The organism is Devosia pacifica (genome assembly GCF_014652635.1).
In the GTDB taxonomy this organism is placed as follows: domain Bacteria; phylum Pseudomonadota; class Alphaproteobacteria; order Rhizobiales; family Devosiaceae; genus Devosia; species Devosia pacifica.
Window position 1 is genome coordinate 622,644 of record NZ_BMZE01000002.1, and the last position, 54,908, is coordinate 677,551.

A 54,908-nucleotide genomic window follows, 5' to 3' on the forward strand; every position below is an offset into this window, starting at 1 on the left:
GCTGCAAGAAGCACTGCCAGTCCGAGACCAGCCACGCCGCCCATTCCGCGAGTCCACAACGCCATATATTACTCCCGGCCCACGGCCAAAAAAGAGTTAACAAAAACCGAACGGCTTATAGCCAACCCGGTCTATCCAATCAACGCCCGACCCGCCGGACCATATAGCGGCAGCAATATGGCGGTTTTGGGAGGACTTTAGAGAAACGCCGCAATACCAGCTCGGTTCATTCCATCTGCTCGCGCATCTCCCGCAGCAAATCCTCGGCGAGGAGCCGGGCATCGGTCGCCTCTTCTTCCGGCACCTCGATCGGCACACCCTTTTGGCCAAATACTGCTGGCACGCCTGGCAGGCCGCCATCACCGCTTTCAAAGGGATGGAAGCCGTGGGCGCGTAATGCCGTTATCAGTACGCGCGCCATCGACATGTCATCGGCTCTCAGAATGGTCTCATAGGCCATCGTGATCCTTTGTTCGCTTCACCATCATCGATTCACCGAGGGTATCGGCTCGGGTGGACTTGTGCCAGATAAAGCGACTCCGGCATTGCGCCGGCGTAGTCGAGTTCGCGATTGGCCCGGCTCATCAACTCTGGATGAACAAGATCGAGCCGCGCGAGATCCCTGACGGCGCGAGACGGGTCGGCGGCATGATGTGCGTCGCTGAGATAGAGCAGGACATTCTGGCGGTACCAGAAGGGGATTGCGTGATCGCCCCAGATTTCCGGCCGGATCAGATCATAAGGCCGGTACCCATGCGCCGCGAACAGCTCCGCCCAGTAGCTTTGCCAACGCTCATTGATATGGTTGACCCCGCCTTGCCCGGGCACGGCGGCGCTGAACAGTATCGCTGGTGCGATACCTGTCAGGTCTGAGACGAACCCCTTGGCTCGTGAAGCCGGCAGGTGCTCTGCTACCTCGAGACTGATCGCAAGGTCTGCAGTCAGGGCATGATCGATAGGACGCGCCAGGTCGGCCGCGTGAAAGCGTATTGCCGGATCATCAAGCATTTCGGTGGCGACCCAATCGCCCTCGACACCTATGATCTGGTCCGCTCCCAGTTCGCGCGCTGCGGCGAGCCACGTGCCCGTGCCACAGCCAACATCTGCGACGCTTCGCGGTGACACAAGCGGCCATACCAGAGCCAGAATGCGCCTTGCTGACGCCAGCGTCTCGGCGCGCCGGTCGGCGTAAAAGCCTCGGCTGTATGGCGTGCTCACAGTCCGGCCTATGCGGCGCGGCGTTCCACCATCATCTTCTTGATTTCGGCGATGGCCTTGGCCGGGTTAAGGCCCTTCGGGCAGACCTTGGCGCAATTCATGATGGTGTGGCAGCGATAGAGCTTGAAGGGATCTTCGAGGTCGCCAAGGCGCTCATCCTGCGTCTCGTCGCGGCTGTCGATGAGCCAACGATAGGCCTGCAGCAGCGCTGCGGGGCCAAGATATTTCTCGCCGTTCCACCAATAGGATGGGCACGATGTCGAGCAGCAAGCGCACAGAATGCACTCGTAAAGACCATCGAGCTTGGCGCGATCCTCGATCGACTGCTTCCATTCGGTGTCAGGCGTCGGCGAGGTGGTTTTGAGCCAAGGCTCGATCGCCCGGTGCTGTGCGTAAAAATTGGTAAGATCCGGAACGAGGTCTTTCACCACCGGCATGTGCGGCAACGGGTAAACCTTGATTGTGCCCGTCGACTCGTCCATCCCGTGTGTGCAGGCCAGCGTGTTGAGCCCGTTGATATTCATCGAGCACGAACCGCAAATGCCCTCGCGGCACGAACGGCGCAGAGTCAACGTCGGGTCGACCTTGTTCTTGATCCACAATAACGCATCGAGGATCATCGGGCCGCAGTCCCCAGTATCCACGAAATATGTGTCGATGCGCGGGTTGTCGCCAGAATCAGGATCGTAGCGATAGATCTGGAATTCACGCAGCTTGCTGGTGTCTTTCGGCTTCGGCCATGTCTTGCCAGCTGTCGGCCGGGAGTTCTTGGGGAGTCTCAGTTCGACCATGGGTCGCTTCCTCTCGGTATGCGCGCAGAGGCGCCAAAGCCATTCAGTAGTTCGGTTTGCAGATCCGGTTGGATTGCGCGACGTAGCTGTTGTAGGTGGTGTAATCCGCTTGCGCCGGCGCGGCCCCACGCATCGAAGAGATCACAACACCCATGAACCGCTGATCGGTCAGCTGCATCGCAGCGTCGGCCTTGCACCGGCACAGTTCAGCGTTGCCGCTGATCTCGACGCAAACCGCGTAAAACTGGTCCTGCTGTTGCGTAGTCGGCGGTAGCGCATGGGCCGATCCGGCAAATACCGCTAACCCCAGCGCCGCCATGACGATGTGACGTGCCGCCGCCATTCCGCCCTCAATACACCCGCGCCTTGGGCGCGATCTTTGCGAGATCGATGCCATCGCTGAGCGGATCGACGTGGACGGGCCGGTAATCGAGTGTCACTGCGCCCGAGTCATCAATGTAGCTCAATGTGTGCTTGCGCCAGTTGGTGTCGTCGCGGTCCGGATAATCCTCGCGGGCATGCGCGCCGCGGCTTTCCGTGCGCGCTTCGGCGGACACGACAGTGGCGATCGAGTTGGCCATCAGGTTCTCGAGTTCGAATGTCTCGACGAGGTCCGAATTCCAGATCATCGAGCGGTCGTGAACCTTGAGATCCTTGAGGCTCTTGTAGAGTTCCGACACGCGCTCGACGCCCGACTGCAGCGTTTCGCCGGTACGGAACACGGCCGCATCTTCCTGCATGATCCGCTGCATGCTGTCGCGCACGTCAGCTGTCGGCGCGCCACCATTGGCGTTGCGCAGGCGATCGAAGCGCGCGAGGATCTTGTCGTCCTGGTCGGCATTGATGCTTGGCACGGCGGCATCGCGATCCATCACTTCGCCAGCACGAATAGAAGCCGCGCGACCGAAGACGACGAGGTCGATCAGCGAGTTCGAGCCGAGGCGATTGGCGCCGTGCACCGAGGCGCATCCTGCCTCGCCCACAGCCATCAGGCCGGGCACTACCGCATCGGCCCCGCCACGGCGCGGGTCGAGCACTTCGCCGAAATAGTTCGTCGGGATGCCGCCCATATTGTAGTGCACCGTCGGCAGCACCGGGATCGGCTCCCGCGTAAGATCGACGCCCGCGAAAATCCTGGCGCTCTCGGTAATGCCGGGCAGCCGTTCGTGCAGCACCTTCGGGTCGAGATGGTCGAGGTGCAAAAAGATATGGTCCTTGTTCGGGCCGACGCCGCGGCCTTCACGAATTTCCATTGTCATGCAGCGCGAGACCACGTCGCGGCTAGCCAGATCCTTGGCGTTGGGCGCATAGCGCTCCATAAAGCGCTCGCCCTCGGAATTGGTGAGGTAGCCGCCCTCCCCACGCGCACCTTCAGTGATCAGTACGCCGGCTCCATAGATGCCGGTGGGGTGGAACTGAACGAATTCCATATCCTGTAGCGGCAGGCCGGCGCGTGCCACCATGCCGTTGCCGTCACCGGTGCACGAGTGCGCCGAAGTGGCGGAGAAATAGGAGCGCCCGTATCCACCGGTCGCCAGCACCACGAGCTTGGCGCGGAAGCGGTGCAATGTGCCATCGTCGAGCTTCCACGCGATGATGCCCTGACACACGCCATCCTCTGACATGATCAGATCGAGCGCGAAATACTCGATGAAGAATTGCGCGTTGTTCTTGACCGACTGACCGTAGAGCGTGTGCAGGATGGCATGGCCGGTCCGATCCGCTGCAGCGCAGGTGCGCTGGACCGGCGGCCCCTCGCCATAGTTCTGCATGTGGCCGCCAAACGGGCGCTGGTAGATCTGCCCCGCCTCGGTGCGGGAGAACGGTACGCCGTAATGCTCGAGTTCGTAGACCGCCTGCGGCGCCTCACGCGCCAGATACTCCATGGCATCGTTGTCGCCGAGCCAGTCAGAGCCCTTGACGGTATCGTACATGTGCCACTGCCAGGAGTCGGGGCCCATGTTTCCAAGCGAGGCGGCAATGCCACCCTGCGCTGCAACCGTATGGGAGCGCGTGGGGAACAGCTTGGTGACACAGGCGGTGTTGAACCCCTGTTCGGCCATGCCGAGGGTGGCACGCAGGCCGGCACCGCCGGCGCCAACCACCACCACGTCGAATTCATGGTCGATCAGTTCGTATGCAGAAGCCACAGGTATTAACCCCAAAAGACCAGTTTGAGCACCGAGAGTACGCCGACCACCCCTACGGCGATGGCGAAGAAGGAGTTGAGCGACAGGCTCAGCCGGTTGGTGCGCTGTTCATGTACGTAATCCTCGATAATCTCACGCATGCCTATGCGCATGTGTACGCACACGATGGCGAAGAGGATCGCAAAGACGATGCCGATCACCGGATTGCCGAGAAGGCTTACGACGCCCTCGCGGCCTTCGCCGGCGATGCTGATCACGATGTAGATCAGAAATGCGGTGAACAGGATGTTGATGGCGCCCGTCAGCCGCTGGGTGAAGAAATGCCGCGTCGAGGATTTGGCATTGCCGTATTTTGTCTTCGGATCCGCGATGGTCGAAGGGGTAATCACGGGTTCACGCATCAGCCTATCCACACGAAAACGATCCATACGAGAAGCGTCAGCGCTGCCGATGCCGCCCAGTTGCCCCAGGCTATCGCTTCGCGCTTGCCGGGCTCGAAGCCATTGCCGCTATCCCAGATGAAGTGCCGGATCCCACCAAACAGGTGCTGGAACAGCGCCCAGGTGTAGCCGAACAGCACGAGCATGCCGAACCAGCTGCCATAGAGTGCATTGACGCCATCGAAGACGCTGCCGCCGATCGCCGCGGCTGCCAGCCACAGGGCAAGAAGCGCACTGCTGACATAGAGTGCGCCACCGGTCACACGGTGAACGATCGATGTGGTCATGGTGATGGTGAAGCGATAGACGCTGAGATGCGGCGACGTCGGGCGGGGACGGGTGGTCATGAGGCCTCGCTGCCACGCGGCGGGAGCCGCGCCAGTTTGGAATAGTTCAAGACTTCTAGCCTCGTCGCCGGCGTCAGTCAAAGGGCATGACGCGCCCAGTTACAAAACACCGCAGCCGGGGCTGAACGCACATAAGGATGAATGATGAACGAAAAGGTTAGCATCCACGCGGTCGAAACGCTCGCCGAAGGCTGGGGAACGCTGCGCAGCTACGACATCACCCACCCAAAGACGAACGGTGGCTCTCAAAGGGTCAAGCGGGAAGTCTATGATCACGGCAATGCGGCGGCGGTACTGTTGGTCGATCCACGTTCGGCGTGCGTCGTGCTCGTCCGCCAATTCCGCCTGCCCCCACACCTGAACGGCGATAACCCTTCGTTTGTTGAGGCTTGTGCCGGCCTGCTCGACGGTGATCTGCCCGAGGACTGCGCGCGTCGTGAAGCAGAGGAAGAAACGGGATACGCCCCGACGCACCTCGAGCACTTGTTCGATATCTATTTCAGCCCAGGCTCTCTCAGTGAGAAGTGCAGTTGCTTTATCGGGTGCATCACGCAGGGTGAGAAGCATTCGGCCGGTGGTGGCGTCGCCGATGAGAGCGAAGACATCGAAATCCTCGAGATGACGCTAGAGGATGCCACAAACATGGTGGCGGCTGGAGAGATACTCGACGGCAAGACCATTCTGATGTTGCAATGGCTGGCGCTCAATCCTGGTTGGATGGAACGGCAACAAGCGTCACTCGACACCTAGGAGAGCGAAATGCAACATCATCTCGGGCGATTGGTCGATCACATCCATCTGCGGGTCGCCGACCTTGAAGTATCGCGGCGCTTCTACGCGGCGATATTGTCTGCGATCGGGCGCGAGATTACGTTCGAAAGCGAGCACGCGTTCGTTTCGGACGAACTCTATATCGATCAAGCGAGCGACTATGTCAGCCGCGTCCATCTGGCTTTTCAGGCAGCGGACAGGGAGACGGTGTCGCGATTTCACGCTGCCGGCATCGCCAATGGCGGCACCGACAACGGTGCCCCCGGTGAGCGGGACTACCATCCCGGCTATTATGGCGCATTCGTCCTCGATCCCGACGGCAACAACATAGAGGCCGTTTATCATGGCCCCTCAAAGCGCAGCGCAGAGGATGTCGTCGTAACGCCAGTTTAGGCCCTCACGGGCTCAGTATTCCGTCAGCTTCTTGTCGGGGTCATATGGTTGGTCACGTACCGTCTTGGTCACCGCCTGGCCGCAGCGCATCTTCTTGGTGACCGCGTCATAGCCGTAGGTGGGTGATCCATGCAGTTGCCAGCCATCCACGAGGGCCTTCGTAACCTTATGGCAGAATGCGGAATCGTCTTCCCCGCTCAGAAACCTGTATATGAGCATTAAGCCTCCCCCAAAGATGGCTTGTTTCAGTTGCCTCGCCCCGTCCTTACCGCTAATCGAGCCAGTATGCACAGCTTTCCAGACGAACTTTTGCAGGGCTACGCCAATTTCCTTTCGGGCCGTTTCTCGCGCGAGCACGCGCGGTACCGGGAACTTGCGCAAGCCGGCCAGCAGCCGACCACGATGATCATTGCGTGTTGCGACAGCCGCTCCGCACCGGAGACAGTCTTCGACATGGGGCCCGGAGAGGTTTTCGTGCTGCGCAATGTCGCTAATCTCGTACCCTTATACGAACCCGATGGTGGTCAGCACGGGACTTCGGCAGCCATCGAGTTCGCTGTCAATTCCCTTGAAGTCGAGAATATTCTCGTCATGGGGCATGGCCGCTGCGGCGGCATAAAGGCGGCGCTCGATCCCTCGATGCAGCCGCTCGATGCCGGGGATTTCATCGGCAAGTGGATGAGCATGCTCGGGCCGGTGCCCGGGCAGGTCGGCCAGAACAGCCTGATGACAGCCTCCGAACGGCAGACGGCTTTGGAGCGTATTTCCATCCGCAATTCCATCACCAATCTGCGCAGCTTCCCTTACGTTCGCCAGCGCGAACAAGAGGGACGACTGGGTCTTCACGGCGCCTGGTTTGACATTTCGACAGGCGAATTGTGGGTGATGGATCCCGAATCCGGTGATTTTTCTCGGCCTGATATTGCCGCGCAGTAAGCCGCTGTGACCCGCGTGTGCCGGCGGTTTCGGCTTAATGGCGGGTCGCCGCTTATTGGCTGATCGACGAAAGAATCGAGCTTTCGCGTGAACCCAGCGGAGCCGGGCACGTTAGTCTGTCGGCTGCGGCATGAGATGTCGAGCCAGCGCTTCCGAAGTTCGCGGCCAGATAATAGGCCGATGCTCGGAAGTTCAGTCAGAGCAAAGAGAATAGGACAATCATCATGAAAGTCTTTACTGTAGCCGTTGCCGCGATGGGCCTTACCGTAACCGGTGCGATGGCCCAGGCCGCGCCGAGCTTCGCCGACCTCGATGCTGATGCGAGCGGCGAGCTGTCATATGACGAAATGATCGTTGGCTGGCCAGAATACACCCAGGAAGATTTTGACGCGGCTGACGCCGATGTCAGCGGCGGTATCTCCGAGACAGAATTGACCGCGATCACCGGTGCCCAGGAAAGCGGCACTGGCGCTGGCCTTGATGCCGAGACAGATGCTGTCATCGGTGTCGATACCGGCGATGAGGAACAAGAAGGCGAAACTGCCGGCTATGACGAGGATCCAGATCCGAGCATTGCACCAGAATCGCTTTCTGAAGACGATGACGATTAATCGTTAGGTCTTTATGATCGCAGTATCTCAGGCGCCCGGCAAAGCGGGCGCCTGATTTCGTTTGAGGCGCACAACGATGAGTGCCAGCCCGGCAAGCACGAAGACACCGCCCAGAATATCTGCAACGGCAAAGCTCTCGCCGAGAATCAGCACCCCACCAAGGATTCCAGTTACGGGAACGAGCAGGGTGAAGGGCGCGACGCTTGTAGTTGGATGACGCTGCAGCAAACCGCTCCAGATCGCGAAACCCATCAGTGTGGCGGGGTATGCCAGAAACGCTATCAAGCCCGCTGACTGCCAGTTCGGATTTGTCAGCGCCTGCCACACCGCAGACGGCCCGTCGATCACCAGCGAAAGGCAGAAAAGCATGGGGGCTGCGATCAGGTTGCCCCAGACTGTGAACGCGATCATGTTTATGGCACCGGCCCGCTTCGAGACAATATTGGCGCCGCCCCAGGCCATCGCTGCGAGGATCAGGATGAGAAATGGAATGATGCTGGTTTGCTGCCAGTGCGCGTTGCCGATGATGACGATACCGGCCAGTGCCACCGTGATTCCGAGTAGCTGAATGCGACGCGGGCGCTCATTAAACACCAAGAATGCGAGCAGGATGGTGAATATCGATTGCACCTGAAGCACCAGCGACGACAGGCTGGCCGGCATGCCGAGATAGATGGACAAATTCAGCAGCGCATATAGCGCGAACCCCATCAACAGTCCGTAGCTGAAAACCAGCCGCCATGGCGCTACCGTACGTGGCACGAACAGGACGGCAGGGAAGGCTGCAAAAAAGAAGCGCAAAGCCGCCACGAGAATCGGCGGCATCTCGTTGACGCTCAACTTGATGACGGTGAAATTGAGGCCCCAGATGGTGACGACCACCAGGGCCAACAGGATATCGCGGACTGGCATGGTCGGCCCCGAAGATGGATCCAGCGTCTGCGGGACCGCAAGGTTCGGTCCGGCGCGAACGCCGAACCGAGTACTGTGAGTTATTTAGAGGACGACGTCCTCGTAACCAGGGGCAGTGCCCCACGCGAACAGTTTGTAGCTGGCGCGCAGGCCCGCCTTGAAAAACGGATCCTGGCGAACGATCGCATCGGCCTCGTCTATGGTATCCGTATCGAAAACCCAGACGCCGCCGGATGGCGCGCTATCGGGCGTTTCGCGCACGGCACCGGCCAGACGCATCTTGCCTTTGTTTTCGCGCAAGAATGCCCGGTGCGCTTCGGTCAGTTCATCGCGAATGGCACTGCCATCCGCGATGTCCTCGAATATCGCGATGAACCGCATCAGGCAGCCCGCTTGTCCATCAGCCCACGCTCGATCAGCGTCTCGGCGATCTGGATGGTGTTGAGAGCGGCGCCCTTGCGCAGATTGTCCGAGACAACCCACATCACAAGCCCGTTCTCCACCGTCACATCCTCGCGAATGCGTGACACGTAAGTTTCGTAGTCACCGACGCAATCGACAGGCGTGGCGTAGCCGCCAGCCTCGCGCTTGTCGAGAACTGCAATGCCCGGCGCTTCACGCAGTGCATCACGTGCCTCATCAGGCGTGATGGGGTTCTCGAATTCCATGTTGACGGCTTCGGCATGGCCGACGAACACCGGAACGCGGACCGCAGTGCAGGTCACCTTGATCTTGGGATCGAGGATCTTCTTGGTCTCTGCGAGAACCTTCCATTCTTCCTTGGTGTAGCCGTCTTCCATGAACACATCGATGTGCGGGATGACGTTGAAGGCGATCTGCTTGGGGAACTTCTCCGGGCTCGGCTTGTCGTTGACGAAAATGCCCTTGGTCTGGTTCCACAGCTCGTCCATCGCGTCCTTGCCGCTGCCGGAAACCGACTGGTAGGTTGAAACGACAATGCGCTTCAGCTTTGCGACATCGTGCAGCGGCTTGAGCGCCACGACCAGTTGCGCGGTCGAGCAATTGGGGTTGGCGATGATGTTCGAGCGCTTCGGATCCGCCATGAAGGCATCGAGCACATGCGCATTGACCTCCGGAACAACCAGTGGCACGTCCGAATGGTAGCGGAAATAGCTCGAGTTATCGATCACGAGGCAACCTTGGGCGGCGATCTTCGGCGCCCATTCCTTGGCTGTCGAGCCGCCGGCCGACATGATGGCGAAGTCGGTGCCGGTGAAGTCGTAGTCGGCTAGGTTCTTTACCTTGAGCGTCTTGTCGCCAAAGCTGATCTCCCGCCCGGTCGAACGGGAGGATGCCAGCGCCACGACCTCGTCGGCCGGAAAATTGCGCTCTGAAAGAATATTGAGGACTTCACGGCCCACATTGCCCGTGGCGCCGATGACGGCTACGCGATAACCCATTTATGGAACTCCGTTCCTTGCTTCGTCCGCCCCCCGCGCGGCAGGTGCCGCGGCTGTTGCATCTGGCTCGTCCCCGGCGGGAGACGACCCGGGGCAAGCCTCAGGCGGTGGTGGTGGTTTTGGCGAAGACGATGGCGGCGGCCGGAGCAGATGCTCGGGCGGCTTGCAGATTCGCGTTGTTGGCGACGCGTGCCATTCGTTCTTCCGGATGAAATTCAGCCAGCACCTTACATAGCGGGCCGGATGCCAAAGTCAACGATTTGCACGTACGCGGCGGGCGCGCTATGTCGGCGCCTCGATTTCAGTTTCTCCATGTCGCGCGGTATCAAAAATGGCAAACGAGCATTTTGGGGTTGTCGTTCTGGGCGCGGGCGCGGCAGGAATGATGACGGCGATCGAGGCAGGACGGCGCGGACGCAGCGTCCTGTTGCTCGACCATGCCCGCAATCCCGGTGAAAAGATCCGCATTTCCGGCGGGGGACGCTGCAATTTCACAAATGTGCACGCCACCCATACCACGGCGCGCGAGCGCTTTCTGGGGCAAAACCCGCGCTTCGCTCTTTCGGCCTTGTCGCGCTACACCCCCGAGAACTTTACGGCGATGGTGCGCCGGCACGGTATTGCCTACCACGAAAAGACACTTGGCCAGCTGTTCTGCGACAACTCGGCGGTCGAGATCATCACCATGCTGGTGAGCGAGTTGCGACGCGCCGGTGTCACGATGCGGCTTGGCTGCGAGATTCGCGGCGTTGAACGCCCTGCAGAGCGTTTCGAAATCGACACCTCCGACGGCAGAATCACCGCCGACAGCGTGGTGGTGGCAACCGGCGGCAAGTCGATCCCGAAAATGGGCGCGACGAATTTCGGCTATCAGCTTGCCCAGAAATTCGGACTGCGCGTGACTGAGACGCGCCCGGCGCTCGTTCCGCTGACCTTCGAACCTGGTGCCCTCGAACGATTGAAACCGTTGGCCGGTGTATCGACGCCCGCCACGGTCAGTCATGCCAAGACCCGTTTCGATGAAGCCTTGCTGTTCACGCATCGGGGCCTCTCCGGGCCTGCGATCCTGCAGATATCTTCATACTGGCGCGAAGGCGATGCGATCGTCGTCGACCTGTTGCCGGATCAGGATGCGATGGAGATGCTGCAGCATGCGCGCGCCACAACACCGAAGCTGGCAGTGCAGACAGTGCTGGGAGCAGCCTTGCCGCGACGGCTGGCGCAAATGCTTGGTGAAAGCCTCGCGCTACCGGGGATGATCGGCGACTTTTCCGACAAGAAGCTGCAGATTGTTGCCGATCAGGTCAGCAACTGGCGGTTGAAACCCGTAGGCTCGGAAGGCTATCGCACTGCAGAAGTCACGCTCGGGGGCGTCGATACGCGTGATCTCGATGCCAAGACGCTGGAGGCGCGCGACGTGCCGGGCCTTTACTTCATCGGCGAAGTGGTGGACGTCACCGGGTGGCTCGGCGGCTACAACTTCCAGTGGGCCTGGGCCTCGGGCTTCGCTGCGGGGCAGGTCGTATAGACTTCAAAACTTCCAGCCGAGCCGTACGCCAAGCCCGGTACGCGGATCGATTCCGGCATCCTCATCGCACAAGGGTGTCGTGCGGGCATGGTCTAGAGTGCCCATGACGCCGATAGACTCTGTCACCTGCACGCCGAGGCTGCCGCTTGCGCGGGCGCGAAGCCTGCAGCCGGGATCCGATGCCGAGGAGACCGCGTCGCCGAGATCATCGCCTGCGACAGCAGCGCCTATCCCCGCTTCGGCAAAGAAAGGCGTGAAACCGAGCGGCACCGTCCAGCTGGCGCCGGCATAGGCCATGCTGGCCTTGGAGTCGGTGTTGATGGTTGCGCCGACATGCGGACGAACGCTGCCGAGCGGGCTCAAGGCATCGAGAACCGGAAGACCAAGCAGCACTTCGACGTTGATGTCTTCAACATGCGATGGATCGATGGTTTCCGCATCGTCGGCATTTGCGAAAACACCGCCGCGCAGTTCGATCATTCCGAGGGCCTGGGCGGACGCGGCGTGCGGTGCGCCCAAAGCAAATACGGCCACGCTGACAGCCATCCAAACTTTCATCGTCGCATCCTCTTTTGATCGCTTTCTATTCAAAGCTTAATCAAGGCGACTGAATCAGGAGTAAAGCCGGCGCCACGCGTAAAAAAAAGGGCCGGCAGACGCCGGCCCAGTCTCACAGGGAAAAGGGAGGAGGAGGATTATTATTGTGGAACAAGCACGCCGTTGACGACGTGAATAACGCCATTCGACTGATTGACGTCCGCGATGGTGACGCGGGCGACGCCGCCATTCTCGTCACGCACATAGACGTAGCCGTTCTGGACGTAGATGCCGAGCGCATCACCACTGACTGTCGTCACAGAAAACGAGCCGCCATTGGCTTCGGCGCGCTCCATGATGTCCGCCGCGCTCAGCGTGCCGGGGACGACGTGCGCAGTCAGTACCTTAACCAGCTGAGCCTTGTTTTCCGGCATCAGCAGGGTGTCGACCGTGCCCGAGGGCAGATCGCCGAAGGCACTGTTGGTCGGCGCGAATACTGTGAACGGGCCGGGACTTTGCAGCGTGCCCGCAAGATCCGCAGCCTGGACCGCAGCGACAAGAGTGGTGTGGATGGGCGAGTTCATCGCGTTCTCAACGATGTTCATCTGCGCAGACATGGCTGCGCCGCCAACCCGCGGATTTTCCTGTGCGACTGCCGGGCCGGCGATGGCCAAGGCGGCGGTGATTGCAAGTGTACCGAGTATGGATTTCATTTGACGTTCCCTCATTGTAGTTGGCCATAGCTACGGAAGCCGTTGAAAACCGGTTTCGCGAAGACGATCACAGCTGCGTGATCGGAGCCGTAGTTTGAATTCATCGTAAAATTACGATATTTGCGTTCGTAATAGATGAGTAGGACATTGCATGACCGCGCCATTTGAGCTTTCGATCCTCGACCTCGCGCCAATCGCTGAGGGCACGGATACGCCCACCGCGCTTGCTGAAACCGCCCGGCTGGCGCAGACAGGGGAGGCTTATGGCTACACGCGCCTGTGGTTTGCCGAGCATCACGGCATGCCCTCGATCGGCTCGGCCTCGCCCGAGGTGCTGATTGCCAACGCCGCGGCCGCAACCAGGAAAATCCGTGTCGGCTCGGGCGGGGTGATGCTGCTCAATCATGCGCCGCTACGGATCGTCGAGGCCTTCCGCACGCTTGAAGCGCTCAATCCGGGACGGATCGATCTTGGTCTTGGCCGTGCGCCGGGCGGCGATGGCTATGCCATGCGCGCTTTGAGAACGGGTGGCGGCGAAGAGTTTTCGAACTATCTGGCTGAAATGTTGGCTTTCGAAGAAGACGGCTTCCCGAGCGGGCATCCGCTCAGCCGGGTGCGGGTGGCGCCAGGCGGCGTGTCGCTGCCACCGTTATGGCTGCTTGGCTCGTCAGGGGCGAGCGCCGAGGCCGCCGGTCAGATGGGGATGGGCTATGCATTCGCCGCCCATTTCAGCCAGGCCCCGGGTCGCCCCGCTTTCGAGGCCTATAAGCGCGCCTTCACTCCCAGTGCCTCGTTCAGTGCACCGCGAGGGATCGTATGCGTATCGGTAATATGCGCCGAGACCGACGAGGAGGCTGAATATCTTGCTGGCTCGCAGGCTCTGAGCTGGGCGCTGTTCCATTCCGGCGAGCTTCGCAAGCTGGTAACGCCCGAAGAAGCGGCCGCGCATGAGTATACCGACCGTCAGAAGGCGATCATCGCCCAGCAGCGCCCGCTCTGGATCGTCGGGTCCCCCCAGACCGTGAAGGCTGCGATCGAAGAAAAGCAGGCCGAAACCGGCGCCGATGAGGTGATGATCACAACGCAAATGCACTCTTATGAAAAGCGGCGCGAGAGCTTCCGCCTGATCTCCGAGGCGTTCGGGCTTGTCGCAAAGGCGGCGTGAGCCGCGGCAGCGCCGCGGCCCTCGGCATCAGGCCTTGAGCTTGGCCAGGATCGCGGCGCCCATTTCCTCGGTGCCGACGGTCTTGCGATTGTCCTGGGCGATGTCACCAGTGCGCAAGCCATCGGCAAGCACGTCGGCGATGGCGGCGTCGACGCGGTCTGCCAGTTCGATCATGTTGAACGAGTAGCGTAGCGCCATTGCAAAGCTGGCGATCATCGCGATCGGATTGGCAATACCTTTGCCCGCAATGTCGGGTGCGGAGCCATGCACCGGCTCGTAGAACGCCTTGCGCTTGCCTGTCGCCGGATCGGGCGCGCCGAGCGAGGCGGATGGCAACATGCCGAGTGAGCCGGTCAGCATCGCGGCCGCGTCCGACAGGATGTCGCCGAACAAATTGTCGGTCACCATCACGTCGAACTGCTTGGGGTTGCGCACTAATTGCATCGCAGCGTTGTCTGCCAGGATGTGCTCGAAGGCGACATCGGGATAATCCTTGGCAACGCCGCGCACCACTTCGTCCCACAACACGCCGGACTTCATGACGTTCTTCTTGTCGGCCGAGTGCACCTTGTTGGAGCGGGTACGCGCCAGATCGAACGCGACGCGAGCGATGCGGTCGATCTCGTAGGTCTCGTAGACCTGGGTATCGATGGCGCGCTTCTGGCCGTCGCCGAGATCGGTGATCTCCTTGGGCTCGCCGAAATAGACGCCGCCAGTCAACTCGCGCACGATCAGGATGTCGAGACCTTCGACCAGTTCGCGCTTGAGCGAGGAGGCTTCGGCGAGTGCAGGGTAGCAGATGGCGGGCCTGAGATTGGCGAAGACGCCAAGCTCCTTGCGCAGCCGCAACAGGGCAGCTTCGGGGCGATGCTCATAGGGGACATTGTCCCATTTCGGTCCGCCGACGGCGCCGAAGATGACCGCGTCAGCGGCCCGAGCCTTTTCTACGTCGTCCTCGCTGACGGCAACCTGATGCGCATCATAGGCTGCACCGCCGACAAGTCCGTGATCGGTAGAGAAGTCGGTCAGGCCCTCGGCATTGGTCCAGTCGATCAGCTTTTCGACCTCGACCATGATCTCGGTGCCGATACCGTCGCCGGGAAGAAGAAGAAGGGTCTGACTGGCCACTGCGGATCCCCTTGGCATGCCTGTTGAACGTTTCGGCGCGCACTTACAGGCTTTTGCCGGAACGAGGCAAGTCCGATGCGGCGCAAGCCGTTCGGTCACCGGCCTCTGCTTTAGGGTGACGCCACGGTATTCAGGCGCTTGAGGAAGTAGTGACGGCGCGAGCCCTTCGGAAAGCCCTCGATCGTTGCGAACTCTGAAAAGCCATGCCGGCGGTAAAAGTCCGGAGCGCCAAAGGCGAAGGTGTCGAGCCAGATGCCGATCAGTCCGCGCTCACGCGCCCACTGTTCAGCACGCTGCAGCAGAGCGCTGCCGACACCCTGGCCGCGCAGCTCCGGCGGCACCGCAAGATACTGCACGAACAGCCAGTCATAGCCGGCATGCCCGTTGAGACCCCCAATGGTCTCGCCCGTCTCGGCATCGGGGAGCATGAAGCCAACCGGCTGGTAGCCATCGGGCTCAGAGCGCACCGCCGAATTGGCGGTGCGAATGATCTGGCGCAGCACATCGATCTCGCCGGCGCTCGGTGCAAGCGTTTCGCGAATTGTAGCCATTACGGCTACAGCCAGGGGCGCTGCTGCGACATGTCGCTTTCAAAAGAGGCGATCTTGCTGTCGATCTTCAGTGTCGAGGCAATATCGTCGAGGCCTTCGAGCAGGATGTGCTTGCGCGACGGATCGATATCGAAATTGAGCGTTCCGCCATCCGGCCCTGTAATGGTCTGCGCCTCGAGATCGACAGTCAGGGTCGCGTTCGAGCCGCGTTCAGCGTCATCCATAAGCAGCTTGAGCTGTTCCGGTGACACGACGATCGGCAGGATGCCGTTCTTGAAGCAGTTATTGTAGAAGATGTCGGCGAAGCTGGTGGAGATCACGCAGCGAACACCGAAATCGAGCAATGCCCACGGGGCATGTTCACGCGATGAGCCGCAGCCGAAATTGTCACCGGCGACGATAATCTTGGCGTCGCGGTAGGCCGGCTTGTTGAGCACGAAATCCGGGTTTTCCGTCCCGTCCTCATTGTAGCGCATCTCCGAGAACAGCGCCGTTCCAAGACCGGTGCGCTTAATGGTCTTGAGGTACTGTTTGGGGATGATCATGTCGGTGTCGATGTTGATGATCGGCAGCGGCGCGGCCACACCTGTCAACGTCGTGAACTTTTCCATCGCTTCCTCGCCTTTCGCGGTTGCGCCCTGTTTGCAGCGAGAGGCGTGGCGCGGTCAAGATGCTAGAGGACGTCGCGCGTGCATCGCGACGTCCTCAATGTCGGCTCAGCTCTCGAGAAGAACGATGCGCCCTGCCTCATAGAGCATGCGGCAGTCGGCGGCATCGCGCAGTTCATCGCTGTCGAGCAGGATCGAAGCAGCACCCGGACCCTCGAAGCGCGGGTCGTCGCAGATATCATCGTCGGCATAGGTCGAGGTGTTGTCGCCAAAATCGATCCCGGATGAATCGTATGGGGCGCCGGCGACATAGGCGGGGTTGAAGACCGGCTTGATCTCGACTTCGCCGGCATCCGCCAGAGCCTCGCAATCCGTGGCGTCGCTCATCGTGTCGTCGTTGAGCGGCTTTTTCGCCATCCCCGGGCCGGTGAAGCGCGGGTCGTCGCACTCGCCGTCATTGCTCCACTCGCTGCTGTCGTCACCGAAGTCGAAGAGCGACATATCGCCGGCCTCGATCAGGGTGATCGTACCGGCAGAATATGCGGCCTCGCAGTCCGTTGCATCGGACATCATGTCCTCGGCGACCGGGTCGGCGGCCATGCCGGACCCAGTGAAGCGCGGGTCATCGCATTCTCCGTCCCTGGCCCAGATGCTGGTATCATTGCCGAAATCGATATCCGAGCTGTTGCCGCCGGCGATGTCTGAAGCCTCGTCGACAAGGCTGATGCTGCCAGCTTCATAAAGCGTGCGGCAGTCGGTTGCATCGTGCATCCGGTCGGCCTCAACGAGTTCGACGGCCATGCCTTGGCCCTCGAAGCGCGGGTCGTCGCACTCGCCATCATTGGCCCAATTGCCGTCGTCGTCGCCGAAGTCGATATCAGCGGGACGCTGGGCAGGCGTTTCGGGTAGTTGCTCGCTGCCCGTCAGGCGAACCTTTCCCGCCTCGAATAGGGTGCGGCAGTCGCTGGCGTCGGTGCCAATGCCTTGATCGGTCGGGAATAGCGCCATGCCAGCCCCGGTGAAGCGCGGATCATCACACTCGCCGTCGTTCGGCCAATCCCCGGAGTCGTCGCCGAAGTCGATACCGGTGGGGTCCGGGCGGCGAGGGGCAACGGGCTCGTCGTCGGCTGGTGGCGGCGGCGGAGGTGTGACCGCGTTGTCTTCGTCATCGGCGGGCGGCGGAGGCGGGGGTGTTTCCTCCTCTGCGTCCTGGGTTTCCTGCGCTGCATCGACCAGCTGGATCGCACCCGACTCATAGAGCGTCCGGCAATCTGTCGCGTCGTGTCCTAGATCTGCCTCGAGCAGGATTTCTGCAACGCCCTCACCCTCAAAACGCGGGTCGTCGCACTCCCCGTCATTGCTCCAGGCTCCGGTGTCGTCGCCAAAATCAACCGTCGCGTCTGCCTGGGCTAGCAGAATTGCTGCCGGCGATGTCCGCGGCGCGGCAGGATTCTCGGTGCCGAGCGCCAGGACCGGCGTCGCGAGAAGGCCGGCAAGACCCGCTCCGAGTAACAGTTTTCCTACCAGAGTTCGGGGATGGGGCATGGCATGCTCTCCTCTGCCGGGCTGATGTTTTTCACCTGAGTGGCCAAAGCCTACTCCTAGTTTGTGACTGTCAAAAGGGTGCAGTTCAATCGCACTATCGCCGCACTATCGCGCCGCCTGCACACGCCGCTCGGCTCGCCCGAACCAGTAAGCACCGGCAATCACCAGCACCGTGCCGATGGCATGGAATACGGTAAAGACCTCGCCCAGTACCGCGACGGCAATCAACGCGGTAACAACCGGTCCAAGCGCAGCGGTCGAGGCCGTGGCACGCGCTCCGATCCGGGCGATGCCGGCATTCATCAGGAACGACGGCAGAACTGTGCCGAAAATACCGAGGCACAGCCCATACGCCAGAGAGGGCGCGTCGAGTGCCAACAGGCTCCCCGGACCATGCGTTATGCCGTTGTGGAGGATCGCGACGAGGCCGGCGCTTGTCATGCCGATGCAGGTGAAGGCGGCGGAGCCGATGGTGCGCATCTGCCGGCGTGCCAGGTGCTGATAAAGCGCAAAAGTGGTGGCGGCGGCGAGAACCAACGCTGTGCCGGCGAATAGCCCCGCCGGCGCTGCCACGAGATTGTAACTGAAGATCACTGCGATGCCCGCATAGGAAATCACCATGCCGGGCAGGACGGTCCAGCTGAAGCGATCCCCGAACAGCCAGATTCCAAGGATCAGCGTGATGAACGGGTAGGTGAACAGCACCAGCCGCTCATATTGCGCGGAAACGAACTGCAGGCCGAGGAAGTCGAGATAGCTCGAAACGAAATAGCCGAGAATGCCGACCAGGATGGTGATGCCAACGAAGCCGGGCGCCAGAGCCTTATGCAGTGTTGGTAAGCGGCGCAGCAGCAAGAGGAAGACCACGAGGTAGATCGGGATCGCCACCGCCATGCGCAGCGCCAGAACGGTTTCCGTTGGCACACCGTGCGCGTAGGCAAGCTTGATGAAAATGCCCTTGGTCGAGAACAGCACGGCGCCGCCGATGGCGAAGGCATAGCCCATCGGATCGATGACGACGCTATTGGATAAAGGCTCTGCATTCGGTGTCATGGGCTGACCTTGCTGGTTAAGTCAGCCGTCCGGCGCGAGCACATGCGACCCGGGCCTGACGGCCGGGCCGGGGAAACGGACGCCTTGGATTACGGCGTCAAACGTTCGTCCCGGCACCGACTGGTGCCAAGAAGCCAGATCGTAATGCTGAGGATCTGAGCCGAACGCATGGCACTTGGGTATACCGCAGGGGCGGGCAAGGCAAGCGCTATCGGCGCGGGTGGGCCTTGTAGTAGCTGTCGAGCAGGCGCTCCGAATCCACCTGAGTATAGATTTGCGTGGTCGATAGCGATGCGTGGCCGAGAAGCTCCTGGATGGCCCGCAGATCCCCGCCCTTGCTGAGCAGGTGCGTTGCAAAGGCATGACGAAGCGCGTGCGGCGTTGCCGATGCCGGCAGGCCGAGCGCGCCGCGCAGGCGCTGCATCCGCAACTGCACGAGGCGCGGTGACAGCACCCCGCCTTTGGCGCCGCGAAACAGCGGTTCGTCCCGCGCCGGTCGATATGGGGCCATCTGGCGATAAGTTTCGATCGCCTCGCGCACCTGCGGGAGCATCGGCACCATGCGTACGCGTCCGCCCTTGCCGACGACACGCAGGCTGTCCGCCTCGAGGTCCTTCGCAGTCAGCGAAAGAGCTTCGGAAATGCGCAGGCCCGCGCCGTAGCACAAAGAGAGCACCGCAGTATCCCGCGCCGCGATCCATGCGGGCTCCTCGCCATCGCCCGTATCCGCGAGCGCATCGCGCGCCTCGCTTATGGTCATCGGTTTCGGCAAGCCGCGCGGCAGCTTTGGCGTTCGCAGCGTGTTGAACGCTTCCGTGCTGACGATCTTCTCGCGCTCGAGAAATCCAAAGAACGAGCGCAGTGCGGACAATAGCCGGGCGAGCGAACGCGAGCCAAGGCTTTCGGCACGACGTTGCGCCATGAAAGCCCGGATATCGGCGGTGCGCAGATCTGCGAGCGTCCCTAGACCGACAGTGCCACCGGTGTGAACGCTCAGGAATTCGAGGAACTGGTACAGATCTCGCTGATATGCCTCGAGCGTTTTCGGGCTCAGGCGCCGCACCGCCCCGAGTTCTCGGTGCCAGCGGGTGATTTGCGTTTTGAGCGCTTCGTCGGTTGCAAATGCCGTGTCGGTCATGGCGGAAAACTAACACACAGATATTGGTAAACGGTATCGCCGTGCGCGCGATGAGCAATTTCAATCGAGGCGAATTGCATCTGCACGAATCGGGAACAGCACCTATGTTTGGGCTTCAATGAACGAACTCGATCCAAACAGCATGCTGGCGCCACTCGAAGGCGATGTCGTGGCGGTAATGGTGGGCGTGGCAGTCAGCACGCCCTATTCCTATCGTGTGCCCCCGGGGATGGCCGTTCGGCGCGGCTCTATCGTTGCGGTGCCGCTGGGTCCGCGGCTGACGCTCGGCGTTGTATGGGGCGCGCCGCGCGATATGGTTGCGCACAACCGGCTCAAGGATATCGCCCGGCTCTACGAGACGCCGCCGCTGTCCGAGGAATTGCTGCGGTTTGTCGACTGGGTATCGAATTACACGCTCGCGCCACCCGGTATGGTGCTGCGCAGCGTCTTGCGCAGCACCGAGGCGCTTGAGCCGGAACGCCCGATTACAGCCTATCGCCTGAGCGGGCATGAACCCGAACGGATGACCGATGCGCGGCTTCGCGTTCTCTATACGCTCGCCGATGGCCTTGCCTGGGCAAAGCCGGCGATCATCGGAGCCAGCGGTGTCTCGGCGTCAGTTGTCGATGGCCTTGTGCGGGCCGGGGCGCTCGAAAAGATCGAATTGCCTCCACCGCCGGCAGTCGAGCCCCCCGACCCGGATGCCAATGGTGCGAGCCTTAGCCCCGATCAGGCTGCTGCGCTGGCGCAGATTCGGCAGCTCGAGACCGACAGGTTCGGCGTTGCGCTGCTCGATGGTGTCACCGGCGGTGGCAAGACCGAAGTCTTCTTCGAGGCGGTGGCGGATACGCTGCGGGCCGGGAGGCAGGCGCTGATCATGCTTCCAGAAATTGCCCTCACGCATACGTTTCTCGAGCGCTTCACCCGCCGCTTCGGCACACGGCCGGCGGAATGGCATTCCGACATGACGCCGGTGCAGCGGGCGCGGGTCTGGCGCGGTATTCTCAAGGGCGAGGTGCGAGCGGTGGTGGGGGCGCGCTCGTCGCTGTTCCTGCCGTTCCGGGAATTGGGGCTTGTGGTGCTCGATGAAGAGCATGACGGCGCCTATAAGCAATCGGATGGTGTCAATTACCACGCCCGCGACATGGCGGTGGTACGGGCCAATCTGGCCGGCGCCCGCGTCGTCCTGTCCTCTGCGACACCATCGGTCGAATCCCGCAACAATGCCGATCAGGGGCGGTATCGGCACGTGGTGCTAACATCGCGCTTCGCCGAGGCAACGCTGCCCGACATCACGGCGCTCGACATGCGAACGGACGGGCCGGCAAAAGGTGAGTGGATCGCGCCGCAATTGGCGCGCCAGATTTTCTCGACGCTGGAGCGCGGCGAGCAGGCGCTGCTGTTTCTCAATCGGCGCGGCTATGCCCCGGTGACGTTGTGCCGTGCGTGCGGACACCAGTATCAATGTCCGGATTGCGACGCCTGGCTGGTCGAGCACAGGTTCCGCGGCGTATTAATGTGCCACCATTGCGGGCGCGAACAACGCATTCCGGATAGCTGCGGCAAATGTGGGGCCGAAGACACGCTCGTGCCCGTCGGGCCGGGGATCGAGCGCATCGCCGAAGAAGCCGCAGCGCGCTTTCCGGATGCCCGGCGGGTAATCCTTTCATCGGACATGGGAACCAACAGCCAGCTCAAGTCGCGATTCTCAGAGATCGAGCGTGGCGAGTATGACCTCATTATCGGCACGCAGCTGGTCGCCAAGGGTCACCATTTCGACAAGTTGACGCTTGTGGGGGTGGTCGATGCCGATATCGGGCTGGCGCACGGCGATCCGCGCGCTGCGGAAAAGACGTTCCAGATTCTCACGCAGGTTGCCGGGCGGGCCGGGCGCAGCGTGCGGCACGGCCGGGCGTTCTTGCAGACCTATCACCCTGAGCACCCGGTGATGCGGGCCATGGTGACGGGCGATCGCGAGGCCTTCTACCGCCACGAACTGCAGAGCCGGCAGGCCGGTGGGTTGCCGCCATTCGGCAGGCTGGCGGCGCTGATCGTTTCCGCCAATGAGCACGACGCGGCCATGGGCTACTCGCGCCACCTGCTGTCGGTGGCGCCGATGGCCGAAGGCGTCAGGCTATTCGGTCCAGCAGATGCGCCGGTAGCCATGGTGCGTGGAAGGCACCGAGTGCGGCTCCTCGCGCAAGGGCCGAAGGGATTGGATCTGTCCGGATATATGCGTTTCTGGCTGGAACAGGCGCAAAGGCCGACCGGCAACCTCAAGGTGCAGGTCGATATCGACCCGATGAGTTTCTTTTGATTGTCATGTGTGCGACAAACTCGACAGCGCAAGCGACTGGCAAAGTCTTGCGCGCGCAGACAAGCTTGTGATAGAGCGAGCGCGACTTTGAGGGGGTCCCCGGACGGCCCCCCATCAAGAACAAGACCGAAGCGTCAGCGACCGCCCGGATTCCAGTGACTACGGGTGGATGCGCGGGCAGGCAACCAAGAGGGTGATGCGGCATTGGCAGCGCAGAAATCAGTGCTTGTACAAATAGCGCGGCCATATGCGTCGGCGCTTTTCGACGTCGCCCGGAGCGAGAACCAGCTGGCTTCGGTGGAAACCGCGCTCAGTGATGTCTCGAGGCTCCTGGGCGAAAGCGAAGACTTCTCGACTTTTCTGAAGTCACCAGCCATCACCACCGAGGCCAAGGCTTCGGCGATGAACACGATTATCGAGCGCTCGCAGACCAATCCGCTCGTCGCCAACGTGCTGCGCCTGATGGCGCGCAATGGCCGGTTGTTTGTGCTGCCGCAGATGATCGAGGCTTTCAAGGCGATGGCTGCGGAATCGCGCGGCGAGATCACCGCGGATGTCACCTCGGCATCGCCACTCAATGACGGCCAGGTCAGCGCCCTGCGGGATGCGCTCGCCGCCCGCGTCGGCAAGTCCGTCACGCTTAATCAACATGTCGATGCGTCTCTGATCGGTGGCCTTCAGGTCAAGATCGGCAGCCAGATGATCGACTCTTCGCTCAAAACCAAATTGTCTGCGATGAAGATCGCCATGAAAGAGGTCGGGTAATGGACATTAAAGCCGCGGAAATCTCTGCGATCCTCAAGGACCAGATCAAGAATTTCGGCCAGGAAGCCCAGGTTTCCGAAGTCGGTCAGGTGCTCAGCGTCGGTGACGGTATCGCCCGCGTTTACGGGCTCGACAAGTGCCAGGCTGGCGAGCTCGTTGAGTTCCCCGGTGGCATCCGGGGCATGGCGCTCAACCTTGAAGAAGACAATGTCGGTGTCGTGATCTTTGGCGACGACCGCTCGATCAAGGAAGGCGACACCGTCAAGCGGACTGGCGCCATCGTTGATACGCCGGTGGGCAAGGGGCTGCTCGGCCGCGTTGTCGACGGTCTCGGTAATCCGATCGACGGCAAGGGCCCGATCGAGCACACCGAGCGTCGCCGCGTCGACGTCAAGGCACCGGGCATTCTGCCGCGCAAGTCGGTGCACGAGCCGATGTCGACGGGCCTCAAGGCCATCGACGCGCTGATCCCGATCGGGCGCGGCCAGCGCGAGCTGGTCATTGGCGACCGTCAGACCGGCAAGACCGCAATCCTGCTCGACAGCTTCCTGAACCAGAAGCCGGCACACCAGGCTGATGCTTCCGAGAGCGAGAAGCTCTACTGCATCTACGTGGCCGTCGGTCAGAAGCGTTCGACTGTCGCGCAGTTCGTGAAGCAGCTCGAAGACAACGGCGCTCTCGAATACTCCGTCGTCATCGCCGCTACGGCGTCCGATCCGGCGCCGCTGCAGTACATCGCGCCGTTCACCGGCTGCGCCATTGGCGAGTATTTCCGCGACAACGGCATGCACGCGCTGATCGGCTATGACGATCTGACCAAGCAGGCTGTCGCCTATCGTCAGATGTCGCTGCTGCTGCGCCGTCCGCCGGGCCGCGAAGCTTACCCGGGTGACGTGTTCTACCTGCATAGCCGCCTGCTCGAGCGCGCTGCGAAGCTGAACGAAGATCATGGCCTCGGCTCGCTCACTGCGCTGCCGGTCATCGAGACGCAGGCGAACGACGTGTCGGCTTACATCCCGACCAACGTGATCTCGATCACCGACGGTCAGATCTTCCTCGAGACCAATCTGTTCTTCCAGGGCATCCGTCCTGCCGTGAACGTCGGCCTCAGCGTGTCGCGCGTTGGCTCGTCCGCCCAGATCAAGGCGATGAAGCAGGTTGCCGGCTCGATCAAGGGCGAGCTGTCGCAGTACCGCGAAATGGCGGCATTCGCTCAGTTCGGCTCGGACCTCGATGCCGCGACGCAGCGTCTGCTCAATCGTGGCGCGCGTCTGACGGAGCTGTTGAAGCAGCCGCAGTTCTCGCCGCTCAAGACCGAGGAACAGGTGGCGGTGATTTATGCCGGCGTTAACGGCTATCTCGATGATCTGCCGGTCAACAAGGTCAACGATTTCGAGCAGACGGTGCTGTCCACCATGCGCTCGAAGCACGCCGACCTGCTGTCCTCCATCGCCAAGGAGAAGCAGCTCACCGACGATATCCGCAGCCAGCTCAAATCGGCACTCGACGCCATCAAGAAGAGCTACGCGGCCTAAGGCGACGGGAGAGACTGACGGCTCATGGCCTCGCTCAAGGACTTAAAGAATCGCATCGGGTCGGTGAAATCGACCCAAAAGATCACCAAGGCCATGCAGATGGTGGCCGCTGCCAAGCTGCGCCGTGCGCAGGAGGCAGCGACCGCCGCGCGTCCCTACGCTGAGCGTATGGACAAGGTCCTGGCCGGTCTTTCAAAGGTCTACGAGGGACGCGAAGGCGCCCCTCCGCTGCTTGCCGGCACAGGCAAGGATGATGTGCACCTGCTGATCGTCGCCACTGGCGAACGCGGTCTTGCTGGTGGCTTCAACTCCTCGATCGTGCGTCTTGCGCGCGAGCACGCCAACCGACTGATCCGGGAAGGCAAGACGGTCAAGATGCTGACTGTCGGGCGCAAGGGCAACGACGTGCTCAAGCGCAATTTCTCGAAGAACATCATCGAGTACATCACGCTGCGCGAAGTCAAGCAGCTGGGATTCGCCAACGCCGCCGATATCAGCGGCAAGGTGCTCGAGCTGTTCCGGCAGGGTGAGTTCGATGTAGCGACGCTGTTCTATTCGCGCTTCGAATCCGCGATCAGCCAGGTGCCATCGACGACGCAGCTGATCCCGGCCAGAATCGAGACTGAGGACGATGGCGAGGCCAGCGCTGACTCGCTCGTTTACGAATACGAGCCCAGCGAAGAAGCAATTCTCGAAGACCTGTTGCCGCGCAATATCTCGGTGCAGATCTTCCGGGCACTGCTCGAAAACAACGCTTCGTTCTATGGCGCTCAGATGACGGCCATGGACAACGCGACACGCAATGCGGGCGACCTGATCAACAAGCTTCAGCTGAGCTACAACCGCCAGCGGCAGGCTCAGATCACGACCGAACTCATAGAAATCATTTCGGGCGCCGAGGCGCTCTAGAACTCAAGCGAGGACATCAACATGGCAGACACTTCTGTGGGCCGCGTGTCGCAGGTGATGGGCGCCGTCGTCGACGTGACGTTCGAAGGCGAACTCCCGGCGATCATGAACGCGCTCGAAACCGACAATAACGGTACGCGCCTCGTCCTCGAGGTTGCGCAGCACCTGGGCGGAAACACCGTGCGCACCATCGCCATGGACGCGACTGAAGGTCTCGTGCGTGGCGCCGAAGTGCGCGACTCTGGCCAGTCGATTTCGGTTCCGGTCGGCGACGCGACGCTTGGCCGTATTATGAACGTCATCGGTGAGCCGGTGGACGAAGCCGGCGAGATCCCGACCCAGGAACGGCGTCCGATCCACGCGCCGGCACCGAACTTCGTAGACATGAGCCCGCAGTCGGAAGTTCTCGTCACCGGCATCAAGGTCGTCGATCTCATCGCGCCTTATGCGCGTGGTGGTAAGATCGGCCTGTTCGGCGGCGCCGGCGTCGGCAAGACCGTGCTGATCCAGGAGCTGATCAACAACGTCGCAAAGGCCCACGGCGGTTACTCCGTGTTCGCGGGCGTTGGCGAGCGTACCCGCGAGGGTAATGACCTTTACCACGAAATGATCGAATCCGGCGTGAACAAGGATCCGCGCGAGCATGGTGGCAGCACCGAAGGCTCGAAGTGCGCCCTTGTGTATGGCCAGATGAACGAGCCTCCGGGGGCCCGTGCCCGCGTTGCGCTGAGCGGTCTGACGGTTGCCGAGTACTTCCGTGACCAGGGCCAGGACGTGCTGTTCTTCGTCGATAACATCTTCCGCTTTACCCAGGCGGGCTCGGAAGTGTCGGCGCTGCTCGGTCGTATCCCGTCCGCTGTGGGCTATCAGCCGACGCTCGGTACCGACATGGGCGCCTTGCAGGAGCGCATCACCACCACGAACAAGGGCTCGATCACCTCGATCCAGGCCGTGTACGTGCCAGCTGACGACTTCACCGACCCGGCTCCGGCCTCGACCTTCGCCCACCTTGATGCGACCACTTCGCTCAACCGTGCGATCTCGGAAAAGGGTATCTACCCGGCTGTTGATCCGCTCGACTCCACCTCACGCATCCTCGATCCGCAGGTTGTCGGTCAGGAGCACTACGACGTTGCTCGTTCGGTGCAGGAAGTGCTGCAGCGCTACAAGGCCCTGCAGGACATCATCGCCATTCTGGGCATGGACGAGCTTTCCGAAGAAGACAAGCTCACCGTGGCCCGCGCCCGCAAGATCGAGCGCTTCATGAGCCAGCCGTTCTCGGTAGCCGAAGTGTTCACCAATCTGCCGGGCGTGTTTGTCGAACTGGAAGACACCATCAAGGGCTTCAAGGGCCTCGTGGCTGGCGAGTACGACCACCTGCCGGAAGCCGCCTTCCTGATGGTCGGCACCATCGAAGACGCGGTCAAGAAGGCCGAGCGTCTGGCGGAAGCCGCCTAAGACATCAGATGGCGCCCGTTAATCGGGCGCCACCTTATCCTCGGGGGACGTGTGCTCCCGCATTTACTAGGGTTGATTGAGACATGGCTGAGCAGCTTCAGATCGAGATCGTGTCGCCGGAACATCTGGTGCTGTCCGAGCAGGTCGAGTCGGTTACGGTGCCGGGCACCAACGGCTATTTCACCGTCATGGCAGACCACGCGCCGCTGATGTCGACGCTGCGTGCCGGCTTCGTCACCGTCAATCGTGGCGGCAACAATGCCGAAGTCTATTTTGTGCGTGGTGGCTTCGCGGATGTCTCGACCGAAGGGCTGACCATTCTGGCCGAGGAAGCGTCAAGTCTCGAACAGTTCAGCCGCAGCGAGCTCGAAGATCAGATCAAGCAGGCCCGCGAAGAACTGGACCGCGCCGAGTCGCATGAAGACCGCAGCTATGCGCAGCAGGTGCTCGATGGTCTCGTCAATCTCGGTCAGGAGGCTGGCGACCTTCACGGCGCACACCTTATCTAGACCCGAAAGGCGCGGCCAAGCCGCGCTTGCCTAGGGGTTTAGGTCGCTTCCGTGCCTAATGGAAGCCTCGGCCAATGCCTCGGCGTGTAGCGCCGTTGTGTCGAATAGCGGCACGACGCTGTCTTCGTCGCTGATAAGCAGACCAATCTCCGTACAACCGAGGATGACCGCCTCCGCCCCGCGCGCCGCTAGCATCTCGATCGCGCGGGCATAAACGGCACGGGACTCCTCACGGATAATTCCCCGGCATAGTTCCTCATAAATGATGCCGTTCAAATTGGTCTGGTCGACTTCGGGAACGAGGACTGCCAGACCGCTCGCCTCCATCCGCTCTCGATAGAACGGCTCCTGCATCGTGAAGCGTGTGCCAAGCAGGCCCACGGTTGTGTAGCCGTCAGATTTCAGGGCTGCGGCGGTCGGGTCGGCGATATGGATGAACTGCGCGTCGTCGGGCAGACGCTCCTCAATTTGCTCGGCAACGATGTGCATCGTGTTGGTCGCGAGGCCGATTACAGTAGCGCCGGCTGCGGTAAGGCCCTCGGCGCTCGTTGCGAGCCGTTCGCCTGCGGTGTTCCAGTCTCCGCCTCGCTGCAGTGCCTCGATAGGCGCAAAATCCAGAGAATGCAGCACAAGGTCAGCAGAATGCAGCCCGCCCAGGCGTTGCGCCACATGCCTGTTGATCAGCTGGTAGTAATGCGCGCTCGACTCCCAGCTCATGCCGCCAATCAGCCCGATCCGCCTCATGGCCGCAACTCCCGCGCCCGCCGCGGCATGTCGGCAAAAGCCTCGACCACCTGTTCATAAGCCGGGCGCTTGAACGCGACGATCATTTCCGGTGCGCTCGTAAGCGCGGCCCACATCCAGGCGTCGAACTCGGGTTTGTGCATGCCGCCACCGGGGGCCGTGACGTTGATCTCGGCGTCGTCGCCGGTAAAGGCGAACGCGTACCAGCGCTGCCGTTGGCCGCGATATCGGCCCTTGAAGGCGATACCCAGCACGTCGTCAGGCACGTCGTAGTAGATCCAGTCCGACGCCTGCCCCAGCAGCTCTATCGAATTGATGCCGGTTTCCTCGAACAGCTCGCGGCGTGCTGCGGCTTCAGGCGTTTCACCTTCATCTATGCCGCCTTGCGGCATCTGCCAGGGCTCGCCCTTTTCCGGTGCACGCTCCGGATCATCACCTAGCATGCGACGACCAAGAAAGACCTCGCCCATGTCGTTGAACAGCGCGATGCCGACACAATCGCGGTAGGGCAGGCTTTCCCGCAGAGAATTTTTGGTCACTCGGTAGTCTCCGTATTCATGAGAGCCGAGGCGGGAACAAGGCTGATGCCTTTGCTCTCAAGCTCCCTAGCCCATGCGGCAACGGTGCGGATCGACACTGGCAGCGCCGTGACGATACCTATGGCGGATCCATTGCGCAGAGCCTCGCTTTCAAGCTGCTCAAGCTCGGCCCGAATCGCATCGGCGCTCGGATTGGTATCGATCACAGAGCTCGCCTTCGCAAAGGGCACAGTGCTCGACTGGGCGAGCTGCGAGGCCAGCGAGCGGTTCGACGTGCCATCGTCAAGATAGCCCAGCCCGCGCAGGCCTAGTTCTTCCATCACCGGTGAGAAATCCGCCGCCGAGGCGGTGAAACGCGCACCCATATTGTTGATCACGCCGATATAGCCCTCGAACCGGGCAAGCAGCCAGAAAAGACGGTCGAGATTGACGCGCGGCGGCTGTTCGGTGACTAGGGTCTGCGGTCCAGGATCGCTCTGCGGGTAGTCGAACGGCTCAAGAGGAATTTCAAGCAGAACTTCATGGCCGTCTCGCCTTGCGTTCTCCACCATGCTCGGCAGCGAACGTCCATAGGGCGCGAAAGCAAGACTTACCGGATCCGGCAATTGCGAGATGACATCGAGCGTCCCCGCCTCGTTGATTCCGAGTCCCACCACAACCAGCGCGACAGACGCACCGGCCCCGCCCACTGGCGCATGCCGATAGGCCTCGAATGGCGTCTGGCCAGTCGCACTCATGCGCGGAATGGCGCCGTGCTCGGTTTCTTCCAGCAAGTCGGGGATGGATGTAGCTGTGCGTCCAGGCGCGCCGCTTGCGACGACAATATCGGCCGGCCTTGCAGAAGAGGGTCCGTCCGCAGGATATTTCTGAGGGTCGGCGACGATCGTGGTGTTGCCGTCACCAGTAGAGGCAGGGCGGCTAGCAACTGCCTCGGCAACCGAATTACCGCGCGTATTGCTCTGGATCGGCACCTCGGCAATGGGCTTGCCGCCTTCCGGATCCTGCACCAGCAGCACGCGTCCAATGATGACACCCACGAGCAGCAGCAAGACTGCGAGACCAATGCGCGCTAGCGGCAGATCGGGCAGGCGACGCCCGACCTTCCTGTTTTGCTTGCGCCCGCGAAGAGGTGCGCTCAGCTCCTCTGCCATCTCGTATCCGTTCCATTGGCAATGTGCCGGGCGGTGTCTGTCACCGCCCGACGGGCTCCAACGCCATGCAGCCTACTGCTCCGGCTGCGGCGGGAAAGCCGGGTTGACCTCTTCGCCCTTGATCAGCCCGATTGCATATTGAAGCTGGGTATCGTCTTCCTTCTCCGGCGGCACATAGACAGACGAGCCGACAGTGGCTTCACCGTTCTCATTCTCACCGGCAATATGCCCTTCGAGCGCAGCTTCGCCGAGGATCTCGTCGCGGCCCTGCAGCTCTTCCGGCACGTTCTGGGTCACGACGATGTCCGGCTGAATGCCGGCAGCCTGGATCGAGCGATTGTTCGGCGTGTAGTAGCGTGCCGTCGTCAGGCGCATCGCACCGTCCTGGCCGAGCGAGATGATCGATTGCACCGAGCCCTTGCCGAAAGAGCGGGTGCCGACAAGCGTCGCGCGCTTGTGGTCCTGCAGTGCGCCGGCCACAATTTCTGCGGCAGAAGCCGAGCCGCCATTGATCAGAACGACAAGCGGAACGTCCGCAATGCGCTGATCGAGGGCGTCGGGCTTGGCGTCGTAACGCGAGCTTTCATTCGGCAGACGGCCGCGTGTCAGAACAACTGCGCCTTCCTTGAGGAACGCGTCCGCGACGAACACTGACTGGTCGACGAGGCCTCCAGGATTGTTGCGCAGATCGAGAACAATGCCGCTCGGGGCTTCGCCGTCGCGTTCTTCGTAGATATCCGCAATGGCGTTCTCGAGGCCGATGAAGGCCTGTTCCGAGAACCGGGCAAGCCGCAGCACCGCTACATCGTCTTCGAGCGACCAGCGCACTGCCTGCAGCGCGATGATATCGCGCTCAAGCTCGAACATCAGCGGCTCTTCAACGCCTTCGCGCATCACGGTTAGCGAAATCTCGGTACCGACAGGGCCGCGCATGCGCTCGACGGCGTCGTCAAGTGTCAGCCCCTGGATCGGTGAGCCGTCGATCTCGATGATAAGATCGTTGGCGAGAATGCCGGCTTCGGCAGCGGGCGTATCGTCGATCGGGGAGACGACCTTAACGATGCCTTCCTCCATGGTCACCTCGATGCCAAGGCCGCCAAAAGTGCCAGAGGTGTCCTCGCGCATGTCGCTATAGTCCGCTGGGGGCAGATAGCCCGAATGCGGATCGAGCGATGTCAGCATGCCCTGAATGGCGGCGCGGATAAGCTCGCGCTCGTCCGGCACGTCTACATATTCGCTCCGAATGCGGTCGAAAATCTCACCGAACAGATTGAGATCGGAATAGACTTCAAGCGGGTCGCGCGGCTCGGCATCGCCTTCCATGGCGGTCTCGTCCGCCGGGGTGTCCTGGGCAAATGCCATCGGGGTCGGTAGCAGCAGCACCAGCGAGAGTGCGGCGGCTCTGATCGTCTTGGTGAGCATCAGGTGGATTTCCAATCTCAAGTCGTTTCAGCTTCGTCTGCCCACCACGTGGTGGGGTCGATCGGCTCGCTGTCGCGGCGCAGTTCTATATAAAGGCTCGGCGTATCGTTGGCATCCGCCCCCGTGGTGGCAGTGCGGCCAATTGTGCGTGATCCCATGGTGCCAAGCGGCTCTCCCATACGCACGAAATCTCCGGATTCGACTGTAATCGTCTCCATCCCCGCGAGCAGCAGCGTGTAGTTCCTGCCAGTATTCAGAATGACAATCTGGCCATAATTGAGATAGTCCCCCTTATAGAGCACCCAACCGTCGGCTGGAGCAACCACCTCGGCATTGGCTGCACTCGCGATGGCAACCCCGCGCGATATCCCGCCCAGGCCGTCATTGGCACCATAGTCCAGCACGGGCTCTCCGCTGACCGGCAGACGCAGCCACCCGCGCGCAGCCTCGAAGGGTATCGCGGGTTCCGTACGTTCGGTATCGGCCAGAGCCATTTGAATGGTGTCGTCGCTGAGTCGCGGGACCTGATCGCTGCCTGGAGCAACATCGAACGCTTCGGCCCGCTCCTGAAGCTGTGAGATCAGTTCCTTGAGATCATCCGCACGATCAACGAGAGCAAGCGCGGCGCGCTCCTGCTCGTCGAGTTGCGCACTCATGCCCTGCATGCCCTCGCGGCGCGCCGCGATCAGTGTCGCAATGCGCAGCTGTTCTTCTTCGAGGACCGAGAAATTGGCGCGCAACAGCTCTTCCTCGGCGAGCGCGCGGTCCTTGATCTGCATGAGTTCGGCAAGGTCGGCGCTGACCGTTTCGGCGCGTCCCTGCAGTTGCGGAAGAATGGCACTCATCAGCAGGGCGCCGCGTGCCGAACCCAGAGCATCGGTCGGGTTGACGATGAGGGCAGGGGGTGGATTGCGCGAGACACGCGCCAGCGCTGCCAGCACATTGGCAATCTCGGCATCGGTGCCGTCCAGCCGGCCGCGCACGTCGAGCTCCTCGATGATGAGTTGATCAAGACGCCCTTCGACATCGTCGATCTCGATCTCGGCCAGTTCGACGCGTTGCGCGGCCGCAATCAGAGCAGCATTCTGGCGCCCCCGATCTCCCTCCAGTTCATCGATTTCGGTGCGCAGTTCTCCGGCACGTTCATCGGTCACGGCAATCGAAGCCTCGACCTCTTCAAGCGCCTCGCGGGCTTCTTCCAGCGTGCGGGGCAATTCCACCAGAGGATCCTCGCCGGTCTGTTGATTTTCACCAGCTAGATCGGCCGGCGCCTCGGTTTCGAGGGCCGACGCGTTGTCATCCGTAGTCTGCGCAAGAACGGCACCGGCCGCGCCAAGAAGGGCAAGGCCGATGAGACAGGCTTTCAAACGTGACGAGCCGGGGCGAGCCGACATTGGCGTTCCTTGTGGTGCTGCGGCGCGCGCGCCTGCCGAATCACCGCGACACACTAGCAAACCCGACGTTGGCGTCAGGTTAACATTGCTTAACCATACCGTCAGCTTCGGTGGTAGGGGTGCCCGGCGAGGATGGTTGTGGTGCGATAGAGCTGTTCCGCGAGCATGATCCGCACCAATTGGTGCGGCCAGGTGAGGCGGGAGAATGACAGGCTAAGGGCTGCAGACGCCACAAAATCCTGGTCGAGCCCGTCTGCACCACCGATGACGAAGGACAGGTCCGACGCCCCATCGTCTCGCCATCCGGCAACGCGACTTGCCAGCGCCTCGGAATCGATCGAGCTTCCGCGTTCATCGAGGATGACTACCGGACCGTCACCGAGTTGCGCTGAGAGCGCCTTGGCTTCTTCGGCCTTGCGCAAAGCGACGGTATCGGCCCGCGATTCCGGACTTTCCCGAACGTCGAAACCGGTCAGGCCCAAGGGCTTGCCGGTGCCGATCGCGCGTTTGAGATAGCGCGCGATCATGTCACGTTCGGGGCCGGCCTTCATGCGCCCTATGGCCGCTATGGCAATACGCATGCGCAGGTCCCGCCGCAGATCAGCTAACTCTCACCACCGATTAGTGCGCGTTCTCGCCGAACTCGGCCTGCCACATCTTCTCGATGTTATAGAACTCGCGCACTTCCGGGCGGAAAATATGGACGATGACATCGCCGGCATCGACCAGGACCCAGTCGCAATGCGGTAGGCCTTCGACGCGCGGCTTGTCGTATCCGTTGTCCTTGAGCGCCTTGGTCAGCTGGTCGGCGACCGCACCGACATGTCGGTGCGAGCGGCCAGAGGTGACGACCATGTGGTCGGAAAGCGAGGACTTGCCGACGATATCGATCGCGACCGTCTGCTCGGCTTTCGCATCATCGAGGCTTTCCAGCACGACGTCGATCATCGGGCGTTGTGAAGCGGCGGCAGCCGCGGTGCTTGCCTCGTTCGAGGCCTTATTGGGCAGAGTAGCCATCAGCGACGGCCTTCTGTCCACGCTTGGTCAGCATGGGTCATGCGGTATCAATGCATCCTTTCAGCAAGTGTGACGGGTCTGGAACTGCAGTGACATAGGGCACGGTTCCGATAAGCAAAAACTCACACACGCAAGTAATATGCGTTGCAAGTGTGTCAGGCGCAAGATGGCGGTGTTCACGTTGCCGTCTGACGCTGATTGCGAATGGCAGTCGATGATTGCGTTGAGCTCGTGCCGGTCAGGTAGACCCAAGCCGGGGGCGACCGGTCGGCAAGGCTCGATGCGTCTTCCTGCGCGACACGATAATGCGCATAGCGCCGCGCGGCGCGCGATGTCGGCGCGAGCCGCGATGCGCCGGGGCGCACATAGATTGCCATCGGCAGGCCTTCGGCAATCTCCTGCCAGTTCTCCCAGCGATGAAAGTGCAGCATGGAGTCGGCACCCATGATCCATACCAATCGACGGTCGAATAGCCGCCGGCGCAAAAAGCGGACGGTCTCATAGGTGTACCGAAAACCAAGCTGCGCTTCGATATCGGTAACGGTGATAGCGGGATGAGCCATGATGGCTTTCGTTGCGGCCATGCGTTCGCCAAGCGGTCTGAGATCATCATGTGACTTCAGCGGATTGCCGGGCGTTACCAGAACCCACAGCGCATCGAGGCGCAGCCGCTGCAGCGACTGTTCCGCCACAAGCCTGTGGCCCTCGTGCGCCGGATTGAAGCTGCCGCCGAACAGGCCGATACGCATGCCCGGGGCTGAGAGCGGCAATGGCACCGCGCAAGAAGGAATCGGCGCCGTCAAGGTCTCGTCTGTCCTGTTCCGCGTACCCGGTACTTGAAGCTCGTCAACTGCTCGACACCGACGGGGCCGCGCGCGTGCATGCGCCCCGTTGCGATGCCAATTTCACCGCCAAAGCCGAATTCACCACCATCGGCAAACTGGGTCGAGGCGTTGTGCATCAGGATTGCGGAATCGACCTGGTTGAAAAAGCTCTCTACCGCCACCGGGTCCTCGGCAATGATCGCTTCCGTGTGATGCGAAGAGTAGTGCTCGATGTGGTCGATCGCCTGCTGGATGGAATCGACGATACGGATCGAGATGATCGCGTCTTCGTATTCGGTGCGCCAGTCCTCTTCCGTTGCGGGCGTTACATCGTTGATGATGCGCATGACGTTGCCATCGCCGCGGATTTCGCAGCCTTTTTCCCGTAAAGCCGCAATGATCCCCGGCAGGTGGCTTTCGGCGACATCGCGGTGCACAAGGAGCGTTTCCGCCGCGCCGCAAATGCCGGTCCGGCGCATCTTGGCATTGAGGACAAGACTGACCGCCATGTCGCGGTCGGCAGATTTGTCGACATAGACGTGCACGAGCCCCTCGAGATGCGCAAACACAGGCACCCGCGCCTCTTCCTGCACGCGGGCCACCAATGTCTTGCCGCCGCGCGGCACGATCACATCGATATTGCCCTCGAGGCCCTTGAGCATTTCGCCCACTGCGGCCCTGTCTGTGGTGGGAACGAGCTGCACCGCGTTTTTTGGCAGTCCCGCCTGCTCCAGCCCCTTCCACAGGCACTCGACCAGCGCCCGGGAGGAGTGAACACTGTCTGATCCGCCGCGAAGGATTACGGCGTTGCCGGATTTGAGGCACAGCGCGCCGGCATCGGCGGTCACGTTCGGACGGCTTTCGTAGATCACGCCAATAACGCCGAGCGGCGTGCGCACGCGCTCGATGTGAAGCCCGTTCGGGCGGTCCCATTCGGCGATTACATCACCGACAGGATCCGGCAGATCAGCGATCACGCGCAAGGCCTCTACGATTCCATCGATCCGCCCCTGGGTAAGGCTTAGGCGATCGAGAAAGGCGCTTGAGATGCCTTTTTCCTTTGCAGCCTCGATATCAAGGGCATTGGCGGCGATGATCTTATCGGCGTCGTCGCGAACAGCATCGGCGGCGGCGATAAGCGCTTCGCGCTTGGCCTCGGCAGACGCCATGGCCAGCTGATGCGATGCCGCTCGGGCGTTGCGCCCGAGACCGGCCATCAAGCCGGCAAGATCGTCGTGTGAGACTTGCTTTGTCATTGCGTCTCCTCCGTGTGTTCGGCAAGAAGCACCAGATTGTCGCGGTGAACCAATTCGGCGCGGGTGCCGAAGCCGAACATCTCTTTGACCACCGCGCCCTTTTTCCCCCGCGCCTGGCGTGCCGCATCGCTGTCGAGCCCAACGAGACCGCGCGCGATTTCTCGTCCGTCCGGATCGAGTATGGCGATGGCGTCGCCCCGCTCGAATTCGCCCGTCACCTTGGTGACGCCCACAGGCAATAGCGATTTGCCGGTCAACAGCGCCTTGACCGCTCCTTGATCGAGGCTGACGCTGCCCGAGACTGCGAGTGAGCCCATGATCCAGCGTTTGCGCGCCTGGGCCCGGCTTTGCGCGGGATGGAACAACGTGTGCCGTCCACCGTCAGACAAGTGCCGCAGGGCATGCGGCTCGGTACCCTTGGCGATAATCATCGCGGTACCTGCCTGGGTCGCGATGCGCCCGGCCTCGACCTTCGTCTGCATGCCGCCACGCGAAAGATGGCTGGCGGCACCACCCGCCATCGCCTCGATTGCCGGGGTTATCGTTGGCACCTCCGGAATGTGCGCGGCATCCGGATTTTTCGCCGGAGGGGCGGTATAGAGCCCGTCCACATCTGACAGCAGGATGAGAAGATCCGCCTCGACCATCGTTGCGACGCGCGCCGACAGCCGGTCATTGTCCCCATATCGGATTTCTTCGGTGGCGACGGAGTCGTTCTCGTTGATGATCGGCACGGCGCCCAGCGACAGCAGCGTCGAGATGGTCGTGCGGGCGTTGAGATAATACCGGCGTTCTTCAGTGATGTTGGGCGTCAGCAGAATTTGCCCGGTGGTGATCGCATGGGCGCTGAGTGCTTCCGCCCAAGCCTGGCTGAGAGCGATCTGGCCGGCAGACGCTGCCGCCTGGTTCTGCTCGAGCGAAAGCGTCAGCGCACTCAACCCCAATAGCCGGCGCCCAAGCGCGATGGCACCTGAAGAGACGATCAGCAGTTCGTGCCCCTCGGCTTTCAGCGCTGCGAGATCCTCGGCGAGCGCCGTCAGCCATGCCGTCCGCAACCGCCCGGTATCGCCGTCGACGAGCAGCGCCGATCCAATCTTGACGGTGATGCGCCGATAGGGAGCAAGCGTCGTCATGGTTTCCAGGTCTCGGCGGCGCGTTCTATCTCGGCCGCTGCACGCTTTTCGGAATCGAGTATGCCAGTCACGGCATAGAGCACCGCATCGACCCCGGCGCCGCTGACACCGGAGATCGTGAAGACATCGCTGCCGCTCTCTTTGCGCAAGGCCTGCCGTTTGCCCTCTAGCTCGTCCTCGGGGATCGCGTCGGCCTTGTTGAGAACCACCAGCTCCGGTTTTTCAGCCAGCGTTTCCTTGTAGTATCCGAGCTCGTCACGCACGGTGCGATAGGCATGGGCGACATTGTCCTGCGTGCCATCGACGAGATGCACCAGAACGCCGCAGCGCTCGACATGGCCGAGAAAGCGATCGCCGATGCCGACGCCTTCGCTCGCCCCCTCGATGAGGCCGGGAATATCAGCGAGGACGAAATCGCGCCCGCCGATCTGCACCACGCCGAGATTAGGGTGAAGCGTAGTGAACGGGTAATCGGCAATCTTCGGTTTCGCCGCTGACACTGCGGCGAGGAAAGTCGACTTGCCGGCATTTGGCTGCCCGACGAGGCCGGCATCGGCTATGAGCTTGAGGCGCAGCCAGACCCATTTCTCAGCGGCTTCCTGCCCGGGATTTGCGCGTCGCGGCGCCTGGTTGGCGCTAGACTTGAAGTAGGCGTTGCCAAAGCCGCCATTGCCGCCATGCAGCAGCGTTACGCGCTGGCCCACCTCGGTGAAGTCGGCAATCAGGGTCTCGTTGTCTTCCTCGAATATCTGTGTGCCGACAGGCACACGCAGCACCGAATCCTGCCCGTCGGCACCGGTGCGGTCCTTGCCCATGCCGTGGCCGCCCTTCTGGGCCTTGAAGTGCTGCTGGTAGCGATAGTCGATCAGGGTGTTCAGCCCATCAACGCATTCGGCCACGACATCGCCACCACGTCCGCCATTGCCGCCATCCGGCCCACCGAACTCGATATACTTCTCGCGCCTGAACGAGATGCTGCCAGCGCCGCCGTCTCCGGCGCGGATATAGACCTTGGCCTGATCGAGAAACTTCATCGTCTTGCCTTCCAGACGCTGCGCGTCAGCTGCGTGTCGATATGCTCCAGCTCGCCGCCGCGTGCAAGACAGACCTGGCTGGAGCGGCCGATCTCCGTAAAGCCGAGCTTGTGCTGCACCGCGAGCGAAGCGGCGTTGAACGCGAAAACGCCGGACAGAACCCGCTCTGTAAGTGAGTTTTCGAACAACCAGTCAAGCGCCGCGGCGCCTGCCTCCGTCATCATCCCGCGGTTCCAGAACGGGCGTCCGAGCCAATAGCCAAACACGATGCCTTCTCGCCCCTGGTGAAACCCGACAACGCCTATGCAGGCATCGTCGGGGGTGGCGATTATGAAGCTTGTCTCTGCCGGCGGCAGGCTGACATTGCGCGAGTGCAGCCAGGTTTGCGCATCCGAGAGCGTATAGGGCAGGGGGACACGCGCCAGATTTCCCGCAACGCCATAATCATCGAGATAATGCGAAACCGCTTCGGCATCATCAAGCCGCGGCAGACGTAGAACGAGGCGATCGGTTTCAATGCGTACACTCATGGTGTCCATCGCAGGATCAGAAGCGGTTGGTCGCGATGCCGCTCAATGACGCTCAGCGTGCGCTCCACAACCTTGAAGCCGGCCTTTTCGAGAACGCGGGTCGAGCCGTGATTTTCGACGAGTACGCGCGCATTGATGGCCTGACAGGGATCAGCGTCTCGTACCGCCGCGAGCAATGCGACGACAGCTTCAGACGTATATCCCTGACCCCAATAAGGTTCTGCGAGCCAGTACCCGAGTTCCGGAAGCTTGTCGCCATCGAACATCAGGCTGACAACGCCCATCGCCTCACCATCCTGGCCGCGGATCGCATAGGACTTCTCTCGCGCCGGCACGACCTGCTCGAGGTACTCGATCATGTCGGCCTCAGCATAGGGATGCGGAATGCTGGCGGTCCAGCGGGCGACGTTCCAGTTGTTCACGAGGCTCGATAGCCTGCCAACATCGGCATGCGTCGGCGGCGACAGCACAAGTCGCGCGAGGTCGATTTTCGACGGCAGGCGTTCTCGAAGGCTGATCATCTTGACCTCGCAGCACACCGGGCGCTGACAACAATAAAGGGGAGCCGGAAACCGGCTCCCCTCTTGTTCTGTTGGCTCGCGCCGCCGGGGAGTGGTCTCCGGCAGGCTATGGCGCGCCGGTTATTCTGCGGCCTGTGCCGGCTCTACGGAAACGTAGACCTTGGAATTGGCGCGGGTGCGGAAGGACACATTGCCATCGACGAGCGCGAATATGGTGTGATCCTTACCAAGGCCGACGCCGGTGCCCGGGTGCCACTTGGTGCCGCGCTGGCGCACGAGGATATTGCCTGCAACAACACTCTCGCCACCGAACTTCTTGACGCCGAGACGACGACCAGCTGTATCGCGACCGTTGCGGGATGAACCGCCTGCTTTCTTGTGTGCCATCTATACGCTCCTTATTCCTTGTCCGCCTTGGCGCGCGGGGGCTTGCCGGCGATGAGATCCTTTGCCTGACCGATCCAGTCGTCGCGTTCAATACGGCCCTTGAAATTCAAGAGATCATCAAACTTTGCAACATCGTCTGCGGTCCAGTCGGCGATCTGGGTGAGGCTGGTGACGCCGTTGGCAGCCAGCTTCTTCTCGAGAGCCGGGCCGACACCACCAATCAGCTTCACGTCGTCCTTGAAGCTTGCGCCTGCGCTCGAAGCTTCCGTGCTGGAAGCGGCTGGCGCATCGGCCTTGCTTGTTGCAGGCGCTGCAGCCTTGGCTTCCGGCTTTGCGGCCGATTTGGCAGAGGGCTTCTTGCCGTCCGTGAGGATTTCAGTGATGCGCACGGTCGACAGCAACTGGCGGTGGCCGTTGCGACGACGGTAATTGTGACGACGCTTCTTCTTGAAGATAATGACGGTCTTCGACTTGCGGGTCTCGATCAGTTCGGCCGCGACGCTCGCGCCCTCGACCAGCGGTGCACCGATGGTGTCATCGACCATCAGAACCTGATCAAAGGTGACGATCGAGCCTGGTTCGGCGTCGATCTTTTCGACCTTGAGTACGTCGTTGGCGGCAACCTTGTACTGCTTGCCGCCAGTCTTGATAACTGCAAATGCCATTCGTTGCGCCGGGCTATGCCCGGTCCCGTTTATCGCGCTCTGTGGCGCCGCAGGCAGTGCCCTTCCTGCGGACTTCGGTTGAGATCGAGCAGAACCCGATCGGCAGCCTCAAGCAGCGGTTTCAAACCAAAACCGCGCGCCGGCAGGACCGGCACGCGTTTCAGTGGCGGCTTATCGGTGCAAAAGGGCTCGGAGTCAAGACCGATGCGCCAGGTGCTGCCTTACTCTTCCGTCTCTTCGCCTTCCGGATACCAGCCGCCAAAGCGGACCTCGCTCGGCCCCTCAAGCATGCCGGGCAGCGCTTCCACGTCGCTGCCGCGATAGTGATATGGATAAACGATCTCCGGCTCGAAGGCGTCGATGCCTTCTGCAGCCTGCTCGGGTGCCATTGTATAGGGCAGGTTCATCGGAATAAAGGCGACGGCAATGTTCTCAAGCGCGCGCATTGCATCCGTCACCTCGGTATCGCCGGCGATATAGATGCGCTTGTCGGCCAGTGTCAGGATATAGCCGTTATCGCGCCCCTCGGGGTGATATTGCTGGCGGTCGGGCGTCGTGTTGTAGGCTGGAATGGCATTAATCTCTATGCCACTGAGGGTGCCGCTTTCCCCATTGGCAAGTGCTGTCGCATTGGCTTTAAGGCCCTCCGGCAGCATGTCGTAAACTGCTGGATTGACGATCAGCGGCGCCTCTCCGGCAATCGCTTCGAGCGTCGGCACGTCGTAATGGTCGCCGTGCTCATGGGTAATCAGGATGCCCGTGGGTGCCGGCAGCCCCTCATACGCCTCGGCTCCACCAACCGGATCGACATAGATGACGTGGCCGCCCCAGCCCAAAATCATGCTGGCGTGCTGGATCGGGTGGATGACGAGTTCGCCTTCCGATGTCTGGATAGCATCGCCTTCAAGCATCTGCGCCTCCGACTGAGCCTGTACCGGCGCCATCGCGCCTGCTGCGAGTGACATGACGGGCAGGGCGCCAAGCCCTGCGATGACGGTTCTGCGATTGACCATTGGTCGTCTCCCTGGTGATGGGGCTGGAGGATTCACCAACCCTTGACCAGTACGCACCAGGCCGCGCGCGGCTCCGCAGCACACGGCTTCGTGATGCCGCTATCGCCGCAGCCGCGCCACAAGCGCCTGTTCGCGCTTCAACTCAGTTTGCTTGTGGTGCCTGCGCCAGTGCTCGATGGACCAGCGCGGCGCAGCCGGCGCGATCCAGCGCCTTGGACGATAAACCCAGACATGCTGACTGGCTATGGCCGTCTCGACCGTGACGCGCGTGCGACGGTATTCCTCACCTTCGAAGTCATCGAGCGCCAGCATGTCTTGCGCCCTCAGGCCGAACAGAATGACACCTGGCGCATGCGCTCCGGTTTTCCGGACAAGTGCCGGATACGCCCGCATCGGGAAATAAACGGTCACATGATCAACGATCGTCGCATCCACAATTGCCATCGGCTGGTGCCCCCGCAGCACCGCATGGCGCACGTCTTCATCGCGCAGCGTACCGTAGACAAAAAGGCTCTGGCCGAGTTTGTACATTCGCCGTTCCGAAGGTGTTGCGGTGCCGCGCGTGCTATGCCATAAGCCCGACCTTGTCGACCGCCGACTGACTGAGCAGTTCGTTCGACCTCGCGGAGAGGTGGCAGAGCGGTTGAATGCACCGCACTCGAAATGCGGCATAGGGGCAACTCTATCGGGGGTTCGAATCCCTCCCTCTCCGCCATTTTCTACTGATATCCCATTAAGGCAGTTTAGGTTTCGGCCCCCTCGAAGAGACCGGGTGCACCGCAGTGTGCATTTTCCCTTGTCGGTGCTCGCAGCTTGGTGTGTTCAAAATCCAGGTCAGATCACACCGCGTCTGATCGCTTCCGCCACCGCTTGAACACGGTTGGATGCGTTGAGCTTCTGGATGATTTCCTGAACCTTGCGCTTGACCGTAATCTCGGTCATTGCGAGGTCGTTGGCGATGTCGAGAGAGCGACTACCCTTGGCCAATAATCGCAAGACTTTAACATCTTGCGCGGTAAGGCCACTGTCGCGATGAATCTGCTGGGCCGCGACCTTGCGGTATTCATCCATCATCAGAGAAATCAATTCTTGCGAGAGCATGCTCTCGCCTTCATGGACCCGGCGCACAGTGTCCGGCAGGGTCTCATACGAGTTGGACTTTAGCAGGTAGGCGTCTGCCCCGGCCTCCAACGCGCCCACAAGATGTTGGCGATCCTCGTAGGTAGAGAGAACCATGCAACGCGGTGCCTCTTGCCGGCCCTTGAGGATGCGAACGAGTTGGATGCCATCCATGTTGCCGAGCCTGATGTCCACTGTAACGACACTAGGGCGGTAGCGGTCGACCAGGTCGATAGCCTCATTTGCCGTGCCAGCCTCGGCCACGACCTCCATGTCGCTTTCATCCTCAAGCAAGCTGCGGACGCCACGGCGGAAGATCTGGTGATCATCGACAATCAAGACTTTTATTGTCATGGTGAGCAGTTGGAGCGAGGAATGAAGAACTGGATGCGAGTGCCCGCCTCAGGAGCGGAATCTATGTAGAGTTGTCCGCCGACCAGGTGCATGCGCTCGCGGATGCCGACAAGACCGAGGCCCAACCGGGCTTCATCCACGACAAAGCCAATACCATTATCGGCGATGACGATTTCAATGTTGGGGTCTGAATAAGACAGTTTCAGACTGAGATTACGCGCAGCGGCGTGGCGCAGGCAGTTCTGACAGGTCTCTTGCACGATGCGGAAAACTGCCAATTCCACCTCGGGTTTGAGGGGGGCCGGTGTACCCTCTATGGTTAGCTGGGTGACGAGACCATCGGTCGACGGCAACGCACCAACATAGTTCTCGAGCGCTGCGACCAGCCCCAGTTCGTCAAGCACGTTGGGCCGCAACGCGTAGATGATCTGCTTCATCTCGCCTAGGGTGGCGTCGAGCATTGCTTGGCACTCGATGAGCCGCCGGTCGAGATCCGGGTTGTCACCGATGCGCCGCCTTATGCCCTGCAATTGATAAGTGGAAGCCAGAATTGACTGGGCCACGCTATCGTGCAGATCATAGGCGATGCGTTGACGCTCGCGCTCCTGTACATCGACCACGCGACGCCAGAGAGCCTGAAGTTCATCGGCTTTTCGAGCGATCTCGTCGTTGGCCTCACGCAATAGTCGCGTGCGATCATTCACCTTATACTCGAGAATATCGCTGAGCTCGCGAGCGCGCTCGAATAAGCGGGCGTTTTCTATGGCGATGACGGCCTGATCGGCAAAGGCGCGTACAATTCGACCGTGTTCGGCGGTGAAGAAGCCAGCTTCCGGCCAATCGAGGCACAACCAGCCAATGCATTCTGTACCGTGTACGAGTGGCGCACTGCACCAGGCGACGATCTGCTCAGTGCCAGGCTGCCAGACCCATTCCCGCTCCTTGCGGACATCATCGATAATCAGAGTGCGTTGCAACTGCATAACCGGCGCACTTAGCGGTGCCTCGCGCGCCAGAAAGCTGTGATGCTTGACTTTGGCATTGTCAGGATAACCCTTCGCTGCGACTACCCGCATGCGTCCGTCTTCACCGAGAAGAGTGACACGACAGCCGTTGTAGGGAACGACACGGCCCAACTCCCGGATTACGGCTTCCAGCACGTGGTTGGCTTCGAGACGCGAAGAGATAATTCGGGACACGTCAGCCAGTGTGTCGGCCAACCGGCGCTGACGTCGTTCTGCTGCAAGCAGGCGATGCTGCTCGATGACGGGCGCGATCTGATCGGCAATGGTCTGTAGAAGAAAGACATCATCATCCCGAAAGGCATTGGACCGGTCGCTCTGGATATCGAGCACACCGATTACACGCTGGCCGAGACGCAATGGCAGCGCCAGTTCCGAGGCGGTATGCGGCAGGATGGCATTGGAAACAAAATGGTGGTCCCGCGTGACGTCCTGGCAAATCCACATGCGTCCGGTTTCGGCCACCCTGCCGATAATGCCGCGACCCACCGTTTCGCTGAACCCACTGGCCATCAACGTTTCGGCAAATGGGCCGGATGCATGGACCAGTTCTACCCGTCGCGATTCCTCTTCGGTCAACAACAGTTGGATGTGTTCGTAGCCCAGCGCATCGGAGACGAGGCGCGTAATTTCGGCCAGTAGAGCGGCGCGCTCGTCCATCGAAGTGACTTGCTGGCCGAGCCGGTGCACTAGGGAGAGATGGCTGCGGATATGAGTGAGCTGGCGCGTTAGGGCAGTCGATTTGAGCAAGCCGGCGAGATCATCGGCGACCAACTCCACTTGATCGCGGAAGTCCTGCTTGCCTCGACGGGCATGTGAAAATCCCAGGATAACCTGCCCCTGTAGGCCACCGGAGTTTTGAATGACGCCCAATTCGATGGCGTATCCCTGGCTGGCGGCGCGCTGCACCAAATGTCTGGGCAAGGGCCGGGATGCTCCAGTGGCAAGCCTCAGTTCCGACAAGGAACGGTGGATCGGGGCCGGAATGGCTTCGCTGGTTAGAAGATCAATGTCTTGACCGTGTTTGAGCAGCAGTGCTGCCCAGCCGGCATTGGTCACCCGCACGGCCCGGTGCAGCCGCTTTATGAGTTGGCTGCGGGTTTCGGCAGGCACTTCGGTGCTGCGCAACCGACGCAGTCTGAGTGCATGAGCGCCGTCTTCATCATCCCGGTAAAGCGGGCGGACTGATGTCGGCCCCACTTGGACCGAGTTTTCATCGGCGCTACCTAATCCCAACTCGTCACCTATACAGCGTGCGCCCTAATTGACTGATATGAGCCGGCGCCGGCTAGAAACTCTCCGACGCCTGCGTTTTTAGAGATCGCGCCATCGTTGAAGATGGTAATTCCTCGACGGATGGTCTTCTTGACCTTACCGCGCATGGCAGACCCCACATAGGCGCTGTGCTGGTTGCGATAGTAAAGGTCCTTAGCCTGCAGAACGAAGACAGCGTCGGGATCGACGATAACTATATCCGCATCGGCGCCAATAGCGAGCGCGCCCTTTCGTGGATGGAAACCGAAGAGGCGCGAGGGATTGCCCGTTGTCATTCGGACCAGGTCGGTCAGCTTGAGGCCACGGGGCCTGCCGGCGGTGAGCATCGCCGGTAGGGTCGACTGCAAACCGGAAATCCCGCCCCATGCCCGAAAGATATCCCCGTCACCAGCGGTTTTCTCTGCCATCAGGCAAGGCGAGTGATCGGAAGCGATGACATCGATTTCTCCTTGCAACACCCGATCCCAGAGCGCCTCTACGCGAGCGCTGCTGCGCAGGGGCGGGGCGCATTTGGCCTCCGGGCCGATCCGGACCAGATCATCCTCGCAAAAGAACAGGTAGTGTGGGCAAGTCTCGGCCGTAACGGCCAGGCCGGAACGCTTGGCCGCAGTGACCAGATCAACGCCTTCGGCGCTTGAAATATGAACGATGTGGAGACGCGCTCCGGTGAGACGTGCCATAGAGATGGCGGCCTCTATGGCGGTGAGTTCTGCATCAACCGGTCTCGTCTCTCCCCAGGCAAGGCGATCGGTTCGACCGGCATTGCGCAAGTCGGCAGTGAGGCGGCCGGTGATATCCTCGTCTTCGGCGTGAACGGCGAGGAACGAACCGAAAGCGGCGATCTGCTCCATACCGCCGCGCATGACACTGTCGTTGACGCGGGGAAAGTCGGTGGAGCTGGCGCACATGAAGGCCTTGAAGCCGGCGACGCCCCCCGCCTGCAAACCATCGAGATGCGCACGGTTATCGGCGACCAGGCCGCCCCAAAGCGCATAGTCGACAATGGATTGGCGGGCCGCAATACGCTTTAGCGCCAGCGCATCCTCATCGATGGTGGGCGGAGAGGCGTTAAGCGGCATTTCAGCGATCGTGGTAACACCGCCAGCAGCCGCAGCCATACTGCCAGTGCGAAAGCCCTCCCAATGCCCACGGCCGGGCTCGGAAAAATGCACATGCGCGTCGACCAGTCCCGGTAAGATCAGGAGCCCCTGTGCATCGATGACTTCGTCAGCAGCATGGTCGGGATTGCCCTCGACCAGTCCGGCCACGCGCCCGCTTTCAACGAGCAGCCCACCTTCGAACTCGTGGGTCTCGGTTACGACGCGCCCATTGCGGATATACAATTGCATGCTCAGTCTAGGCCGATTAGCCGGGCCGGATTTGTGGCCGTCATGGTTTGCACTTCTTCGATGGAGAAGCCGAAATAAAGCAGCATCGAGATCATCATGCGCATGCCCTCGATAGGGGAAGGGAGCACCCGCACGCCATAGTCGGTGGCAAGAACGAACTGTTCTGGCCCGACATCGCGGATGCCCTGCAGCCAGCTCATGGCACGGCCGTGTACCACCGCACTCATGTCCATCAGGTCGCGTTCGACATAATAGTGAGTTTGCGGCATCCAGGGGCCGCCAAAATCCACGGCGCAGGCCTCGAGGAACACGCCTTTGCCTGCCAGCGTCTTTTGCTCATCGACGCTCAGGAGCGCGCGCGCAGGATGGGCGACAAGGATTTTTCCAATACCGGCGGCCTGCGCCAGTTCGACAATACGCAAGACTTCGGGGCCGGAAACGTGTCCGGTATTGAGATAGACCTCGGGTCGCTCCGCCACCATATCGAGAATTTCCTTGAGCGCGTCGGGCAATTGCCCCTCAAGGGGGATACGGATGGCGCGGGACAGCTCCTTTTCGGAGAACCCGGGGATGGCATCCTTGAAAGGCACCAGACGTCCATCGACCAGGGCCGATTCCGTGGAAGCCGAATGATAGGTGCAATGTGAGCCGAAGCTGATCATGCGGCAACCATCACCTAGATTGAGCGCGGTACGTACAGCCCTTGGGTTCATGCCATCATGGTTAGAGTTCATCAGATAGCCGCCGAAGGTGCGGAAGTCCTTCATGTACCGGTTTACCATCCAGGCGGTGCCCGAAGCCCAGCCGAAGACGTCATAGTACAGGATGGTCCGCATACCTGCAGCACGCGCCATCTCGGCCACTTGAATGGGATCGAAATGGCCTGGGTTTGAGCGCAGAACCGGGCCGGCATGGACATGGCTGTCCACGGCTCCGACCAGCAATTCCTCGGGCAGTTCCATGGTGCGGTTGTAAAAGGGTTCGTATGTGGCCATGGGGCTAGTCCTATTGCGGGTCAAGGCCAATGAGACGCGCCGGGTTGTGGGCGGTCATGGCACGGATTTCATCGGGCGTGAATTCGTAGTCGAGCAGCGTCGTGATCAACGTGCGCATGCCTTGCACTGGCGTAGAGGCGGCGCGAATGCCGTAATCGGTGCCGAGCACAAAATACTCCGGCCCAACTTCACGGATGTCTGCCATCCACTGTGCCGCCGTACGGCGTGCGCGCGGCAATTCTCCCGAGCGATCCATGTACTTTTTTTCGACGTAATAGTGAGTACGCGGCGCATTGGGATAGAGCCAGTCGACGAGGCATCCTTCGAGAAAGAAGCCGCGCCGCGCCGCGTCCTTTTGCTGGTCGATACTCAGCTGCTGGCGAGCCGGATGCGCGATCAGCACTTTTTGGATCTTGAACTCCTCGGCGAGATCCAGAATACGCAAGACCTCGGGGCCGGAGACATGGCCGGTATTGAGATAGACGTCCGGATGGTCGGCCACCATTTGCAGGATCTCAGCCAAATCATCCGAGATCGGCCCTTCTTCCGGAATGCGGATGGCGCGGGATAGCTCCTTCTCAACAAACTCGGGATATGCATCCTTGAACGGTACCAGCTGCCCATCGATGATGGTGGACTCCCGGGATGCAGAAAAGTGGGTGCAGTGCGAGCCGAAGCTGATGAAGCGGCAACCATCTTCCATATAAAGCGCGGTGCGCACTGAGCGGGGATTGAGTCCGCCATGGGCGGAATTCATCAAATATCCGCCGAAGGTCTGAATTCCGGGAACATGGCGATTGACCATCCACGCAGTACCGGAAGCCCATCCGAATACGTCGTAGTAGACGATCGCCCGCATTCCCGCTTCCCGCGCATCGATCGCGACTTCGAACGGGTCCTGATGGCCGGGATTGGAGCGAAGCACGGGACCGGCATGCACATGGCTATCGATGGCCCCGACGAGCAACTCAGAGGGCAATTCCATCGAACGGTCGTAAAAAGTCTCAAGGCTGGTCATCAGGTTCGTTCCCGAGCGGTTGTCATGTTCGTTGAGGGTGCGGAGTCGTGGGCGAGCCAGCAGGCGGCGCGGTGGCCACTGGAGAGGTCGGCCATGGGCGGCGCCTTGTGGCAGCGATCGTGAGCCAGCGGGCAGCGGGGGCGGACCGGGCATTCGTGGGGACGCACATCCCCCAGAACCAGTTCTCCCGTAAGTGATAGTCCGGGGTCCGGCTTTGGTGTGATCCTCGGCGCAGCGGCCAGCAAGGCCTGCGTATACGGATGGACAGGATGTGCGAGCACGGTCTCGCTAGGCCCCTCCTCGACGATGACGCCGAGGTACATGACCAGTACGCGCGAGCAGATGTAGCGCACTACGGCCACGTCATGGCTGATGAAGAGGAAGCTGGCGCCGACCTCGCCCTGCAGGTCCTTTAGGGTACGCAGTACCTGGGCCTGCACCGAGACGTCGAGGGCTGACGTTGGCTCGTCCAATACAATCAGCTCGGGTTCGCAGGCCAACGCCCGCATCATGGCGACGCGTTGGCGTTCGCCACCAGACAACTGGTGAGGAAAACGGTCAAGCGTGTCCGGACGCAGGCCCACCAGGGCCGCCAGTGCCTCTATGCGAACGCGCTCCTCGCCCTTGCGAACTGTCGCAAAGTTGCGCAGTGCCTGGCGCACGAACGTGTAGACCGACATGCGTGGATTGAGACTGGTTTCTGGGCGCTGAAAGACGATCTGCACGTTTTTGCGAAAGCGGCGCAAAGCCTTGCCACGCAAGGCGCTGAAGATGGTGTCGCCGACTACGATGTCACCGCTGTCAGCGCTTTGCAGGCCGACAATGCAACGACCCAACGTAGTTTTGCCGCAACCGCTCTCGCCGATCAGACCGACGACTTCACCACGCTCGACATCGAAAGACACTCCGCGCACGCCCACGCTTATCGCATCGGGGCGGTCTGGATCGGAAAACAGCTTGGTCAACTTGCGGACCGACAGTGAAGGCAAATCGTTCATGCCGACACCTCCTGTTCGTAGAGCACGCAATGAACCTCCCGCCCGTCGCGCTTCACCGCCGGTGGAATGCGACGTTCGCAACGCGGCATGGCGTGAGGACATCGGTGGGAGAAGCGGCAACGATCCAGTTCGGATGAGCCGCCCCAGACACTGCCAATGAGTGGCACCAGCTCGCGCGGCGAATCCACGTCGGGCACGGCGGCTATCAATCCCTGCGTATAAGGATGCAACGGTTCGGCGAAGATCGGGGCCAGATTGCCCGTCTCGACCACCTGCCCCGCATGAAGGATTGACAGGCTTGAGCAGTACTCGGAAACCAGCGACAGGTTGTGCGCGATCAACACCACTGCCATGTTGCGCTGCCGGCAAATCGAGGCGAGAAAGCGCAGCATTTCACGCTCTGTCGTCACATCCAGAGCCGTTGTCGGCTCATCAGCTATGAGCAGCGCTGGTTCGGTGGCAAGAGCGCATGCCATGGCTACACGCTGGGCCTGGCCGCCGCTGACCTGGTGAGGATACTTGCGTCCCAAATCTGCATAGTTGAGCCCGACAACCCGGAAAAGTTCTTTAAGTTCGCCTTGAATGTCGGAGCGGCGACGCCGTCGCAGCACTCGCTCAACCTGCTTGCCAACTGTGATGAATGGATTGAGGGCTCCTTTGGCGTTCTGGAACAGCAGCGAAACCCCATGCGAGAGATTCCCGCGCAAGCTTTTCTGGTCGCTGGCAGCAAAGCGACGGGTCCCAAAATTTACCGTGCCGCTGCGTACGTCGAGCCCCTGTGCCGCGAGACCGACACTGGCCATCATCGAAATGGATTTGCCTGATCCGCTTTCGCCAACGAGACCGTAGATTTCGCCGGCGCGAACCGACAAGTTGAAGCCCTCGACAATGCGACGACGGGTGCCGTCACGCAGGCTGTCGATGCTAAGATCAGTGATGGTCAGGAGTGACTCGGTCATATCAGGCCGCGCTCCGCCGAGGGTCGAGCCGGCCCTCGAGCCAGTCGCCCATAAGGTTGAGACTGAAAATGGTGGTGGCCAGCACGAGACCAGGGCAGATGCTCATCCACCAGGCCCCCTGCACCAGGTAATTGGTCCCCTCGGCGACCATGACCCCGAGATCGGGAGTCGGCGGACGAATGCCGATACCGAGGAAGGACAAGACGGCGACATTGCCGACGGCAGCTGCGAGGTTGAGGCTCCCGTGAACGACGATGGGACTCAACGTATTGGGCATCAGGTGGCGGAAGACGATGGACATTTCGCTGGCACCCGAGCATCTCGCCGCATCGATATATTCGAGGTTCTTCTTGCGCAGCGTCTCGCCGCGAATGACGCGTGCGTAAATCGGAATGTTGATGAGGACGGTTACGACCACGATGCTCTCGACGCTGGGGCCCATGACCAGCACCAGAACCATGGCTACCAGCAGCAGCGGGAAAGACTGGATGATATCTACAAGGCGCATGACCAGATCATCAAACCAGCCGCCGATATAGCCGCAAACCAGCCCAATAATGGAGCCGATGAGGATAGCGCCGCTGACACCCGCCCCGGCGACTATGAAATCGATGCGCAGCGAAGTAACTGTGCGCGAGAACACGTCTCGACCGAAATGGTCGGTGCCCAGCCAGTGCTCAGCTGAGGGCGGCAACAGTGTGTCGGGCGTGGTGAGTAGCGGATCGTGCGTTACCAGCAGTGGACCGAAAGCAGCCACGAACACTAACACGGCGAGCAGAGCCATGCCGATCAGCCCCAGAAAATCCCCGCCGAACAGACCGAAATAAAACCGGTTCCACATGCTGCGCCGTGGCGGTGCGCCCGATGTCGCTGGAGCCGGCAGGAGGGCGCTATCTTGCATATTCATGACGGATCCGGGGGTCGATCAGTGCATAGGAGACATCGACCACCAGATTGGCGATGGCGACGCTGGATGCGATGAGCAGAATACAGGTCGAGACTGGAGCCATGTCGCTGGTTGTGATGGCAGTGACCGCGTAGCGGCCTAGTCCCGGCCAGGCGAAGACTGTCTCGACCACTGCGGCGCCGGCGAAAACATTGCCGACGATGAAGCCGAAGGTCGTCACGATCGGGACTAGCGCACCGCGAAACGCGTCGCCCAAAACCAATTGGCGCTGACGCAGGCCAAGTGCACGGCCAAAGGTGATGTAGTCCTCGCCTAAGGCCTCGCCCATGGCGGAGCGGGTAATGCGCACGATTGGTGAAATTACGCCGAGGCCTAGCACGAAAGCGGGCAGCATCAGCTGGCGCAGGGCAGCAAGAGCAGTATCCCAATGTCCGGTCAGCACCGCGTCGATTGTGAAGAAACCGGTAATGCCGGGCGGCGCAGTGTGCATCATCGAGAGCCTGCCGATCGGCGAGGGTACCAGCCGCAACTGGAAGTAAAGGAAGAAGATCAGCACTACCCCCAGCCAGAAGGCCGGGATCGACTGCGCCATCAGGTTGAATATGCGTATGATGTGGTCACTCAAGCGGCCGCGCCGAACGGCGGCCACGATGCCGAGTGGCAGGCCAACCAGCACGCCGAACAAGATACCGAAGGTGGCGAGTTCGAGAGTGGCTGGAACGCGCCTTGCCAGGTCCTCGCCCACGGAGTTGCCGGTGCCGAAGGACTGGCCGAAATCACCGCGAAACACCGATTCCATGTAGCGTGCATACTGAACGACTAGCGGCTGATCGAGCCCCATCTGGCGACGCATTTCCTCGCGCTGCTCGACAGTAATGTCAGGATAGCGGCTGGTTACGGGATCGGATGGCAGCAGGTAGGCCATGAAGAAGGCGATGGCGCTGACCCCGAGTAGCACAACAAGGCTGATAGCGATCCGTCGCATGATGTAGCTGAAGAATGGCGGCAGGCGCATCACGAGTACTCCCGGAAGAGCGGTCGCACCGGTACTCCGGTGCGACCTGCTCGGGTCAGAGATTTCAGACGCAGGGGCGCAGCCAGGAGAAGGCGATTGTTCCCCAGGGGAACTTGTTGACGTTGCACACCTCGCTGGAGACCGCGACATTCCAGTTGACCTGGTACAGAGGGGCCGCAAGATGCTCTCCGTTGAGGATTTCGAGCACCTCGTCCTGCAACTCCATGTATTCAGCTTCATTTTCCTGCGGGATCAGCAGAGCCGCCAGCACATTCTCGTCGAGAGTTTCGTTGGAATACTGGATATGATTTGTGGCGCTGTCGGTGCGGTACATCCAGTAGGCCCAGTACAAGAAGTCGTTCCACCACGGCCCCATGGAGTGGATGGAGACCTTAAGGTCGCGTTGGCCCCAGGCGATCTCGTCGAAGGCGTTCTGGGTCAGCGGCTGGATCTGCATGTCGAGCCCGATTTCGCGCAACGCATCCTGAATGATGATTCCAGCAGCCATATGGGTTGAGCCATCAATCACCGGCACGTCGAACGAAGGGACGTCGCCGGCATAGCTGCTTTCGGCGACAAGCGCCTTGGCCGCCTCGATGTCGGTGGCAAAATCCGGCTCGGCGACGTATCCCGGGGTGTTCACCCCAACGAGATTCTGGACCGGAGTACAGAATCCGGCGCAAACTTCGTTGACGAGACGCTGGTAGGGGATCGCTTTGATCACGGCTTCGCGGATCTTTGGATCATCGAAAGGCGCTGTGTCGGGCTTCCAGCGCAGCACAGCCACGTCCTGTTGGGAGGGAACGCTGAATACCTTGGCGTTGGGCGAGTTCTGGAGCACCGAATACTCGTTGGGTGTCAGGAAGCCGATCTGTGCTTCTCCGCTCTCGAGCAACAGCATGCGGGTCTGCGCCTCCGGCACGACGCGGAACAGCACCTCGGAGTAGTAGGGCTTGGCCGGGCCCCAATAGTCCTCGTTGGCAACTGCGACGATATATTCGCCACTCTGCTGTTCGCCGAGCATGTACGGGCCGGAGCCCATGGCATTTGTCTTGATCCAATCTACGCACCACTCGTCGCCTTCGGCGCGGCCGGCTTCACATGCCGCCTTGGACATCACGGTTAGCGACATGGAAGCGAAATTGCGCAGCGAATAGCGGCCTAGACCATCCGGGTAGGTGATCGCGAGCGTCTGCGGATCGACGACCTCCATCTGATCAACGGAGAAGATGCCGCCGGTCTCGATTTGGGTCGTGCCCCATCCCATGCGACCGACCAGAGCGCGCTCGATTGACCAGTAGACGTCCTCAGCCGTCACAGGCGAACCGTCCCAGAACCGGGCGTCGGGATTGAGATGGAATGTCAGGGTCTTGTTATCGTCTGAGATTTCCCACGATGAGGCGAGACGCGGCACGATGTTGGTCTGGTCGGCGATACCGGTCGCCGGATCGATCTCATAGGTGACGAGTGTGTCGAACATCTCCATGGCGAGCTGACCGACAAATGCCGAGGTGTTCTGCGGATCCAGCGTTGCTGGATATTCCTGGTGCAGGTAGATCAGCCGCGGACCGCTACCCACTTCCTCGGGGCTCAGCGGCTCAGGCGCAAATTCGCTCTGGGCCATACTCGGAGATGTAGCGGACGCAAGAAAAAACATGGCTGCAAGGCGCGGCAGGAAGCGAGTTCGAGACATTGCCATCCTCATCTGAATGAATGCGGACCGGGACATCTGTCGCCGTTCCATCGGGATGGCATAGTCTTGTGCGCTCTGATTTATTCCGCCAGCTCACCTTCGGCGCAATTGCCGATACGAACGTATCGAATGATCGTCGAGATTGCCCTGGTAACAAGCGATGAGATCTCCCGCCGGAATTCGCTAAACGCAGGCAAGTAAGATCTCAGGCAGTGGTGATAGCCTGCACCTAAAACTCGGCAATGTCCGGAGGGCGCCACCTTGCGAGTACCCAATAGCGGACGATGTCCAAGACCATCGCCTCGGCGAATTGTTCGCTCTAGGCCAAGGTTCTGCCTAAGTTAACGTTTGCTGCCTTTCGGCGAAACGAGAGATTCTCGCTCCACCAGTGGGCAAGCGAGCAGAGACTTTCCGGGAGGTACCCGCTGCTCTGCCCGATTGTACTTATCAATTAGGAACTCTACCGCTTGACGTCCCATCTGAGCATGGGGGACACGCACGGTCGTAAGAGGTGGCGAGAGAAATTGACCCATAGGATCGTCGTCGAAACCCACCACTGACATATCCAGTGGCAGAGACAGGCCGGCAGATTTCAGAGCTTCATAGGCACCGATGGCCATCTTGTCGCTGGCGCAAAAGATTGCCGTTGGAGGCCGGTCCAGCATGAGAAACCGCTCTGTCATACGCTGAGCGCCGCTGAGGGAAAAGTTTCCCTCTGCGACAAGGTCTTCATCAATTTCGAGTTGAGCGCTTTCCATCGCACGCCGATAGCCCTCGAATCGCTGGACAGCGGCTAACATGGAGCTTGTGCCGTTAATCACTGCTATGCGTCGATGTCCTGCAGCGATGAGACGTGTAGTCATATCATAGGCGCCCTCTTCGTGCCGTGGGATGAAAGATGTGACATTTGGATCGGCCGAAAAGCAGTTGAGCAGAACCACTGATGCCGTCCTCAGTTGCTTCGGGAGGGACACCTCTTTGGTATAAAAGGCGCCGTAGATAACTCCCACCAAACGCTGCGCGAACAACAGCTTGATGGCAGCTCGCTCCAGTTGGCTTTCTCCGTGGGTCGGCAAGACTGTCAAGACACAGTTGTTTTCCCATGCTGCGGCGCGCGCTGCCTCT

60 protein-coding genes and 1 tRNA gene (2 of these 61 cut by a window edge) are annotated in these 54,908 nt (G+C 61.0%); 13 read left to right on the top strand and 48 right to left on the bottom strand.

Annotated features, from left to right (window positions below; translation table 11 throughout):
* From IE127_RS10145 to sdhC, 8 genes are all read right to left on the bottom strand, one after another.
* Positions 1–65 carry the 5' portion of an AprI/Inh family metalloprotease inhibitor gene (locus tag IE127_RS10145; protein ID WP_189425560.1) on the bottom strand. 565 nt of this gene lie to the left of the window's left edge, so 65 of the gene's 630 nt are visible here — the first part of the coding sequence; it begins with the start codon at positions 63–65; the stop codon falls past the left edge of the window.
* 161 nt (positions 66–226) lie between these two features.
* Positions 227–460 carry a hypothetical protein gene (locus tag IE127_RS10150; protein ID WP_189425561.1) on the bottom strand — a complete coding sequence of 78 codons (234 nt, stop codon included), beginning with the start codon at positions 458–460 and terminating at the stop codon, positions 227–229.
* 32 nt (positions 461–492) lie between these two features.
* Positions 493–1,218 carry a class I SAM-dependent methyltransferase gene (locus tag IE127_RS10155; RefSeq protein ID WP_189425562.1) on the bottom strand — a complete coding sequence of 242 codons (726 nt, stop codon included), beginning with the start codon at positions 1,216–1,218 and terminating at the stop codon, positions 493–495.
* 8 nt (positions 1,219–1,226) lie between these two features.
* Complete coding sequence (locus IE127_RS10160) at positions 1,227–2,009, bottom strand: succinate dehydrogenase iron-sulfur subunit (protein WP_189425563.1); 783 nt, start codon at positions 2,007–2,009, stop codon at positions 1,227–1,229.
* Between the two features lie 43 nt (positions 2,010–2,052).
* Positions 2,053–2,352, bottom strand: coding sequence for a hypothetical protein (locus IE127_RS10165; RefSeq protein ID WP_189425564.1), 300 nt, complete (start codon positions 2,350–2,352; stop codon positions 2,053–2,055).
* A gap of 7 nt (positions 2,353–2,359) precedes the next feature.
* Positions 2,360–4,159, bottom strand: coding sequence for a succinate dehydrogenase flavoprotein subunit (gene sdhA, locus IE127_RS10170; RefSeq protein WP_189425565.1), 1,800 nt, complete (start codon positions 4,157–4,159; stop codon positions 2,360–2,362).
* A 5-nt stretch (positions 4,160–4,164) separates the two neighbouring features.
* Positions 4,165–4,560 carry a succinate dehydrogenase, hydrophobic membrane anchor protein gene (gene sdhD, locus IE127_RS10175; protein WP_189425566.1) on the bottom strand — a complete coding sequence of 132 codons (396 nt, stop codon included), beginning with the start codon at positions 4,558–4,560 and terminating at the stop codon, positions 4,165–4,167.
* A complete protein-coding gene (sdhC, locus tag IE127_RS10180) occupies positions 4,560–4,946 on the bottom strand; it encodes a succinate dehydrogenase, cytochrome b556 subunit (RefSeq protein WP_189425567.1) in 387 nt (128 codons plus the stop codon). Before sdhC ends, sdhD begins: the two co-directional genes overlap by 1 nt.
* Positions 4,947–5,090: 144 nt before the next feature.
* On the opposite strand from sdhC, the gene IE127_RS10185 reads away from it, so the two are divergent.
* Together IE127_RS10185 and IE127_RS10190 are read left to right on the top strand one after the other, a co-directional pair.
* On the top strand, positions 5,091–5,696 hold the full coding sequence (locus IE127_RS10185; RefSeq protein WP_244640093.1) for an NUDIX domain-containing protein: 606 nt from the start codon (positions 5,091–5,093) through the stop codon (positions 5,694–5,696).
* Between the two features lie 9 nt (positions 5,697–5,705).
* Entirely contained in the window at positions 5,706–6,110 is a 405-nt protein-coding gene (locus tag IE127_RS10190; protein ID WP_189425569.1) for a VOC family protein, read from the top strand.
* Positions 6,111–6,122: 12 nt separating this feature from the next.
* Here the strand turns inward: IE127_RS10190 and IE127_RS10195 are convergent, their stop codons facing one another.
* Positions 6,123–6,329, bottom strand: coding sequence for a DUF1737 domain-containing protein (locus IE127_RS10195; RefSeq protein ID WP_189425570.1), 207 nt, complete (start codon positions 6,327–6,329; stop codon positions 6,123–6,125).
* A gap of 66 nt (positions 6,330–6,395) precedes the next feature.
* Here IE127_RS10195 and IE127_RS10200 point away from each other — a divergent pair, with 66 nt between their 5' ends.
* On the top strand, positions 6,396–7,046 hold the full coding sequence (locus IE127_RS10200; RefSeq protein WP_189425571.1) for a carbonic anhydrase: 651 nt from the start codon (positions 6,396–6,398) through the stop codon (positions 7,044–7,046).
* Between the two features lie 224 nt (positions 7,047–7,270).
* Positions 7,271–7,657, top strand: a complete 387-nt coding sequence (locus IE127_RS10205; RefSeq protein ID WP_189425572.1) for a hypothetical protein — start codon at positions 7,271–7,273, stop codon at positions 7,655–7,657.
* A gap of 27 nt (positions 7,658–7,684) precedes the next feature.
* On the opposite strand, the gene IE127_RS10210 is transcribed toward IE127_RS10205, so the two are convergent.
* The 3 genes from IE127_RS10210 to IE127_RS10220 form a co-directional block, all read right to left on the bottom strand.
* The gene (locus IE127_RS10210; RefSeq protein WP_189425573.1) at positions 7,685–8,569 is read right to left on the bottom strand and encodes an EamA family transporter; all 885 of its coding nucleotides are present in this window, start codon (positions 8,567–8,569) and stop codon (positions 7,685–7,687) included.
* 84 nt (positions 8,570–8,653) lie between these two features.
* The gene (locus tag IE127_RS10215; protein ID WP_189425574.1) at positions 8,654–8,950 is read right to left on the bottom strand and encodes a YciI family protein; all 297 of its coding nucleotides are present in this window, start codon (positions 8,948–8,950) and stop codon (positions 8,654–8,656) included.
* Positions 8,950–9,990: an aspartate-semialdehyde dehydrogenase gene (locus IE127_RS10220; protein ID WP_189425575.1), complete on the bottom strand. Its 1,041-nt coding sequence runs from the start codon at positions 9,988–9,990 to the stop codon at positions 8,950–8,952. The genes IE127_RS10215 and IE127_RS10220 overlap by 1 nt, the downstream gene beginning before the upstream one ends.
* A 331-nt stretch (positions 9,991–10,321) precedes the next feature.
* Here IE127_RS10220 and IE127_RS10225 point away from each other — a divergent pair, with 331 nt between their 5' ends.
* The gene (locus IE127_RS10225; protein ID WP_189425576.1) at positions 10,322–11,518 is read left to right on the top strand and encodes a BaiN/RdsA family NAD(P)/FAD-dependent oxidoreductase; all 1,197 of its coding nucleotides are present in this window, start codon (positions 10,322–10,324) and stop codon (positions 11,516–11,518) included.
* Between the two features lie 3 nt (positions 11,519–11,521).
* Here IE127_RS10225 and IE127_RS10230 read toward each other — a convergent pair whose 3' ends face one another.
* A complete protein-coding gene (locus IE127_RS10230; RefSeq protein ID WP_189425577.1) occupies positions 11,522–12,076 on the bottom strand; it encodes a hypothetical protein in 555 nt (184 codons plus the stop codon).
* Between the two features lie 140 nt (positions 12,077–12,216).
* Entirely contained in the window at positions 12,217–12,783 is a 567-nt protein-coding gene (locus IE127_RS10235) for a fasciclin domain-containing protein (protein ID WP_210310470.1), read from the bottom strand.
* 136 nt (positions 12,784–12,919) lie between these two features.
* Between IE127_RS10235 and IE127_RS10240 the strand changes: the two genes are divergently transcribed.
* Positions 12,920–13,933 carry an LLM class flavin-dependent oxidoreductase gene (locus tag IE127_RS10240; protein ID WP_189425579.1) on the top strand — a complete coding sequence of 338 codons (1,014 nt, stop codon included), beginning with the start codon at positions 12,920–12,922 and terminating at the stop codon, positions 13,931–13,933.
* Positions 13,934–13,960: 27 nt separating this feature from the next.
* Here IE127_RS10240 and leuB read toward each other — a convergent pair whose 3' ends face one another.
* The 6 genes from leuB to IE127_RS10270 form a co-directional block, all read right to left on the bottom strand.
* Positions 13,961–15,061 carry a 3-isopropylmalate dehydrogenase gene (gene leuB / locus IE127_RS10245; RefSeq protein ID WP_189425580.1) on the bottom strand — a complete coding sequence of 367 codons (1,101 nt, stop codon included), beginning with the start codon at positions 15,059–15,061 and terminating at the stop codon, positions 13,961–13,963.
* 110 nt (positions 15,062–15,171) lie between these two features.
* Positions 15,172–15,612, bottom strand: coding sequence for a GNAT family N-acetyltransferase (locus IE127_RS10250; RefSeq protein ID WP_189425581.1), 441 nt, complete (start codon positions 15,610–15,612; stop codon positions 15,172–15,174).
* Between the two features lie 5 nt (positions 15,613–15,617).
* On the bottom strand, positions 15,618–16,223 hold the full coding sequence (gene leuD, locus IE127_RS10255; protein WP_189425582.1) for a 3-isopropylmalate dehydratase small subunit: 606 nt from the start codon (positions 16,221–16,223) through the stop codon (positions 15,618–15,620).
* 105 nt (positions 16,224–16,328) lie between these two features.
* Positions 16,329–17,765: a hypothetical protein gene (locus tag IE127_RS19615; protein WP_210310471.1), complete on the bottom strand. Its 1,437-nt coding sequence runs from the start codon at positions 17,763–17,765 to the stop codon at positions 16,329–16,331.
* Between the two features lie 105 nt (positions 17,766–17,870).
* Positions 17,871–18,818, bottom strand: a complete 948-nt coding sequence (locus IE127_RS10265; RefSeq protein WP_189425583.1) for a DMT family transporter — start codon at positions 18,816–18,818, stop codon at positions 17,871–17,873.
* 208 nt (positions 18,819–19,026) lie between these two features.
* Positions 19,027–19,956: a tyrosine recombinase XerC gene (locus IE127_RS10270; protein ID WP_189425584.1), complete on the bottom strand. Its 930-nt coding sequence runs from the start codon at positions 19,954–19,956 to the stop codon at positions 19,027–19,029.
* A gap of 118 nt (positions 19,957–20,074) precedes the next feature.
* On the opposite strand from IE127_RS10270, the gene IE127_RS10275 reads away from it, so the two are divergent.
* The 6 genes from IE127_RS10275 to IE127_RS10300 all read left to right on the top strand — a co-directional run bounded on the left by IE127_RS10275 (position 20,075) and on the right by IE127_RS10300 (position 27,449).
* Positions 20,075–22,273 carry a primosomal protein N' gene (locus tag IE127_RS10275; protein ID WP_244640094.1) on the top strand — a complete coding sequence of 733 codons (2,199 nt, stop codon included), beginning with the start codon at positions 20,075–20,077 and terminating at the stop codon, positions 22,271–22,273.
* 222 nt (positions 22,274–22,495) lie between these two features.
* Complete coding sequence (locus tag IE127_RS10280; RefSeq protein ID WP_210310472.1) at positions 22,496–23,038, top strand: F0F1 ATP synthase subunit delta; 543 nt, start codon at positions 22,496–22,498, stop codon at positions 23,036–23,038.
* Positions 23,038–24,573 (top strand): F0F1 ATP synthase subunit alpha, encoded by a 1,536-nt coding sequence (gene atpA / locus IE127_RS10285; RefSeq protein WP_189425586.1) that lies wholly within the window; start codon positions 23,038–23,040, stop codon positions 24,571–24,573. Before IE127_RS10280 ends, atpA begins: the two co-directional genes overlap by 1 nt.
* A 24-nt stretch (positions 24,574–24,597) precedes the next feature.
* On the top strand, positions 24,598–25,482 hold the full coding sequence (locus tag IE127_RS10290; RefSeq protein WP_189425587.1) for a F0F1 ATP synthase subunit gamma: 885 nt from the start codon (positions 24,598–24,600) through the stop codon (positions 25,480–25,482).
* A 21-nt stretch (positions 25,483–25,503) separates the two neighbouring features.
* Positions 25,504–26,940 carry a F0F1 ATP synthase subunit beta gene (gene atpD, locus IE127_RS10295; RefSeq protein WP_189425588.1) on the top strand — a complete coding sequence of 479 codons (1,437 nt, stop codon included), beginning with the start codon at positions 25,504–25,506 and terminating at the stop codon, positions 26,938–26,940.
* An 83-nt stretch (positions 26,941–27,023) separates the two neighbouring features.
* Positions 27,024–27,449: a F0F1 ATP synthase subunit epsilon gene (locus IE127_RS10300; protein WP_189425589.1), complete on the top strand. Its 426-nt coding sequence runs from the start codon at positions 27,024–27,026 to the stop codon at positions 27,447–27,449.
* Between the two features lie 30 nt (positions 27,450–27,479).
* Here IE127_RS10300 and IE127_RS10305 read toward each other — a convergent pair whose 3' ends face one another.
* The 17 genes from IE127_RS10305 to IE127_RS10385 form a co-directional block, all read right to left on the bottom strand.
* Positions 27,480–28,193, bottom strand: a complete 714-nt coding sequence (locus tag IE127_RS10305; protein WP_189425590.1) for an aspartate/glutamate racemase family protein — start codon at positions 28,191–28,193, stop codon at positions 27,480–27,482.
* Positions 28,190–28,732: an RNA pyrophosphohydrolase gene (locus IE127_RS10310; RefSeq protein ID WP_189425591.1), complete on the bottom strand. Its 543-nt coding sequence runs from the start codon at positions 28,730–28,732 to the stop codon at positions 28,190–28,192. Before IE127_RS10310 ends, IE127_RS10305 begins: the two co-directional genes overlap by 4 nt.
* Entirely contained in the window at positions 28,729–29,883 is a 1,155-nt protein-coding gene (locus IE127_RS10315; protein WP_189425592.1) for a divergent polysaccharide deacetylase family protein, read from the bottom strand. The genes IE127_RS10310 and IE127_RS10315 overlap by 4 nt, the downstream gene beginning before the upstream one ends.
* 72 nt (positions 29,884–29,955) lie before the next feature.
* Positions 29,956–31,305, bottom strand: coding sequence for a S41 family peptidase (locus tag IE127_RS10320; protein ID WP_189425593.1), 1,350 nt, complete (start codon positions 31,303–31,305; stop codon positions 29,956–29,958).
* A gap of 17 nt (positions 31,306–31,322) precedes the next feature.
* Positions 31,323–32,699 (bottom strand): murein hydrolase activator EnvC family protein, encoded by a 1,377-nt coding sequence (locus tag IE127_RS10325; RefSeq protein WP_189425594.1) that lies wholly within the window; start codon positions 32,697–32,699, stop codon positions 31,323–31,325.
* 101 nt (positions 32,700–32,800) lie between these two features.
* Positions 32,801–33,280 carry a 23S rRNA (pseudouridine(1915)-N(3))-methyltransferase RlmH gene (gene rlmH, locus IE127_RS10330; RefSeq protein WP_189425595.1) on the bottom strand — a complete coding sequence of 160 codons (480 nt, stop codon included), beginning with the start codon at positions 33,278–33,280 and terminating at the stop codon, positions 32,801–32,803.
* 40 nt (positions 33,281–33,320) lie between these two features.
* Positions 33,321–33,647, bottom strand: coding sequence for a ribosome silencing factor (rsfS, locus tag IE127_RS10335; protein ID WP_211198862.1), 327 nt, complete (start codon positions 33,645–33,647; stop codon positions 33,321–33,323).
* 245 nt (positions 33,648–33,892) lie between these two features.
* Positions 33,893–34,492: a nicotinate-nucleotide adenylyltransferase gene (locus IE127_RS10340; protein ID WP_308430304.1), complete on the bottom strand. Its 600-nt coding sequence runs from the start codon at positions 34,490–34,492 to the stop codon at positions 33,893–33,895.
* Between the two features lie 23 nt (positions 34,493–34,515).
* On the bottom strand, positions 34,516–35,796 hold the full coding sequence (locus tag IE127_RS10345) for a glutamate-5-semialdehyde dehydrogenase (RefSeq protein WP_189425597.1): 1,281 nt from the start codon (positions 35,794–35,796) through the stop codon (positions 34,516–34,518).
* On the bottom strand, positions 35,793–36,929 hold the full coding sequence (gene proB, locus IE127_RS10350) for a glutamate 5-kinase (protein WP_189425598.1): 1,137 nt from the start codon (positions 36,927–36,929) through the stop codon (positions 35,793–35,795). Before proB ends, IE127_RS10345 begins: the two co-directional genes overlap by 4 nt.
* Positions 36,926–37,963 (bottom strand): GTPase ObgE, encoded by a 1,038-nt coding sequence (obgE, locus tag IE127_RS10355; protein ID WP_189425599.1) that lies wholly within the window; start codon positions 37,961–37,963, stop codon positions 36,926–36,928. Before obgE ends, proB begins: the two co-directional genes overlap by 4 nt.
* Positions 37,960–38,493, bottom strand: coding sequence for a GNAT family N-acetyltransferase (locus tag IE127_RS10360; RefSeq protein ID WP_189425600.1), 534 nt, complete (start codon positions 38,491–38,493; stop codon positions 37,960–37,962). Before IE127_RS10360 ends, obgE begins: the two co-directional genes overlap by 4 nt.
* The gene (locus IE127_RS10365) at positions 38,490–39,014 is read right to left on the bottom strand and encodes a GNAT family N-acetyltransferase (RefSeq protein WP_189425601.1); all 525 of its coding nucleotides are present in this window, start codon (positions 39,012–39,014) and stop codon (positions 38,490–38,492) included. The genes IE127_RS10360 and IE127_RS10365 overlap by 4 nt, the downstream gene beginning before the upstream one ends.
* Positions 39,015–39,134: 120 nt before the next feature.
* Positions 39,135–39,401 carry a 50S ribosomal protein L27 gene (gene rpmA, locus IE127_RS10370; RefSeq protein ID WP_189425602.1) on the bottom strand — a complete coding sequence of 89 codons (267 nt, stop codon included), beginning with the start codon at positions 39,399–39,401 and terminating at the stop codon, positions 39,135–39,137.
* Positions 39,402–39,412: 11 nt separating this feature from the next.
* Positions 39,413–40,066, bottom strand: a complete 654-nt coding sequence (locus tag IE127_RS10375) for a 50S ribosomal protein L21 (protein ID WP_189425603.1) — start codon at positions 40,064–40,066, stop codon at positions 39,413–39,415.
* A 221-nt stretch (positions 40,067–40,287) separates the two neighbouring features.
* Entirely contained in the window at positions 40,288–41,079 is a 792-nt protein-coding gene (locus tag IE127_RS10380) for an MBL fold metallo-hydrolase (protein WP_244640098.1), read from the bottom strand.
* A 99-nt stretch (positions 41,080–41,178) separates the two neighbouring features.
* Positions 41,179–41,610 (bottom strand): gamma-glutamylcyclotransferase family protein, encoded by a 432-nt coding sequence (locus IE127_RS10385; RefSeq protein ID WP_189425604.1) that lies wholly within the window; start codon positions 41,608–41,610, stop codon positions 41,179–41,181.
* 94 nt (positions 41,611–41,704) lie between these two features.
* On the opposite strand from IE127_RS10385, the gene IE127_RS10390 reads away from it, so the two are divergent.
* A tRNA-Ser gene (locus IE127_RS10390) sits at positions 41,705–41,794 on the top strand.
* A 119-nt stretch (positions 41,795–41,913) separates the two neighbouring features.
* Here IE127_RS10390 and IE127_RS10395 read toward each other — a convergent pair.
* From IE127_RS10395 to IE127_RS10445, 11 genes are all read right to left on the bottom strand, one after another.
* Positions 41,914–42,552, bottom strand: a complete 639-nt coding sequence (locus IE127_RS10395; RefSeq protein ID WP_189425605.1) for a response regulator transcription factor — start codon at positions 42,550–42,552, stop codon at positions 41,914–41,916.
* A complete protein-coding gene (locus tag IE127_RS10400) occupies positions 42,549–44,810 on the bottom strand; it encodes a GAF domain-containing sensor histidine kinase (RefSeq protein WP_189425606.1) in 2,262 nt (753 codons plus the stop codon). Before IE127_RS10400 ends, IE127_RS10395 begins: the two co-directional genes overlap by 4 nt.
* A gap of 8 nt (positions 44,811–44,818) precedes the next feature.
* The gene (gene allB / locus IE127_RS10405) at positions 44,819–46,198 is read right to left on the bottom strand and encodes an allantoinase AllB (RefSeq protein WP_189425607.1); all 1,380 of its coding nucleotides are present in this window, start codon (positions 46,196–46,198) and stop codon (positions 44,819–44,821) included.
* A 2-nt stretch (positions 46,199–46,200) separates the two neighbouring features.
* Positions 46,201–47,193, bottom strand: coding sequence for a DUF6282 family protein (locus IE127_RS10410; protein ID WP_189425608.1), 993 nt, complete (start codon positions 47,191–47,193; stop codon positions 46,201–46,203).
* A 10-nt stretch (positions 47,194–47,203) separates the two neighbouring features.
* On the bottom strand, positions 47,204–48,211 hold the full coding sequence (locus IE127_RS10415) for a DUF6282 family protein (RefSeq protein ID WP_189425609.1): 1,008 nt from the start codon (positions 48,209–48,211) through the stop codon (positions 47,204–47,206).
* Positions 48,211–49,209 carry an oligopeptide/dipeptide ABC transporter ATP-binding protein gene (locus IE127_RS10420; RefSeq protein WP_189425610.1) on the bottom strand — a complete coding sequence of 333 codons (999 nt, stop codon included), beginning with the start codon at positions 49,207–49,209 and terminating at the stop codon, positions 48,211–48,213. Before IE127_RS10420 ends, IE127_RS10415 begins: the two co-directional genes overlap by 1 nt.
* Entirely contained in the window at positions 49,206–50,168 is a 963-nt protein-coding gene (locus tag IE127_RS10425) for an ABC transporter ATP-binding protein (RefSeq protein ID WP_189425611.1), read from the bottom strand. The genes IE127_RS10420 and IE127_RS10425 overlap by 4 nt, the downstream gene beginning before the upstream one ends.
* Position 50,169: 1 nt before the next feature.
* Complete coding sequence (locus IE127_RS10430; protein ID WP_244640100.1) at positions 50,170–51,075, bottom strand: ABC transporter permease; 906 nt, start codon at positions 51,073–51,075, stop codon at positions 50,170–50,172.
* Positions 51,059–52,090: an ABC transporter permease gene (locus tag IE127_RS10435; protein WP_244640101.1), complete on the bottom strand. Its 1,032-nt coding sequence runs from the start codon at positions 52,088–52,090 to the stop codon at positions 51,059–51,061. Before IE127_RS10435 ends, IE127_RS10430 begins: the two co-directional genes overlap by 17 nt.
* Positions 52,091–52,154: 64 nt before the next feature.
* Positions 52,155–53,783: an ABC transporter substrate-binding protein gene (locus IE127_RS10440; protein WP_189425612.1), complete on the bottom strand. Its 1,629-nt coding sequence runs from the start codon at positions 53,781–53,783 to the stop codon at positions 52,155–52,157.
* A gap of 341 nt (positions 53,784–54,124) precedes the next feature.
* On the bottom strand, positions 54,125–54,908 hold the 3' portion of the coding sequence (locus IE127_RS10445; RefSeq protein ID WP_189425613.1) for a LacI family DNA-binding transcriptional regulator. It continues 230 nt past the right edge of the window; 784 of the gene's 1,014 nt are visible here — the last part of the coding sequence; its start codon lies beyond the right edge, outside the window; it ends in the stop codon at positions 54,125–54,127.

What these genes read in the sequence shown, in the direction of transcription:
- IE127_RS10150 (WP_189425561.1), bottom strand. Translation starts at nt 460, where the DNA reads ATGGCCTATGAGACCATTCTGAGAGCCGATGACATGTCGATGGCGCGC.
- IE127_RS10160 (WP_189425563.1), bottom strand. Translation starts at nt 2,009, where the DNA reads ATGGTCGAACTGAGACTCCCCAAGAACTCCCGGCCGACAGCTGGCAAG.
- IE127_RS10165 (WP_189425564.1), bottom strand. Translation starts at nt 2,352, where the DNA reads ATGGCGGCGGCACGTCACATCGTCATGGCGGCGCTGGGGTTAGCGGTA.
- sdhD (WP_189425566.1), bottom strand. Translation starts at nt 4,560, where the DNA reads ATGCGTGAACCCGTGATTACCCCTTCGACCATCGCGGATCCGAAGACA.
- sdhC (WP_189425567.1), bottom strand. Translation starts at nt 4,946, where the DNA reads ATGACCACCCGTCCCCGCCCGACGTCGCCGCATCTCAGCGTCTATCGC.
- IE127_RS10185 (WP_244640093.1), top strand. Translation starts at nt 5,091, where the DNA reads ATGAACGAAAAGGTTAGCATCCACGCGGTCGAAACGCTCGCCGAAGGC.
- IE127_RS10190 (WP_189425569.1), top strand. Translation starts at nt 5,706, where the DNA reads ATGCAACATCATCTCGGGCGATTGGTCGATCACATCCATCTGCGGGTC.
- IE127_RS10195 (WP_189425570.1), bottom strand. Translation starts at nt 6,329, where the DNA reads ATGCTCATATACAGGTTTCTGAGCGGGGAAGACGATTCCGCATTCTGC.
- IE127_RS10200 (WP_189425571.1), top strand. Translation starts at nt 6,396, where the DNA reads ATGCACAGCTTTCCAGACGAACTTTTGCAGGGCTACGCCAATTTCCTT.
- IE127_RS10205 (WP_189425572.1), top strand. Translation starts at nt 7,271, where the DNA reads ATGAAAGTCTTTACTGTAGCCGTTGCCGCGATGGGCCTTACCGTAACC.
- IE127_RS10210 (WP_189425573.1), bottom strand. Translation starts at nt 8,569, where the DNA reads ATGCCAGTCCGCGATATCCTGTTGGCCCTGGTGGTCGTCACCATCTGG.
- IE127_RS10215 (WP_189425574.1), bottom strand. Translation starts at nt 8,950, where the DNA reads ATGCGGTTCATCGCGATATTCGAGGACATCGCGGATGGCAGTGCCATT.
- IE127_RS10220 (WP_189425575.1), bottom strand. Translation starts at nt 9,990, where the DNA reads ATGGGTTATCGCGTAGCCGTCATCGGCGCCACGGGCAATGTGGGCCGT.
- IE127_RS10225 (WP_189425576.1), top strand. Translation starts at nt 10,322, where the DNA reads ATGGCAAACGAGCATTTTGGGGTTGTCGTTCTGGGCGCGGGCGCGGCA.
- IE127_RS10230 (WP_189425577.1), bottom strand. Translation starts at nt 12,076, where the DNA reads ATGAAAGTTTGGATGGCTGTCAGCGTGGCCGTATTTGCTTTGGGCGCA.
- IE127_RS10235 (WP_210310470.1), bottom strand. Translation starts at nt 12,783, where the DNA reads ATGAGGGAACGTCAAATGAAATCCATACTCGGTACACTTGCAATCACC.
- IE127_RS10240 (WP_189425579.1), top strand. Translation starts at nt 12,920, where the DNA reads ATGACCGCGCCATTTGAGCTTTCGATCCTCGACCTCGCGCCAATCGCT.
- IE127_RS10250 (WP_189425581.1), bottom strand. Translation starts at nt 15,612, where the DNA reads ATGGCTACAATTCGCGAAACGCTTGCACCGAGCGCCGGCGAGATCGAT.
- leuD (WP_189425582.1), bottom strand. Translation starts at nt 16,223, where the DNA reads ATGGAAAAGTTCACGACGTTGACAGGTGTGGCCGCGCCGCTGCCGATC.
- IE127_RS19615 (WP_210310471.1), bottom strand. Translation starts at nt 17,765, where the DNA reads ATGCCCCATCCCCGAACTCTGGTAGGAAAACTGTTACTCGGAGCGGGT.
- IE127_RS10265 (WP_189425583.1), bottom strand. Translation starts at nt 18,818, where the DNA reads ATGACACCGAATGCAGAGCCTTTATCCAATAGCGTCGTCATCGATCCG.
- IE127_RS10270 (WP_189425584.1), bottom strand. Translation starts at nt 19,956, where the DNA reads ATGACCGACACGGCATTTGCAACCGACGAAGCGCTCAAAACGCAAATC.
- IE127_RS10275 (WP_244640094.1), top strand. Translation starts at nt 20,075, where the DNA reads ATGAACGAACTCGATCCAAACAGCATGCTGGCGCCACTCGAAGGCGAT.
- atpA (WP_189425586.1), top strand. Translation starts at nt 23,038, where the DNA reads ATGGACATTAAAGCCGCGGAAATCTCTGCGATCCTCAAGGACCAGATC.
- IE127_RS10290 (WP_189425587.1), top strand. Translation starts at nt 24,598, where the DNA reads ATGGCCTCGCTCAAGGACTTAAAGAATCGCATCGGGTCGGTGAAATCG.
- atpD (WP_189425588.1), top strand. Translation starts at nt 25,504, where the DNA reads ATGGCAGACACTTCTGTGGGCCGCGTGTCGCAGGTGATGGGCGCCGTC.
- IE127_RS10300 (WP_189425589.1), top strand. Translation starts at nt 27,024, where the DNA reads ATGGCTGAGCAGCTTCAGATCGAGATCGTGTCGCCGGAACATCTGGTG.
- IE127_RS10305 (WP_189425590.1), bottom strand. Translation starts at nt 28,193, where the DNA reads ATGAGGCGGATCGGGCTGATTGGCGGCATGAGCTGGGAGTCGAGCGCG.
- IE127_RS10315 (WP_189425592.1), bottom strand. Translation starts at nt 29,883, where the DNA reads ATGGCAGAGGAGCTGAGCGCACCTCTTCGCGGGCGCAAGCAAAACAGG.
- IE127_RS10320 (WP_189425593.1), bottom strand. Translation starts at nt 31,305, where the DNA reads ATGCTCACCAAGACGATCAGAGCCGCCGCACTCTCGCTGGTGCTGCTG.
- IE127_RS10325 (WP_189425594.1), bottom strand. Translation starts at nt 32,699, where the DNA reads ATGTCGGCTCGCCCCGGCTCGTCACGTTTGAAAGCCTGTCTCATCGGC.
- rlmH (WP_189425595.1), bottom strand. Translation starts at nt 33,280, where the DNA reads ATGCGTATTGCCATAGCGGCCATAGGGCGCATGAAGGCCGGCCCCGAA.
- rsfS (WP_211198862.1), bottom strand. Translation starts at nt 33,647, where the DNA reads ATGATCGACGTCGTGCTGGAAAGCCTCGATGATGCGAAAGCCGAGCAG.
- IE127_RS10345 (WP_189425597.1), bottom strand. Translation starts at nt 35,796, where the DNA reads ATGACAAAGCAAGTCTCACACGACGATCTTGCCGGCTTGATGGCCGGT.
- proB (WP_189425598.1), bottom strand. Translation starts at nt 36,929, where the DNA reads ATGACGACGCTTGCTCCCTATCGGCGCATCACCGTCAAGATTGGATCG.
- obgE (WP_189425599.1), bottom strand. Translation starts at nt 37,963, where the DNA reads ATGAAGTTTCTCGATCAGGCCAAGGTCTATATCCGCGCCGGAGACGGC.
- IE127_RS10360 (WP_189425600.1), bottom strand. Translation starts at nt 38,493, where the DNA reads ATGAGTGTACGCATTGAAACCGATCGCCTCGTTCTACGTCTGCCGCGG.
- IE127_RS10365 (WP_189425601.1), bottom strand. Translation starts at nt 39,014, where the DNA reads ATGATCAGCCTTCGAGAACGCCTGCCGTCGAAAATCGACCTCGCGCGA.
- rpmA (WP_189425602.1), bottom strand. Translation starts at nt 39,401, where the DNA reads ATGGCACACAAGAAAGCAGGCGGTTCATCCCGCAACGGTCGCGATACA.
- IE127_RS10375 (WP_189425603.1), bottom strand. Translation starts at nt 40,066, where the DNA reads ATGGCATTTGCAGTTATCAAGACTGGCGGCAAGCAGTACAAGGTTGCC.
- IE127_RS10380 (WP_244640098.1), bottom strand. Translation starts at nt 41,079, where the DNA reads ATGGTCAATCGCAGAACCGTCATCGCAGGGCTTGGCGCCCTGCCCGTC.
- IE127_RS10385 (WP_189425604.1), bottom strand. Translation starts at nt 41,610, where the DNA reads ATGTACAAACTCGGCCAGAGCCTTTTTGTCTACGGTACGCTGCGCGAT.
- IE127_RS10395 (WP_189425605.1), bottom strand. Translation starts at nt 42,552, where the DNA reads ATGACAATAAAAGTCTTGATTGTCGATGATCACCAGATCTTCCGCCGT.
- allB (WP_189425607.1), bottom strand. Translation starts at nt 46,198, where the DNA reads ATGCAATTGTATATCCGCAATGGGCGCGTCGTAACCGAGACCCACGAG.
- IE127_RS10410 (WP_189425608.1), bottom strand. Translation starts at nt 47,193, where the DNA reads ATGGCCACATACGAACCCTTTTACAACCGCACCATGGAACTGCCCGAG.
- IE127_RS10415 (WP_189425609.1), bottom strand. Translation starts at nt 48,211, where the DNA reads ATGACCAGCCTTGAGACTTTTTACGACCGTTCGATGGAATTGCCCTCT.
- IE127_RS10420 (WP_189425610.1), bottom strand. Translation starts at nt 49,209, where the DNA reads ATGAACGATTTGCCTTCACTGTCGGTCCGCAAGTTGACCAAGCTGTTT.
- IE127_RS10425 (WP_189425611.1), bottom strand. Translation starts at nt 50,168, where the DNA reads ATGACCGAGTCACTCCTGACCATCACTGATCTTAGCATCGACAGCCTG.
- IE127_RS10430 (WP_244640100.1), bottom strand. Translation starts at nt 51,075, where the DNA reads ATGAATATGCAAGATAGCGCCCTCCTGCCGGCTCCAGCGACATCGGGC.
- IE127_RS10435 (WP_244640101.1), bottom strand. Translation starts at nt 52,090, where the DNA reads ATGCGCCTGCCGCCATTCTTCAGCTACATCATGCGACGGATCGCTATC.
- IE127_RS10440 (WP_189425612.1), bottom strand. Translation starts at nt 53,783, where the DNA reads ATGTCTCGAACTCGCTTCCTGCCGCGCCTTGCAGCCATGTTTTTTCTT.